The sequence below is a fragment of the Streptomyces sp. NPDC001157 genome, assembly GCF_053598255.1.
On sequence record NZ_JBSFJW010000010.1, the window covers coordinates 170,953 to 226,224 of the forward strand.

General features: G+C 69.7%; 53 protein-coding genes and 3 tRNA genes (2 of these 56 cut by a window edge). 32 read left to right on the forward strand and 24 right to left on the reverse strand.

All coding sequences use genetic code 11. The features are described 5' to 3' along the window. Window positions 1-281: the 3' end of a hypothetical protein gene (locus ACWDAG_RS20375; protein ID WP_450696984.1), read on the forward strand. Its footprint begins 1,186 nt before the window's first position; only the last 281 of its 1,467 coding nucleotides appear in the window; the start codon falls outside the window, past its left edge; it ends in the stop codon at window positions 279-281. 87 nt (window positions 282-368) lie between these two features. On the opposite strand, the gene ACWDAG_RS20380 is transcribed toward ACWDAG_RS20375, so the two are convergent. Next, window positions 369-968, reverse strand: coding sequence for a histidine phosphatase family protein (locus ACWDAG_RS20380; RefSeq protein ID WP_450696985.1), 600 nt, complete (start codon window positions 966-968; stop codon window positions 369-371). A 193-nt stretch (window positions 969-1,161) separates the two neighbouring features. Between ACWDAG_RS20380 and ACWDAG_RS20385 the strand changes: the two genes are divergently transcribed. The 7 genes from ACWDAG_RS20385 (at window position 1,162) to ACWDAG_RS20415 (ending at window position 7,503) form a co-directional block, all read left to right on the forward strand. Beyond that, a complete protein-coding gene (locus tag ACWDAG_RS20385; protein ID WP_450696986.1) occupies window positions 1,162-2,109 on the forward strand; it encodes a phosphatase PAP2 family protein in 948 nt (315 codons plus the stop codon). Then, window positions 2,060-3,220, forward strand: coding sequence for a hypothetical protein (locus tag ACWDAG_RS20390; protein WP_450696987.1), 1,161 nt, complete (start codon window positions 2,060-2,062; stop codon window positions 3,218-3,220). The genes ACWDAG_RS20385 and ACWDAG_RS20390 overlap by 50 nt, the downstream gene beginning before the upstream one ends. Further along, window positions 3,211-4,800 (forward strand): hypothetical protein, encoded by a 1,590-nt coding sequence (locus tag ACWDAG_RS20395; protein WP_450696988.1) that lies wholly within the window; start codon window positions 3,211-3,213, stop codon window positions 4,798-4,800. The genes ACWDAG_RS20390 and ACWDAG_RS20395 overlap by 10 nt, the downstream gene beginning before the upstream one ends. After that, window positions 4,797-6,137, forward strand: a complete 1,341-nt coding sequence (locus tag ACWDAG_RS20400; RefSeq protein WP_450696989.1) for an AAA domain-containing protein — start codon at window positions 4,797-4,799, stop codon at window positions 6,135-6,137. Before ACWDAG_RS20395 ends, ACWDAG_RS20400 begins: the two co-directional genes overlap by 4 nt. Before the next feature lie 221 nt (window positions 6,138-6,358). After that, window positions 6,359-6,724, forward strand: coding sequence for a hypothetical protein (locus ACWDAG_RS20405; RefSeq protein WP_450696990.1), 366 nt, complete (start codon window positions 6,359-6,361; stop codon window positions 6,722-6,724). A 121-nt stretch (window positions 6,725-6,845) separates the two neighbouring features. Further along, complete coding sequence (locus tag ACWDAG_RS20410) at window positions 6,846-7,439, forward strand: bifunctional DNA primase/polymerase (RefSeq protein ID WP_450696991.1); 594 nt, start codon at window positions 6,846-6,848, stop codon at window positions 7,437-7,439. Next, window positions 7,430-7,503 (forward strand) — tRNA-Lys (locus tag ACWDAG_RS20415). Before ACWDAG_RS20410 ends, ACWDAG_RS20415 begins: the two co-directional genes overlap by 10 nt. 543 nt (window positions 7,504-8,046) lie before the next feature. Here the strand turns inward: ACWDAG_RS20415 and ACWDAG_RS20420 are convergent. Beyond that, window positions 8,047-9,357 carry a M6 family metalloprotease domain-containing protein gene (locus ACWDAG_RS20420; RefSeq protein ID WP_450696992.1) on the reverse strand — a complete coding sequence of 437 codons (1,311 nt, stop codon included), beginning with the start codon at window positions 9,355-9,357 and terminating at the stop codon, window positions 8,047-8,049. Between the two features lie 285 nt (window positions 9,358-9,642). Here ACWDAG_RS20420 and ACWDAG_RS20425 point away from each other — a divergent pair, with 285 nt between their 5' ends. Then, window positions 9,643-11,517 (forward strand): putative bifunctional diguanylate cyclase/phosphodiesterase, encoded by a 1,875-nt coding sequence (locus ACWDAG_RS20425; protein ID WP_450696993.1) that lies wholly within the window; start codon window positions 9,643-9,645, stop codon window positions 11,515-11,517. Here ACWDAG_RS20425 and ACWDAG_RS20430 read toward each other — a convergent pair. The 3 genes from ACWDAG_RS20430 to ACWDAG_RS20440 form a co-directional block, all read right to left on the reverse strand. Beyond that, a complete protein-coding gene (locus ACWDAG_RS20430) occupies window positions 11,496-12,584 on the reverse strand; it encodes an LLM class flavin-dependent oxidoreductase (RefSeq protein ID WP_450696994.1) in 1,089 nt (362 codons plus the stop codon). The genes ACWDAG_RS20425 and ACWDAG_RS20430 overlap by 22 nt on opposite strands. 250 nt (window positions 12,585-12,834) lie before the next feature. Next, window positions 12,835-13,566 carry a maleate cis-trans isomerase family protein gene (locus ACWDAG_RS20435; protein ID WP_450696995.1) on the reverse strand — a complete coding sequence of 244 codons (732 nt, stop codon included), beginning with the start codon at window positions 13,564-13,566 and terminating at the stop codon, window positions 12,835-12,837. Beyond that, window positions 13,563-14,360 (reverse strand): maleate cis-trans isomerase family protein, encoded by a 798-nt coding sequence (locus ACWDAG_RS20440; protein WP_450696996.1) that lies wholly within the window; start codon window positions 14,358-14,360, stop codon window positions 13,563-13,565. Before ACWDAG_RS20440 ends, ACWDAG_RS20435 begins: the two co-directional genes overlap by 4 nt. 151 nt (window positions 14,361-14,511) lie before the next feature. Between ACWDAG_RS20440 and ACWDAG_RS20445 the strand changes: the two genes are divergently transcribed. Together ACWDAG_RS20445 and ACWDAG_RS20450 are read left to right on the forward strand one after the other, a co-directional pair. After that, a complete protein-coding gene (locus tag ACWDAG_RS20445) occupies window positions 14,512-15,459 on the forward strand; it encodes a D-2-hydroxyacid dehydrogenase (RefSeq protein ID WP_450696997.1) in 948 nt (315 codons plus the stop codon). A 22-nt stretch (window positions 15,460-15,481) separates the two neighbouring features. Beyond that, entirely contained in the window at window positions 15,482-16,885 is a 1,404-nt protein-coding gene (locus tag ACWDAG_RS20450) for an amidase (protein WP_450696998.1), read from the forward strand. On the opposite strand, the gene ACWDAG_RS20455 is transcribed toward ACWDAG_RS20450, so the two are convergent. After that, a complete protein-coding gene (locus ACWDAG_RS20455) occupies window positions 16,866-17,450 on the reverse strand; it encodes a hypothetical protein (RefSeq protein WP_450696999.1) in 585 nt (194 codons plus the stop codon). The genes ACWDAG_RS20450 and ACWDAG_RS20455 overlap by 20 nt on opposite strands. Before the next feature lie 30 nt (window positions 17,451-17,480). Continuing rightward, the gene (locus ACWDAG_RS20460) at window positions 17,481-17,981 is read right to left on the reverse strand and encodes a DUF3830 family protein (RefSeq protein ID WP_450697000.1); all 501 of its coding nucleotides are present in this window, start codon (window positions 17,979-17,981) and stop codon (window positions 17,481-17,483) included. A gap of 47 nt (window positions 17,982-18,028) precedes the next feature. On the opposite strand from ACWDAG_RS20460, the gene ehuB reads away from it, so the two are divergent. From ehuB to ACWDAG_RS20490, 6 genes are all read left to right on the forward strand, one after another. Then, entirely contained in the window at window positions 18,029-18,952 is a 924-nt protein-coding gene (gene ehuB, locus ACWDAG_RS20465) for an ectoine/hydroxyectoine ABC transporter substrate-binding protein EhuB (RefSeq protein WP_450697001.1), read from the forward strand. Continuing rightward, the gene (ehuC, locus tag ACWDAG_RS20470; RefSeq protein WP_450697002.1) at window positions 18,949-19,671 is read left to right on the forward strand and encodes an ectoine/hydroxyectoine ABC transporter permease subunit EhuC; all 723 of its coding nucleotides are present in this window, start codon (window positions 18,949-18,951) and stop codon (window positions 19,669-19,671) included. Before ehuB ends, ehuC begins: the two co-directional genes overlap by 4 nt. Beyond that, the gene (gene ehuD / locus ACWDAG_RS20475) at window positions 19,668-20,318 is read left to right on the forward strand and encodes an ectoine/hydroxyectoine ABC transporter permease subunit EhuD (protein ID WP_450697003.1); all 651 of its coding nucleotides are present in this window, start codon (window positions 19,668-19,670) and stop codon (window positions 20,316-20,318) included. Before ehuC ends, ehuD begins: the two co-directional genes overlap by 4 nt. A 10-nt stretch (window positions 20,319-20,328) precedes the next feature. Further along, complete coding sequence (gene ehuA / locus ACWDAG_RS20480) at window positions 20,329-21,105, forward strand: ectoine/hydroxyectoine ABC transporter ATP-binding protein EhuA (RefSeq protein WP_450697004.1); 777 nt, start codon at window positions 20,329-20,331, stop codon at window positions 21,103-21,105. A 223-nt stretch (window positions 21,106-21,328) separates the two neighbouring features. Next, the gene (locus ACWDAG_RS20485) at window positions 21,329-22,087 is read left to right on the forward strand and encodes an IclR family transcriptional regulator (RefSeq protein ID WP_450697005.1); all 759 of its coding nucleotides are present in this window, start codon (window positions 21,329-21,331) and stop codon (window positions 22,085-22,087) included. Between the two features lie 106 nt (window positions 22,088-22,193). Next, window positions 22,194-22,267: transfer RNA gene (locus tag ACWDAG_RS20490), tRNA-Lys, on the forward strand. A gap of 204 nt (window positions 22,268-22,471) precedes the next feature. Here the strand turns inward: ACWDAG_RS20490 and ACWDAG_RS20495 are convergent. The 5 genes from ACWDAG_RS20495 to ACWDAG_RS20515 all read right to left on the reverse strand — a co-directional run bounded on the left by ACWDAG_RS20495 (window position 22,472) and on the right by ACWDAG_RS20515 (window position 28,028). After that, a complete protein-coding gene (locus ACWDAG_RS20495; protein ID WP_450697006.1) occupies window positions 22,472-24,115 on the reverse strand; it encodes a long-chain-fatty-acid--CoA ligase in 1,644 nt (547 codons plus the stop codon). A 40-nt stretch (window positions 24,116-24,155) separates the two neighbouring features. Next, window positions 24,156-24,671 carry a hypothetical protein gene (locus ACWDAG_RS20500; protein ID WP_450697007.1) on the reverse strand — a complete coding sequence of 172 codons (516 nt, stop codon included), beginning with the start codon at window positions 24,669-24,671 and terminating at the stop codon, window positions 24,156-24,158. 97 nt (window positions 24,672-24,768) lie between these two features. After that, window positions 24,769-25,374: a lytic polysaccharide monooxygenase auxiliary activity family 9 protein gene (locus ACWDAG_RS20505; protein ID WP_450697008.1), complete on the reverse strand. Its 606-nt coding sequence runs from the start codon at window positions 25,372-25,374 to the stop codon at window positions 24,769-24,771. A gap of 120 nt (window positions 25,375-25,494) precedes the next feature. Further along, window positions 25,495-26,607, reverse strand: coding sequence for an SPFH domain-containing protein (locus ACWDAG_RS20510; RefSeq protein ID WP_450697009.1), 1,113 nt, complete (start codon window positions 26,605-26,607; stop codon window positions 25,495-25,497). A 92-nt stretch (window positions 26,608-26,699) separates the two neighbouring features. After that, complete coding sequence (locus ACWDAG_RS20515) at window positions 26,700-28,028, reverse strand: peptidoglycan-binding protein (RefSeq protein ID WP_450697010.1); 1,329 nt, start codon at window positions 28,026-28,028, stop codon at window positions 26,700-26,702. A gap of 187 nt (window positions 28,029-28,215) precedes the next feature. Here ACWDAG_RS20515 and ACWDAG_RS20520 point away from each other — a divergent pair. From ACWDAG_RS20520 to ACWDAG_RS20535, 4 genes are all read left to right on the forward strand, one after another. Beyond that, window positions 28,216-28,289, forward strand: a tRNA-Lys gene (locus tag ACWDAG_RS20520). Window positions 28,290-28,629: 340 nt separating this feature from the next. Next, complete coding sequence (locus tag ACWDAG_RS20525) at window positions 28,630-29,346, forward strand: FadR/GntR family transcriptional regulator (RefSeq protein ID WP_450697011.1); 717 nt, start codon at window positions 28,630-28,632, stop codon at window positions 29,344-29,346. 318 nt (window positions 29,347-29,664) lie between these two features. After that, a complete protein-coding gene (locus tag ACWDAG_RS20530) occupies window positions 29,665-31,662 on the forward strand; it encodes a glycosyltransferase family 2 protein (RefSeq protein ID WP_450697012.1) in 1,998 nt (665 codons plus the stop codon). After that, window positions 31,659-33,596 (forward strand): galactose oxidase-like domain-containing protein, encoded by a 1,938-nt coding sequence (locus ACWDAG_RS20535; RefSeq protein WP_450697013.1) that lies wholly within the window; start codon window positions 31,659-31,661, stop codon window positions 33,594-33,596. Before ACWDAG_RS20530 ends, ACWDAG_RS20535 begins: the two co-directional genes overlap by 4 nt. A 90-nt stretch (window positions 33,597-33,686) precedes the next feature. Here the strand turns inward: ACWDAG_RS20535 and ACWDAG_RS20540 are convergent, their stop codons facing one another. From ACWDAG_RS20540 to ACWDAG_RS20565, 6 genes are all read right to left on the reverse strand, one after another. Then, window positions 33,687-34,700 carry a glycoside hydrolase family 6 protein gene (locus tag ACWDAG_RS20540; protein WP_450697014.1) on the reverse strand — a complete coding sequence of 338 codons (1,014 nt, stop codon included), beginning with the start codon at window positions 34,698-34,700 and terminating at the stop codon, window positions 33,687-33,689. A gap of 617 nt (window positions 34,701-35,317) precedes the next feature. After that, window positions 35,318-35,983: a class F sortase gene (locus tag ACWDAG_RS20545; RefSeq protein ID WP_450697015.1), complete on the reverse strand. Its 666-nt coding sequence runs from the start codon at window positions 35,981-35,983 to the stop codon at window positions 35,318-35,320. A gap of 4 nt (window positions 35,984-35,987) precedes the next feature. Beyond that, entirely contained in the window at window positions 35,988-36,536 is a 549-nt protein-coding gene (locus tag ACWDAG_RS20550; protein WP_450697016.1) for a hypothetical protein, read from the reverse strand. 100 nt (window positions 36,537-36,636) lie between these two features. Further along, window positions 36,637-37,416, reverse strand: a complete 780-nt coding sequence (locus tag ACWDAG_RS20555) for an HAD-IIA family hydrolase (protein ID WP_450697017.1) — start codon at window positions 37,414-37,416, stop codon at window positions 36,637-36,639. 88 nt (window positions 37,417-37,504) lie between these two features. Then, window positions 37,505-38,245 (reverse strand): hypothetical protein, encoded by a 741-nt coding sequence (locus tag ACWDAG_RS20560; RefSeq protein ID WP_450697018.1) that lies wholly within the window; start codon window positions 38,243-38,245, stop codon window positions 37,505-37,507. A 260-nt stretch (window positions 38,246-38,505) separates the two neighbouring features. Continuing rightward, on the reverse strand, window positions 38,506-39,579 hold the full coding sequence (locus tag ACWDAG_RS20565; protein WP_450697019.1) for an ROK family transcriptional regulator: 1,074 nt from the start codon (window positions 39,577-39,579) through the stop codon (window positions 38,506-38,508). A gap of 65 nt (window positions 39,580-39,644) precedes the next feature. Between ACWDAG_RS20565 and ACWDAG_RS20570 the strand changes: the two genes are divergently transcribed. After that, window positions 39,645-40,730: a Gfo/Idh/MocA family oxidoreductase gene (locus ACWDAG_RS20570; RefSeq protein ID WP_450697020.1), complete on the forward strand. Its 1,086-nt coding sequence runs from the start codon at window positions 39,645-39,647 to the stop codon at window positions 40,728-40,730. Beyond that, window positions 40,727-41,233, forward strand: a complete 507-nt coding sequence (locus ACWDAG_RS20575; protein WP_450697021.1) for a heme-degrading domain-containing protein — start codon at window positions 40,727-40,729, stop codon at window positions 41,231-41,233. The genes ACWDAG_RS20570 and ACWDAG_RS20575 overlap by 4 nt, the downstream gene beginning before the upstream one ends. A 104-nt stretch (window positions 41,234-41,337) precedes the next feature. Here the strand turns inward: ACWDAG_RS20575 and ACWDAG_RS20580 are convergent, their stop codons facing one another. The 4 genes from ACWDAG_RS20580 to ACWDAG_RS20595 all read right to left on the reverse strand — a co-directional run bounded on the left by ACWDAG_RS20580 (window position 41,338) and on the right by ACWDAG_RS20595 (window position 44,052). Then, window positions 41,338-42,195, reverse strand: coding sequence for a fumarylacetoacetate hydrolase family protein (locus ACWDAG_RS20580; protein WP_450697022.1), 858 nt, complete (start codon window positions 42,193-42,195; stop codon window positions 41,338-41,340). A gap of 126 nt (window positions 42,196-42,321) precedes the next feature. Then, complete coding sequence (locus ACWDAG_RS20585) at window positions 42,322-43,044, reverse strand: YidC/Oxa1 family membrane protein insertase (protein WP_450697023.1); 723 nt, start codon at window positions 43,042-43,044, stop codon at window positions 42,322-42,324. A gap of 67 nt (window positions 43,045-43,111) precedes the next feature. After that, window positions 43,112-43,453, reverse strand: a complete 342-nt coding sequence (locus ACWDAG_RS20590; protein ID WP_450697024.1) for a DUF6412 domain-containing protein — start codon at window positions 43,451-43,453, stop codon at window positions 43,112-43,114. A gap of 59 nt (window positions 43,454-43,512) precedes the next feature. Beyond that, window positions 43,513-44,052: a winged helix-turn-helix transcriptional regulator gene (locus ACWDAG_RS20595; protein WP_450697025.1), complete on the reverse strand. Its 540-nt coding sequence runs from the start codon at window positions 44,050-44,052 to the stop codon at window positions 43,513-43,515. A gap of 69 nt (window positions 44,053-44,121) precedes the next feature. Between ACWDAG_RS20595 and ACWDAG_RS20600 the strand changes: the two genes are divergently transcribed. The 3 genes from ACWDAG_RS20600 (at window position 44,122) to ACWDAG_RS20610 (ending at window position 46,622) form a co-directional block, all read left to right on the forward strand. Further along, the gene (locus ACWDAG_RS20600; protein ID WP_450697026.1) at window positions 44,122-45,543 is read left to right on the forward strand and encodes an MFS transporter; all 1,422 of its coding nucleotides are present in this window, start codon (window positions 44,122-44,124) and stop codon (window positions 45,541-45,543) included. 207 nt (window positions 45,544-45,750) lie between these two features. After that, window positions 45,751-46,173, forward strand: coding sequence for a hypothetical protein (locus tag ACWDAG_RS20605; protein WP_450697027.1), 423 nt, complete (start codon window positions 45,751-45,753; stop codon window positions 46,171-46,173). A gap of 56 nt (window positions 46,174-46,229) precedes the next feature. After that, window positions 46,230-46,622 (forward strand): hypothetical protein, encoded by a 393-nt coding sequence (locus tag ACWDAG_RS20610; protein WP_450697028.1) that lies wholly within the window; start codon window positions 46,230-46,232, stop codon window positions 46,620-46,622. A gap of 71 nt (window positions 46,623-46,693) precedes the next feature. On the opposite strand, the gene ACWDAG_RS20615 is transcribed toward ACWDAG_RS20610, so the two are convergent. After that, window positions 46,694-47,485 (reverse strand): class E sortase, encoded by a 792-nt coding sequence (locus ACWDAG_RS20615; protein ID WP_450697029.1) that lies wholly within the window; start codon window positions 47,483-47,485, stop codon window positions 46,694-46,696. A gap of 225 nt (window positions 47,486-47,710) precedes the next feature. Between ACWDAG_RS20615 and ACWDAG_RS20620 the strand changes: the two genes are divergently transcribed. The 3 genes from ACWDAG_RS20620 to ACWDAG_RS20630 all read left to right on the forward strand — a co-directional run bounded on the left by ACWDAG_RS20620 (window position 47,711) and on the right by ACWDAG_RS20630 (window position 51,443). Further along, entirely contained in the window at window positions 47,711-49,183 is a 1,473-nt protein-coding gene (locus ACWDAG_RS20620; protein WP_450697030.1) for a beta-1,6-galactanase, read from the forward strand. Between the two features lie 29 nt (window positions 49,184-49,212). Further along, on the forward strand, window positions 49,213-50,370 hold the full coding sequence (locus ACWDAG_RS20625; protein WP_450697031.1) for an MFS transporter: 1,158 nt from the start codon (window positions 49,213-49,215) through the stop codon (window positions 50,368-50,370). Window positions 50,371-50,432: 62 nt separating this feature from the next. Continuing rightward, a complete protein-coding gene (locus ACWDAG_RS20630) occupies window positions 50,433-51,443 on the forward strand; it encodes a hypothetical protein (protein ID WP_450697032.1) in 1,011 nt (336 codons plus the stop codon). Window positions 51,444-51,467: 24 nt separating this feature from the next. On the opposite strand, the gene ACWDAG_RS20635 is transcribed toward ACWDAG_RS20630, so the two are convergent. Beyond that, window positions 51,468-51,872 (reverse strand): winged helix-turn-helix transcriptional regulator, encoded by a 405-nt coding sequence (locus ACWDAG_RS20635; protein ID WP_450697033.1) that lies wholly within the window; start codon window positions 51,870-51,872, stop codon window positions 51,468-51,470. 104 nt (window positions 51,873-51,976) lie between these two features. On the opposite strand from ACWDAG_RS20635, the gene ACWDAG_RS20640 reads away from it, so the two are divergent. From ACWDAG_RS20640 to ACWDAG_RS20650, 3 genes are all read left to right on the forward strand, one after another. Next, window positions 51,977-52,384: a RidA family protein gene (locus tag ACWDAG_RS20640; protein ID WP_450697034.1), complete on the forward strand. Its 408-nt coding sequence runs from the start codon at window positions 51,977-51,979 to the stop codon at window positions 52,382-52,384. A gap of 360 nt (window positions 52,385-52,744) precedes the next feature. Beyond that, complete coding sequence (locus ACWDAG_RS20645; protein ID WP_450697035.1) at window positions 52,745-53,212, forward strand: very short patch repair endonuclease; 468 nt, start codon at window positions 52,745-52,747, stop codon at window positions 53,210-53,212. A gap of 122 nt (window positions 53,213-53,334) precedes the next feature. Further along, window positions 53,335-55,272, forward strand: the 5' portion of a protein-coding gene (locus ACWDAG_RS20650; protein ID WP_450697036.1) for a GmrSD restriction endonuclease domain-containing protein. It continues 153 nt past the right edge of the window; the window shows 1,938 of its 2,091 coding nt (coding positions 1-1,938); the start codon lies at window positions 53,335-53,337; the stop codon falls past the right edge of the window.

Here is a 55,272-nt window from a genome sequence, read left to right on the forward strand (position 1 = left end):
CGGCACGCCACGCGCGCCGCGCGGCCCAGCTCCAGAACCCGCACTTCACCCGCAACATCGCCCTCTACACGGCAGAACTGGCGGACGACCTGGCCAGAGGCGGCCGCCCGGACGAGGCGGCAACAGCCGGAATGCAGGTACTGGACCTCCTCGACCAGGTCCAGTCGTCCCGGGTCCAGACGATGCTGGCAGGAACGGCGAGGGTCCTGCTTCCGCACCGCCGGGCGTCGGGCGTATCAACCTTCCTGGAACGCCACGCCAACCAGCCCCGGACGCCGTAGCCGTAGCCGCGGCCAACCGCGCCGCCGTAGTGCGGCCAGCGCCGGTAAGCGAACCCCCCGCCCGCCAGCGACACCCCCCGGCACAGCTCACACCCCGGTCAAGTGCCCCAGGTCGTTCCAGCTCTCAATGGCCGGCTCGCCATAAGCCCACCCCAGCACCGACAACGACGTGGGATTCAACCTAATCCGCGCGGCAAAATCCAACGGCAGCCCCAACCACCGAGCCCCGATCGACCGCAAGATGTGCCCGTGGGCAAACACCAGCACATCCCGGTCCTCAGCCCGCGCCCAAGCCACCACCTCGTCCGCCCGTGAGGCAACCTCGGCCAGCGACTCACCCCCGGGCACCCCGTCCCGCCAGATCAACCACCCCGGCCGCACGCCCTGTATCTCCTCGGGCGTCATCCCCTCGTACGCCCCGTAGTCCCACTCCATCAGCGTGTCCCACACGACCGCCCGCTCCCCGAACCCGGCAAGTTCGCACGTCTCACGCGCGCGTGCCAACGGACTGGTGCGGACGGCCACCCCGGGGAGCCCCTCGAACGGCGCCCGCTGCAGCCGCTCGCCGAGCAGCTTGGCGCCGCGCCGCCCCTCCTCCAGGAGCGGCACGTCGGTCCTGCCGGTGTGCTTGCCGGACAGCGACCACTCGGTCTGTCCGTGCCGGGCCAGCAGAATGCGCGGTGCCATGAGCTGAGATGCCTTCCGGGAGAAAACGCAGGCGGAACCAGTCCATCATCGCGCACCCTTGGGGCGGGCAACCCGGTGGCCGATCTCTGCGTCTTTGAGGGCCGGGGCGCCCGAAGCGGGTGCGCACGTACGCCGTAAAGTGGCACGACCGGCCCGCCGGGCGCCGCGCGAGAACGAAGGGGGAGGCGATCGGATGCCGAGGACCGAGACGACACCGGGCATCGAGGCAGCAACCCCGCACACCCGCCTGCGCTGGTGGACCGAACTGCCGCTGATCCTGCTGGTGTACGCCTGCTACTCGGCCGGCCGCCTGCTCGCCCGCGGTGACACCTCGAACGCCGTCGACCACGGCGTGACGATCCTGCACCTCGAGAAGTTCCTGCACATCAACGCCGAGCACCCGCTCAACCGGCTCTTCACGCGCGAGGCGTGGCTCGGCGTCCCGGCGGACTTCTGGTACGCGTCGCTGCACTACCTGGTCACGCCCGCGATCCTGGTCTGGCTGTTCAGATCACGCACCGTGCAGTACCGCGCGGCCCGCACCTGGCTGATGACGTCCACCTTCTTCGGCCTGATCGGCTTCACCCTGCTGCCGACCTGCCCGCCGCGCCTGCTCTCCGCGGGCCACGGCTTCGTCGACACGATGGCGCAGTACAGCTCGTACGGCTGGTGGGGCGGCGAGGCCAGCGCACCGCGCGGCCTCGGGGGCATGACGAACCAGTACGCGGCCATGCCGAGCCTGCACGTGGGCTGGGCGCTGTGGTGCGGGGTCATGCTGTGGCGGTACGGCAGGACGCGTACGACGAAGGTCGCCGCCGTCGCCTATCCGCTGCTCACCACGATCGTGGTCATGGGCACCGCGAACCACTACTTCCTCGACGCGGTCGCGGGTGTGGCCGTGATGGGCGTCGGGCTGGTTCTGACGCCGTACGTCATGCGGGGCGCGGACGCGATCAGGGAGCGGCTGGCCTTCGGCGCAGGGAGCGCTCAGGTCTCAGGTTCCTCAATTGTCAGTGCCGGATGCCAGACTTCCGCGGGTGAGCGAATTCCACGGCAGCGCGAGTCCCGGATCGGATCCGGAGCCGAGCCGGGTGCCTCTCCCACGGACGCGGGGGAAGGCGCTCCGGCAGCGGCTCGCTGAGCTGCGCGGTCCCGAGGTACCGGCCAAGGCGCTGGACGCGCGCGCCCTGGCCGCCCTCGCCGCCAACCCCGGTTGCAGACGGCGCGCGATCCTGGACGGCGCCGGGGTGAACAAGGCGGCGGTGGCGAGCGCGCTGGGTTCCCCTTCGGTCTTCGGGCAGTCGCAGTTCGCGTTCACGCGGGGCAACGCGTTCGAGGCGAAGGTCAAGGCGGACGGCGGCGCGGAGCTGCTCAAGCTGGTGCACGAGAAGCTGGACCGGCGCGCGGAGCCGCCCGCCGAGGCACAGGTGCCCGACCTCTCCGCGACCGGCCCCGAAGGCCGCGCGGCCCGTACGGCGCTGGCGCTGCGCGAGGCCACCGCGGCCGTCGGCACCTGGACTCTCCTCGACCATCCGATGCTCGCGCTCGACGTGGCGGGCTCCCCCGCGTTCCTGGAGCCGGACGCGGTGGTCGTGCATCCCGACGGCAGCTGGACGGTCGTCGAGATCAAGTCCTTCCCGATGCTGGACGGCAGCGCGGACCCGGCGAAGGTGGGCGCGGCGGCACGCCAGGCGGCGGTGTACGTGCTCGCCCTGGAAGAGGTCGCCGCCCGCCTCGACCCCACCCCCGAGGTGCGGCACCGGATTCTCCTCGTCTGCCCCAAGGACTTCTCCAACATCCCCACCGCCTCGGCCGTCGATGTGCGCAAGCAGCGTGCGGTCACCGGCCGCCAGCTGGCCCGTCTCACCCGTATCGAGGACATCGCCGACACGCTCCCCGAGGGCACCTGCTTCTCGCCGGAGCTGCCCGCCGACGAGCTGACCTCGGCCGTGGAGTCGGTTCCGGCGACGTACGCACCCGAGTGCCTGTCCGCCTGTGAGCTGGCCTTCCACTGCCGCGACCGCTCCCGCGCGGCCGGGGCGGTGACGTCCCTGGGCCGCTCGGTCCGCGCCGAACTGGGCGGCCTGACGACGGTCGAGGAGGTCCTGTCGGCGGCTCGCGGAGAAACCGGAGACCCGGAGGATCCAGCGGTGACGGCGCTGCGGCGAGCGGCCCGGCTGCGCGCCGAGGCGCTGCAGAACTGCGGGCCGCAGGCCCCGGCACCCCGTTCGGAGGAGCTCCCGTGTCGCTGATCACGACGCTCGCCCGGCTGGAAGCCTCGCGCACCGGCCGCGCGCAGCCCGCCGCCACCGTCCGGCACCGGCATCTGTCGGAGCGGCCGCTCGTCTTCGTGCCGCTCACCACGGCGGGCGAGGCCGGCGCCCCCCTAGGTGCGCTCGTGGGCACCGAGCGGGACGCGCCGCGACTGCTGGCCGTACCGCAGCCGCGCGACCGTGACCTCAGGTTCACGTTCCTGGCCGAGCTGGCCGACGTCGTCCTGCCGTATCTCGACGCGTACGCCGAGGACGTGGAGGCCGCCGAGCGCAACGAGACCGATCCGGAGACGGGCAAGCGGGTCAAGGTCGAGGTCGAGCTGTGCGCGGACGCCCCGCAGCTGATCGTGCCGAGCCGCGCGGGCATCGACTTCGTACGGCTGCTGGGCCGCTCCATGCGCTTCCGGCGTACGGCGGAACAGGACCCGGAGACCCCGTATCCCGCGCCGCCGCGCGTACCGCTGCTCGGCCGTTGGCTGACGCACTTCGGGGAGCGCGCCCGCGTCCCCGGCTCCTCCCTCCTGCTGGCGATGACGGACGTCCTGGCCCGGCACTGGGCGACCGGGCAGTCCACCCTGGAGGACCAGCACCTTGGCGCCCTGCTCGCCTGGATCGACCCTCCGGAGGGCGCGACGGGCGCCGAGGCGGCCCTGCACGCCGAGCTGACCCGCGACGCCAAGGGCCAACTGCTCTGCCCTCCCGCCGGACCGGCCACCGACCCGGCGTTCGACAACAAGCTGCTCGCGCCGGCGATCGAGCGCTACGACCGCGCGCGCACCGCCCTCGCCGCCGCCGAGGACGGTCTGGAGGCGGACGACCGGCTCGGTGAACTCACCGCCGCCGAGCGGGAGATCCGCGAGCTGGTGCTGAGCCGCACCCTGCCCACCTGGGAGAAGGTGTGGCAGGGCCTCGACCTGCTGCGGGTACTGCCCGAGGGGGCGCATGTCGAGGAGCGGTGGACGCGCGACCGCTGGTCGTTCACCGGCCACCGCGACCGGGTCGTCGCGGGCGAGCCGCCGCAGCCGCGCCGCGACGACGCGGTGACCGCCGCCAACAAACTCGCCGCACGCGAGCGTGAACAGGCCCGTCTGGAGGCCCAGGAGGCGCTCGACGATCCGCTGGTGATGGCGGGGCGGCGGCTGTCCGGGGAGGCGTTCGCCGGGGAGGTGACGGACGTCGTGATGGCGTACAGCGAGGGCAAACGGCCCAGCCCGCGCCCGCTGATCACCCTGCGGACGGAGGACCGTCCGCACCTGGGCGAGCGGGTCAAGGTGTATCGCTCGCTGGGCGGCAGGCCGCAGGCGGCGGAGTTCGTCGGGCGGGAGGCGGAGGATCTGATCGTGCTGCGCGTCGTCGACAAGATGGGCCGCGGCAAGGAGCCCGAGGCCGGCTCGGTGCCCGAGAAGGGCGACCGGCTCTGCTTCACCCTCTTCGAGCACGAGCAGCGGGGCGGCCCGAAGCTGCCCGACCCGGAGGAGACACCCTGGACGCACGGCGGGCCGCCGGGCGAGACCGCTGCGGAGGCCGCCGATCCCCTGACCGCGGAGGACGTGCTGTGACCACCACCGCCTTCGACCCCGGCGCCCTGGCCGCCGAGGCCACCGACGCCATCCTCCGCGACACCCTGCACGGCAACCACCGGGGCGTGGTCGTGGACTCCCCTCCCGGTGCCGGAAAGTCCACCCTCGTCGTCCGTGCGGCGCTCGAACTGGCCGACGCGGGGCGCCCGTTGATGATCGTCGCCCAGACCAACGCCCAGGTCGACGACCTCGTGCTGCGGCTCGCGGAGAAGAACCGGGAGCTCCCCGTCGGCCGTCTGCACAGCAGCGACGCCGACCCGTACGACAAGGCGCTCGACGACCTGCCGAACGTACGCAAGTCGGCGAAGGCGGGCGAGCTGACCGGCCTCGCGGTCGTCATCTCCACGGCCGCGAAGTGGGCGCATGTGAAGGTCGACGAGCCGTGGCGGCACGCGATCGTGGACGAGGCGTACCAGATGCGCTCGGACGCGCTGCTCGCCGTGGCGGGGCTGTTCGAGCGGGCCCTGTTCGTGGGCGACCCCGGCCAGCTCGACCCCTTCTCGATCGTGGGCAGCGAGCAGTGGGCGGGCCTGTCGTACGACCCCTCGGCCTCCGCCGTGACCACCCTCCTGGCCCACAACCCCGACCTTCCGCAGCACCGCCTGCCGGTGTCCTGGCGGCTCCCGGCCTCCGCGGCGCCCTTGGTCTCGGACGCCTTCTACCCGTACACCCCGTTCCGCAGCGGCACGGGCCACGGCGACCGCCGCCTCGCCTTCGCCGTGCCGTCGGACGGATCCGGCCCCGACAAGGTGATCGACGAAGCCGCCGAGTCGGGCTGGGGCCTGCTGGAACTGCCCGCACGGCACACCCCGCGCACCGACCCCGAGGCGGTGCGGGCGGTGGCGACCGTCGTACGGCGGCTGCTGGACCGGGGCGGCGGGGCCACGTCGGAGCGCGCGCCCGAGGAGCCCCTGCCGCTGACTCCGGACCGGATCGCCGTCGGCACGGCCCACCGCGACCAGGCGGCGGCCGTCCGCGCGGCACTCGCGGAGCTGGGCGTCACGGACGTCACCGTAGACACGGCGAACCGCCTCCAGGGCCGCGAATACGACGTCACGGTGGTCCTCCACCCCCTCTCCGGACGCCCCGACGCCACCGCCTTCCACCTGGAGACAGGCCGCCTGTGCGTCCTGGCCTCCCGCCACCGCCACGCGTGCATCGTGGTCTGCCGGGCGGGGGTGAGCGAGCTCCTGGACGACTACCCGTCGACGGAGCCGGTGCAACTGGGGACGCTGGTGAAGTTCCCCGACGGGTGGGAGGCGAACCACGCGGTGCTGGCGCGGCTGGCCGAGCACCGGGTGGGCTGGCAGCCGTGAGCGAGACCCCCGGGGGCCGGGCCGCCGCTGGAGGCGGCCGATGAATACAGCCCCTGACCGGTGGGAAGCGAATCACGCGGTGCCGGCGCGGCGCGGGGAACATCGGGTGCCGTTCAGGCCTTGAGGGACCCGGAGTCCCGGGCCCCCTTGCGTGGCCGCGGGACAATGGACGGTGGCCCTGTCCTGGACGGGTCGATTGCGACGTACGAGAAGGAGAAGACATGGCGGAGCCCACGCCGCGTCGGAACGAACCGCGGCTACGCCCCGCGCCCCTGCTCTTCGAGCCCGCGGAGGCGGCCTCCGACCCTGAGCACTTCTTCGACCTGGAGTCGATCGACGATCCGCGGGCGCTGCTGGCCCGCTCGACGGAGCTGGCGCAGGCGTTCCGCGCGGCGGCCGACCGGGCGGTGGAGTTCCAGGCGATGGCGGCCGCGCAGCTGGCGGACCCGCGGCGGTTCGACCGGCTGACGCCGGCGGACATCGCGGAACGCGCCGAGTGGACCGAGGACTATGCCAAGAAGATGGTCGAATACGGGCGGGACCTGATGAGCGGGACCGAGGAGCGGGGCTCCGCGGACCCGATCTGAATACGAGCCACTTCGCTCTGGCATATGCCAGGCGGGCAAGATACTCCTCTTCTCTCCCACCTGTCCCGGTTTCCGGCAACCGTGGGGAGCGGCGCGTTCACAGCCGGTAGACATGGATGTCATGAGCAGCGAACGCACCGACGTGTTCTCGGACCGCTTCGACGTCAGCGGAGTCACCGCGGACGGAGCCGCCTGGCTCGCCTCGGCGGGGGCGTACCCGCGCAGCACGCTCGCCCTCTGGAAGGAGCGCGCCGACGCTCCGGTGGTGCTCCCGTGCGGCTCGGTCTTCGACGTCGTCAGTGCCCCCGCCGTCTTCGCACGCCGGATGGTCGACCGACTGTGGGACGAGGGGCCGGGCTCCGGCCCCGTGGCGACCTTCCGGGGCCGCATGCTGCTGTTCGCCGCGCCCGGCACGGCCCAGCGGCTGCCCTCACTGCTGCGCTGGGAGGAGTTCGGCCGGACGGGAGGGATCCCGCCGCTGCTGTGCCACGGCAACGGCGACGCGGTGACCGTCCCGCCCCTGCTCGCGACCACCCCGCCGACCTCGCCCGACTCCCGCTGGCTGGTCGCCCCCGACACCCGCCACCCCTGGCTGCCGGGCCCCGAGATCCTGCTCTGGGCGGCCGTACGGGCGGCCCGCGCAGCCGTACGGATATCGATTTTTCCCCCGGCCGATCAGGATGCTAAGGTCTACGACGTCAGCAGGCGCCGCTAGCTCAGTTGGTTAGAGCAGCTGACTCTTAATCAGCGGGTCCGGGGTTCGAGTCCCTGGCGGCGCACGATGGCGATGGCGAGGCATGTTCGCGGAAAACGCGAACCGGTCTCGCCATCGTTGTTTTTGCGCGGCTTCGCCGCGCGTTGTGGGGGCTTCGCCACCCACACCCCCCTTCCGCCGGGGGCTGCCATTGCCGCAGAGGAACAAGTCAGCCTCGGCTGCGAGGCCGCGCACAGTGGGGACCTCGCCGTCGGCACCCGCTGCACTGATGGGCGCCATCGCCGCAGACGGAACAAGCCAGCCCCCGCCACGAGGCCACACAGTGGACGCCTAGCCATCGGCACCCACTGCACCAATGGCGCCGTCACCGCAGACGGAACAAACCAGCCCCAGTCGCGCGACCACGCACATCGGAATGCCTCACCGTCGGCACCCGCTGCACCGATGGGCGCCATCGCCGCAGACGGAACAAGCCAGCCCCCGCCACGAGGCCACGCACAGTGCACGCCTGCACCGACGGCCGCCGGCACCGCACACCGAAGAGGCCGCCCGGGCCGCCGAGACTGGCTCAAGAACCGGCGGACAAACCGGCCGCAGAGGGAGGGAGTCAGGCCCCGGCCGTGATCTTGACCGTCCATGCTCCCGAAACCGTGCGGCCCTCCGCCTGGACCCGGATTCCCTCTCCCGGCACCGTGAAGGTCTCGCCCAGGGAGACGGGGGCGTCCGCGAGAGGGGGGTAGACGGAGTTCTCCCAGCAGGCCTCCGTGCGGGGGTGGGCGTCGATCACCTCGATCGGGCCGCCGCCGGACTGGGCGCCGCCGCGGACGCGGTAGACGAGGATGCCCGAGCGGCAGGCCGCCGCGTCGTTGCCGGCCGGTCCGCGCGCCTCGAAGGCGAGCACGCTGTCGTGACCGGTCCGCACCACCGCGAGCTTCACGCCGCGCCCGAGTCCGAAGGCCGGCGGCCCCGCCGCCCCCCTGACCTGCGCCCCCGGCCCGGCATCCAGCGGCTCCAGTGTCAGCCGCGTGACGCCCGCCTCCCGGACGCACACCACCTGCCGCGGAGACAGCCACCCCAGCTTCCACTTGTGCCAGCCGAACAGGTCGGGGGCGAGACCGAACTGGCTGCCCATCAGGTCCCAGTCCCCGACGTAGGTGTCCCAGTCGCCCTTGCCGTCGTCGGGCCGGTGGTACAGGTCCGGCAGGTCGAAGACGTGTCCGGTCTCGTGGGCCAGTACGAGCCGGTCCGGCGGGTGTTTCTCGAAGACGGTGACGACGCGGCGGATGTCCGTGCCGTCGGCCCTGAGCGGGGTGTCCAGGTTGACGACCTTCGTCGCGTCGGAGTCCACACCGGGCGCGTCCGGATCGGCGACGAAGTAGACGATGTCGTAGCGGGAGAAGTCGACCTGCGGATCGGCGACGGCGAGCGCGTCGTGCAGGTATGCGGCCCGGTGCTCGGCGTTCCAGTCCCGCTTCATGGCGTACGCCGTGGACGGCTTCGGCATCCGGATCCAGTGCCGCAACGGATGCGGATGGAGGGTGAACCTGCCGTAGGAGGCACGTTCGAAGTAGCGGCTGGTGGCCGGGAAGTGGTCGGCCGTCAGCTGGGCGGGCGTGGTCCGCGGGACCGCGTCAGGGAAGGACAGGAAGATCATCACGGCCTTCAACGCACGGGTCGGCCGCGGATATGCGGCGTTCCAGGTGTCGAGGCCCTCCGAGTGATGGGCATCGGTGCGCTGCAGCGCGCACGGCACCGCCGAGAACGGTTCGGCGATCGACGGCCCGGTCACCAGCGAGGTCGCGGCGAGCGCCGACAGAGTCGTGAACACGGCGGCGGTGCTGCGCAGTCGGGAACCCCTGAATTCCTTGAGGGGGGACTGACGCGGCACAGGGACCTCCGGGGGCGGTACTCGGGACACCGCACCCAGCCTGTGTCAGTTTGTCGTATTACGCCCTGTTCGCCTGCCCCAGAAGAGTGACTCGACCGAGAGGCCCGATCAGAGCCGACACCCCCGAAACGCTCACGGAACGTCACAAGCGGTCAGCGGCTCCAATGACCCGTCCAGCTGCGGGCAGAAACGATCTGTCAGAAGTGCCGCTCGATCCGGGACACTGGAGGTGGGGTGGAAGGCCCTTGGGTCTGCCTCTATGATCGGCACACTTTCCTGCACGGACAGAGATCGAGTGCACTGCGGGAGCTAGCGGTGAGCGGAACGTCCGAAGGGCCGGCGCCCGCGGCAGACCTCGACCAGGGCGCCGTAACAGAGAGTAATGACTATGCGTCTCCTCGTACCGAGCCGCTGACGACTCGTGCGGAGTCGCCTCCGTACCGCTCGGTCTTCACGGCCGCGCCTCTGGCCATGGCGGTCGTCGACCGCGAGGGACTGGTGGTAGGCGCCAACGACGGGTTCGGTGCCCTGTTCGGCAGCCCGCCCGGCGAGTTGACCGGCCGTATCGCAGCCGACTTGGTGGACCTGGCGTCCGACGCACGGAACTGGCACGCCTACCGCGAGATGCTGCGCGGCCGCGAGGCCCTGTTGCACTGCACGCGCAGGCTGAAGCATCCCGACGGACAGTCGGTGTGGATCCAGGTCACCGTCACACCCCTCGGCCAGGACGGCTGCCTTCTGATGTCGCTCACCGACATCAGTGCCCATCGTGAACTCCAGGGCCGGCTACGGCACTTGCAGATGCACGACCCGGTGACCCGGCTGCCCAACCGCACCCTGTTCTTCGAGCGGCTGACGGCCACGCTGGAGGCGGAGTCGTACGAGGAGAGCGGCACCGGGCGGGTCGGGCTGTGCTATCTCGACCTGGACGGCTTCAAGGCGGTCAACGACACGCTCGGCCATCGCGTCGGCGACCGGCTGCTGGCCGCCGTGGCCGAACGCCTCACGCGCTGCGCCGACGAGGCGGGTTACGGCAGAACGACCGCCCCCCTGGTGGCGAGACTCGGCGGCGACGAGTTCGCCCTGCTGGTGGAGGACTCGACGGGAACGGAGCAACTCGCCGATCTGGCGGAGGCGGTGCTGGAGGCGGTGCAGGCGCCGTTCGACCTCGCCGGTCAGCGGGTGTCGGTGTCGGCGTCGATCGGTGTGGTGGAGCGGCGGGCGGCCGACACCACCGCCACCGCCCTGATGCAGGCGGCCGACACCACGCTCTACTGGGCGAAGGCCGACGGAAAGGCCCGCTGGACGCTCTTCGACCCGGAGCGCAACGCCCACCGCATGACCCGCCAGGCCCTCGCCTCCACTCTCCGTCCCGCGATCGAACGCGACGAATTCGTTCTCGAATACCAGCCGTTGGTGGGGATGGAGGACGGACGGCTGCGCGGTGTCGAAGCCCTGGTCCGTTGGAGGCATCCTCAGTTCGGCATGCTGACGCCGAATCGGTTCATCGGATTGGCGGAGGAAGACGGCTCGATCGTGCCGCTGGGCCGCTGGATCCTGCGCACCGCCTGCCGGCAGGCGCGCCGCTGGCAGGTGGACCATCCGGACGAGCCGCCGCTGTTCGTGAGCGTCAATGTGGCCGTGCGTCAGGTCTGGGACTCGGATCTGGTGGCCGATGTGGCCGAGACGCTCGCCGAGACCGGGCTCGCGCCCCATCTGCTCCAGCTGGAGCTCACGGAGTCCGCGGTGATGGGCTCGGCGGGCCGCCCTCTGCAAGCCCTCCAGGCCCTCAGCGCCATGGGCGTCGGCATCGCGATCGACGACTTCGGCACCGGCTACTCGAACCTGGCGTACCTCAGCCGACTGCCGGTGTCGGTCCTGAAGCTGGACGGCTCCTTCGTACGGGGTTTCCAGTACGAGAGCGACAAGGAGGGCGCCGTAGCGCCGAACCCGGCCGACGAGGTCGTCGTCGAGGCGATGATCCAGCTCGCCCACCGCCTGGGCATCACGGTCACCGCGGAGTGCGTGGAGACCTCGGCACAGGCGTCCCGGCTGCGGCGCATCGGCTGCGACACCGGCCAGGGGTGGCTGTATTCACGGCCGGTGTCACCGGATCGCATCTCCCAACTGCTGGGGCCCGGCGAGGAGCAGAGCGCAACCGCCGGGGATCAGGCGGTCGCCAAGCCGTAGGCGTCCGCGATGAGTTCGTACGAGCGCAGCCGCACCTCACCGCTGTGGGCGTTGCCCGTGATCATCAACTCGTCGGCGCCGGTGCGCTTCTGGAGGTCGTCGAGGCCGGTGCGGACCTCATCGGGGGTGCCGTGGATGACGTTGGAGTTCCAGGACTCGATGAACTCCCGCTCCATCGGGCTGAATTCGTAGGCCTCGGCCTCCTCGGGGGTCGGGACGAGGCCGGGACGGCCGGTGCGCAGGCGGACCATGTTGAGGGCGGCGGCCAGGACCTGGCGGCGGGCCTCCTTCTCGTCGTCGGTGGCGAGGGCGGAGACGCCGATGAGGGCGTACGGGGCGTCGAGAACCTCGCTAGGCCGGAAGGACTCGCGGTAGAGGTCCAGCGCAGGGATGGTGTTCTGCGCGGAGAAGTGGTGCGCGAAGGCGAAGGGCAGACCGAGGACACCCGCCAGGCGGGCGCTGAAGCCGGAGGAGCCGAGCAGCCAGACCGGCGGACGGTGCGGCGACTGGACGCCGCCGGGGGAGGTCGCCTGCACCGGGCCGGGCACGGCGTGGATACGGCGGTACGGGTGGCCGTCCGGGAAGTCGTCGTCCAGGAAGCGGGTGAGCTCGGCGAGCTGCTCGGGGAAGTCGTCGGCGCCGTCGTGCAGGCGGTCCGTGCGGCGCAGGGCCGCGGCGGTGGCGCCGTCCGTGCCGGGAGCGCGGCCGAGGCCCAGGTCGATCCGGCCCGGAGCCATGGCCTCCAGCGTGCCGAACTGCTCCGCGATGACGAGCGGCGCGTGGTTGGGCAGCATGACACCGCCGGAGCCGAGGCGGATCCGTTCGGTGTGGGCGGCGAGGTGGGCGAGGATCACGGCGGGGGACGAGGAGGCGACACCCGGCATCGAGTGGTGCTCGGCCACCCAGTACCGGTGAAAGCCACGGGCCTCCGCGAGACGGGACAGCTCGACGCTGGTGCGCAGGGCATCGGTGGCGGTGCGCCCCGCACCGACGGTCACCAGGTCCAGTACGGAGAGGGGTACGGGCGCGCTGCCCTGAGCGGTGCCCCGGATCTCGTCTGCCGTCATGTGTTGCCTCCGTCGGTATCGCCGTGCGCGTGGTCCGTCCGGACCTAACAGGAGGCACTCTCCGCTTTATTCCCTGGGGGCTCTGCCCCCAGACCCCCGTTCGGCCCTTAAGGGGCCTCGTCCTCAAACGCCGGACGGGCTGAAAGACCAAGCCCCGCCGGCGAAAATCAGCCCCTCCGGCGTTTGAGGAGCGGGGGTCCGGGGGCCGGCCCCCGGTACGGGACGGGTAGGGGCGGCGGGGGCGAAACCCTCAGACCTGCACGATCGGCTCCCGGGTGAACAAAGCCCCGAGCATCGGCGCATTCACCCGCCGATCCGCCAGCCGCAACGCCTCCCACACCGTGACCTGGTTGGCCGTGAGCACCGGCTTCCCCAGCTCCTTCTCCAGGGCGGGGATATGCGCTGCCGTATGCAGCGCCGTGTCCGGCAGCAGAACCGCGTCCGCATCCGGCCGGTCGGCCTCACGCGCCAGCAGCAACACCTCCGCCTCCCCCCACGTCCCGACCTCCGCCGCCGTGATGATCCCGGCACCACGCACGGACGTCACCTCCGCACCCCCCGCCCGCAGAAAGTCCGCGAACAGCCCGGCCACGTCCTCGGGGTACGTCGCCCCGACCGCCACCCGCCGCGCCCCGACCTCCTGCAGCGCGTGCACGAAGGCGAAGGACGTCGACGATGCCGGCATCCCCGCCGCGAGGGCGAGGGCGCGCACCTGCTCGTGGGCGCCCTCCCAGCCGTAGACGAAGCTCCCGCTGGTGCATGCCCACACCACCGACTCGGCGCCCCCCATGCGCAGCTCCTCGACTCCCGCCGCGAGCCTCTCGGCCGAGCCCATCTCCCGCAGTGCGTCCACCCGGTGCGCGTCCTCACCGATGTCGGTGTGAACGACGTCGAGGCGGATGTTGCTGCCGAGCAACTGCTCGATGCGTGGGTATTCGTCCTCGGCGGAGTGGCCGGGGTAGAGGAATCCGAGTGCCGTCATGACCTGCCTTCCTGCTGCTGTTCACCGTCCGGGAGCTGTGGCAGTACGGGGCCGGAGCGCGCCGCCGGATCGATCAGCGCCTGATACGGCCCCACGGGGCGGGTACCCAGTCGGGACAGCGCAGCCCACATCGTCACCTGGTTGGCCGAGATCACCGGGATGCGCAGTTCGGCCTCCAGTTGTGGGATGACGTCGTAGGTCGGGAGGTTGGTGCAGCTGATGAACAGGACGTCGGCCGGCCGTCGTACCGCCTTGTGGGCCATGGCGACCACATCGCGGTACGGGACCTTCCAGATGTGCCGGGTCAGGCCCATGTACGCACGCCCGGTGACCTTGACCCCGGCCTCGGCGACGTACTCCTCCAGCGCGCGCGTGACGGACACGGTGTACGGCGTCACCAGTGCCACACGGCGGGCGCCGAGCGCCACCAGGGCCTCCAGGAGGGCGCCCGAGGTGGTGACGGACGGGATCGCGCCGGCCCGGGTCATGGCCTCGCACATCGCGCGCTCCCCGGCGATTCCGCCGACGAAGCTGCCGGAGGTGCAGGCGTACGCGACGACCTCCGGCGCGACCGCGTTCAGCGTGCGGACCGCGTCGTCGAGCGTCTCGTGCTCGCTGACCAGCCGGGCCAGGTCGAGGCTGACCTCGACCGGCACGAACGGTGTCCGCGTCAGATGCAGCGACACGTCGTCCGGGACCCAGCGCCACAGCTCGCGGTCCAGAGCGAAGTCGAAAGGAGCGACCACACCCACACCCCGCTGGGGCAGTGGTCCACCGAGGAAGGAAACGTCCATGGCGCCCATGGCGGCCACCGCCTCACCGTGAGAAACAGCGGAGCAACGGACCCCCCATCGCACCCGTGTTGACGAAGGTAGGTTCGGGTGCGAGCGTGGTCAAACCTCGCATGTCAGACGGCCGCAACCTCCCGAAGAAACGGCTTTCCGCATGACCACCCCGACGCTTCTCGTCCTGGACACCGACCCCCTGCCCCGCCTCGGCAGACTCACCGGCCGCGCCCGGATCGAGCACGCGGACGAGTCGACCCTCGCCGAGCGCCTGCCGCATGCCGACGTCCTGCTGGTCTGGGACTTCACATCCCGGGCCGTGCGTTCCGCCTGGCCGGGCGAGGGCCCGCGGCCGCGCTGGGTGCACACGGCGAGCGCGGGCGTGGACCACCTGATGTGTCCGGAACTCGCCGCCTCCGACACGGTGGTCACCAACGCGCGCGGTGTCTTCGACCAGCCCATCGCCGAGTACGTCGCCGCACTCGTCCTGACCATGGCCAAGGACCTGCCGCGCACCTGGGAGCTGCAGCGGGAGCGGACCTGGCAGCACCGCGAGACACAGCGGGTGGCGGGCACGCGCGCGTGCGTCGTCGGTTCCGGGCCCATCGGCCGTACGATCGCCCGCACGCTCAAGGCGCTCGACATGACGACGGCGATCGTCGGCCGCACCCCGCACACCGGCATCTACGGCCCGAACGACCTGGACCGGCTGATCGCCCGCGCCGACTGGGTGATCGCGGCCGCCCCGCTGACCGAGCAGACGCACGGCATGTTCGACGCGCGCCGCTTCGGCGTGATGCAGCCCTCCGCCCGCTTCATCAACATCGGGCGCGGCGGTCTGGTCGTCGAGGACGCGCTCGCCGAGGCGCTGGCCAAGCGGTGGATCGCGGGCGCCGCGCTGGATGTCTTCGAGCACGAACCCCTCACCCCCGACAGCCCGTTGTGGGAGGCACCCGGCCTGATCGTGTCCCCGCACATGAGCGGCGACACGGTCGGCTGGCGCGATCAACTCGGCAGTCAGTTCGTGGAGTTGTACGAGCGCTGGGAGGCGGGCAGACCTCTGCTGAACGTGGTGGACAAGAAGCGCGGGTACGTACCAGGACGCTGAACCGCCGAGCGATGGAGGGCAGATGACGGACCTCGACCCCGACCTCACCGAGTTGACCGCCGTACGGATCGTCGAGGGCTACCGCAAGGGCGAGTTCAGTCCGGAGGAGGTCACGCGGGCCGCACTGGAGCGGGCCGAGCGGATCCAGCCGGAGGTGAACGCCTTCGTGCGCCTGCTCGCCGACGAGGCCCTCGCGCAGGCCCGGGAGTCGACGGAGCGATGGCGGCGCGGTGAGCCGAAGGGGCTGGTGGACGGGGTCCCGACGTCCGTCAAGGACATCATCCTGCTGCGGGGCGCACCCACCCTCAAGGGGTCCAGGACCGTCTCGGAGCAGGGCAGTTGGGACGAGGACGCTCCGTCCGTCGCCCGGCTGCGTGAGCACGGCGCCGTGTTCATCGGCAAGACCACGACCCCGGAGTTCGGCTGGAAGGGCGTCACGGACTCGCCGCAGTCCGGGGTGACCCGCAATCCGCACGACCCGACCCGCACCGCGGGCGGCTCCAGCGGCGGCGCGGCGGCGGCCGTTGCGCTGGGCGCGGGCCCGCTCGCGCTGGGCACGGACGGCGGCGGCAGCGTCCGCATCCCGGCCGCCTTCTGCGGCGTCTTCGCCCTGAAGCCGACGTACGGCCGCGTGCCCCTCTACCCGGCGAGCGCCTTCGGCACCCTGGCCCACGTCGGCCCGATGACCCGGGACGCGGCTGACGCGGCGCTGCTCCTGGACGTGATCGGGGCGCCCGACCACCGCGACTGGTCGGCGCTGGCGGCCGCGCCCGACTCCTTCGTCGCCGGACTGTCCGGCGGGGTGAAGGGCCTGCGGATCGCCTATTCGCCGTCCCTCGGCGGCCAGGTCGCGGTGCAGCCCGCGGTGGCGGCCGCGGTGCGGCGGGCGGTGGAACGGCTCGCGGAACTCGGCGCGTACGTCACCGAGACCGACCCCGACTTCACCGACCCGGTGGACGCCTTCCACGCCCTGTGGTTCTCCGGAGCGGCTCGCGTCACCCAGCAACTCGGCCTCGAACAGCGCAAGTTGCTCGACCCGGGCCTGAGGGAGATCTGTGCGGCGGGCGCCCGTCTCTCCGCCCTGGACTACCTCGCCGCGGTCGACGTCCGCATGGAACTCGGCCGCCGCATGGGCCGCTTCCACGAGTCCTACGACCTCCTCGTCACCCCGACGCTGCCGATCACCGCGTTCGAGGCGGGCAACGAGGTGCCGAAGGGTTCCGGCCACCGGCGCTGGACCGGGTGGACCCCGTTCACCTACCCCTTCAACATGACCCAGCAGCCGGCGGCGACCGTCCCGGTCGGAACCGACGGAGACGGCCTGCCGATCGGCCTGCAACTGGTGGCGGCGCGACACCGGGACGGGCTGGTGCTGCGGGCGGCGCATGCGCTGTACGAGGCGGGCCTCACGCCTCCGGCCGTGTGACCGGCCCTGCGGTGTCGATCACGTCGACCGGCGTGCCCTGCAGCTGGTCGACATAGGCCAGGAGTTTCTCGTTCAGCTCTGCCCTTGAGCTGAAGAGGTCCTCTCTCCATCGATGCACCCGATCACGCGGCAGCTCCTCGGCGCGCAGCGTGCGACCGTCCCGGCTGACGATCCCGTTGGTGAAGGTGCGCAGTACGCCCGTCACCTGGTCGAAGGCGCCGAACTGCTGTGATCCGATCCAGAGTCCGCCGCCCAGCAGCTCGTCGGAAGCCGCTCTCGCCTCCTTCTTCAGGGCTCTGGACTCCGAGGAGAACCGCTCCGCGTCCATGGAGCGGCCGGCTTCCAGGTCGGTGAGGACGTTGTTCAGGAAGTCGTGCCAGTCGCGCATCGCCGTACGGACCCGGGCGATCCGCTGCAGCTGGATCCGGATCTCCTCACGACCAGCCCGGTCCCTCTCGTGCCGAGCTGCCTGCCGCTGATGGGCCAACGGTCCGAGGAACATGGCGAGGGCCGAGATCAGCGCCCCGATGACACCACCGAGTAAGCCGGCGATCGTGTTCGACATGGCCCAAGTCTGCACGAGGACCGGTTGCTTCTATCCCGTGTGCCGCCGGAAGCTGAGCGTCTCCCCCGCCGCACCCGACCGCCACAGGTCGTTGCACCCCTCGGCCATCTCCGCGAGGCCCTCGACGACCTGGCCCCAGACGATGCCGGGCACCCAGCCCACGTCGGCGTTGAGGAGCAGGTTGTTGCGTTCGTAGAAGAGAGCGAGGTCGACGACGGTCGTGCCGGCGCGGACCTCGCGGTCGTAGCCGTACGCCTTCGTGCCGAGTTCCGTTCCCGCGAAGGAGAAATAGCAGAGATCGCCGGGAATCGGGGTGACTGTCGGATTCTCCAGGGGTGGCTCGGTTGTCGCGAACGGTGGGAACAGGGCGTAGATCTCGTTGCGGGCGTATTTCGCGTGGTAGACGTCGCTGCCCAGGGGAAGGGCGTCCCACACGGCCGCGCAGGTGACGGGGGCGCGGTCGTCCAGCAGCTTTGCCGTGCAGGAGATTCCGCGCTTGACCAGCGAGACTTCGATGTAGCGGTCAGCCATGCATCCCATGGTGCATACATCGCATGCTCTCGGGTAGCCGCGCCGCCATGGCTCCACCAATTGGGAACGAGAACGACAGAGAAACGCCCGGGACCACACGCCGGTCGCTGCTCGCGGGGGTGGCGGCGCTCGGTGTGCTGGGAACTGCCGGCTGCAGTCGCGTGGCGACCGCCTCGACGACGGAAGGCGGGGATCTGCTCGACCGGCTGAAAGCGGCGGGTGTCGTACGGCTGGGCATCGCGGGTGAGATCCCCTTCGGGTACATCGACAAGAACGGCGAACTGACCGGCGAGGCGCCGGAATTGGCCAAGGTCATCTTCAAACGGCTGGGCGTGGACAAGGTGCAGCCGGTGCCGACGGAGTTCGGCTCGCTGATTCCGGGGCTCAACTCGCAGCAGTTCGATGTCGTGGCGGCCGGGATGTATGTCAATCCCGAGCGCTGCCAACAGGTCATCTTCGCCGATCCGGACTACCAGATGCTCGATTCCTTCATCGTGCGGAAGGGGAACCCGAAGGGGCTGCACGACTACAAGGACATCGTCGCGAAGAAGGCCAAGTTCGCCACCGGGACCGGGTATGCGGAGATCCAGTACGCCGTCGAGGCGGGCTACAAGGAGAGCGACATCCTGATCGTGCCGGACCAGGTCGCGGGGCTGAACGCCGTCGAGGCCGGGCGCGTCGACGTGTTCGCCGGTACGGCGCTGACGACCCGGGAGGTCGTCAAGAAGTCCGCCAAGGCCGAGGCGACCAAGGCCTTCGCACCGCTCGTCAAGGGCAAGCCCCATGTCGACGGCGGCGCCTTCGCCTTCCGGCCGACCGAGACCAAGCTGCGCGACGCCTTCAACGTCGAGCTGCACAAGCTGAAGAAGAGCGGCGAACTCTTCCGCATTCTGCGGCCGTTCGGCTTCACCAAGGCCGAGATGACCGATCTGACCGCGAAGGAGCTGTGCGGCGGAGGGACGAGCGGATGACCTCGGGACTCTGGGAACTCGTACTCCACGGAATCTGGATCACCGTCCAGCTGCTGGTCCTGAGCGGACTGTTGGCCGCGGCGGTCGCCTTCGGGGTCGGCATGGCCCGCACCCACCGGCTGTGGATCGTCCGCTTCCTCGCGGGCTTCTACACGGAGGTGTTCCGCGGGACCTCCGCCCTGATCATGATCTTCTGGGTGTTCTTCGTGCTGCCGGTCGCATTCGGCTGGCAGCTCGTGCCCCTGTGGGCCGGCACGCTCGCCCTCGGACTGACCTACGGGGCGTACGGCGCCGAGATCGTGCGCGGCGCGCTGAACGCCGTCGACCCGGCGCAGCGCGAGGGCGGTGTCGCGCTCAGCTTCACGCCCTGGCAGCGGATGCGGCTGATCCTGCTGCCGCAGGCGGTGCCGGAGATGATCCCGCCGTTCTCCAACCTGCTGATCGAGCTGCTCAAGGGCACCGCGCTGGTGTCCGTCACGGGCATGGGCGACCTGGCGTTCAGCGCCAACCTGGTGCGCCTGGCCCTGCAGCAGAGCGCGGAGATCTACACCTACGTCCTGCTGATCTACTTCGTCATCGCGTTCCTGCTCACCCGGGGGATGCGGGGACTGGAACGCAAGCTCAAGACAGGTCTGGGCAAACCGGTCGGGCGCACGCCCGAGCAGGAGCTGCGTCGTCCTGAGACGACCGGCGTGGGCGCGGGAGGTGCTCTCGGATGAAATGGGACTGGAGCGCTGTCGCCGACTTCATGCCGAAGTTCTGGGACGGACTGCTGGTCACCCTGCAGATCCTGGTCCTCGGCTCGCTGATCTCGTTCGCGCTCGGGTTGGTGTGGGCGCTGCTGATGCGCACTCCGACGCGCTTCGTGCGCTGGCCGGTCGGGGTGGTCACGGAGTTCATCCGTGACACCCCACTGCTGGTGCAGCTGTTCTTCTTCTTCTACGTGCTGCCCGAGTGGGGCGTGACGTTCTCGGCACTGACCACCGGTGTCTGCGCGATCGGGCTGCACTACTCGACGTACACGATGCAGGTCTACCGGGCCGGCATCGAGGCGGTCCCCGCCGGCCAGTGGGAGGCAGCCGTCGCGCTGAACCTGCCGGTGCGGCACACGTGGACCGCGGTGATCCTGCCGCAGGCGATCCGCCGGGTCGTGCCGGCCCTCGGCAACTACGTCATCGCGATGCTCAAGGACACACCGATCCTGATGACCATCACCGTCATGGACATGCTCGGCGAGGCCCGTCTGTTCTCCCAGGAGCACTTCCAGTTCACCGAGCCTCTGACGGTCATCGGTGTGGCCTTCATCTTCATCGCCTATCCGGCCTCCCTTCTCGTACGAGCCCTGGAGCGACGCCTTGTCCGCTGACACGCCTTTGATGAAAGAACCCGACGCGAGCGCCAACCCGCCGGTGGACGGCAGCGAACTGATCCGCTTCGACCACGTCACCAAGCGGTTCGGCTCGAACACGGTCCTCGACCGGCTCGACTTCTCCGTGAACTCCGGCAAGCACGTCACGCTGATCGGCCCGTCCGGCTCCGGCAAGACGACGATCCTCAGGCTGCTGATGACACTGACCAAGCCGGAGGAGGGCACGATCACCGTCGACGGGGACCAGCTCTTCCCGGCGCCCGAGAAACAGATCCGCGAGGTCCGCAAGAAGATCGGGATGGTGTTCCAGCAGTTCAACCTGTTCCCGAACATGTCGGTGCTGCGGAACATCACCGAGGCCCCGGTCACGGTCCTCGGCCTCCCCAAGGACGAGGCGGAGGCACGCGCCCGTGAGCTGCTGGAGATGGTGGGCCTCGCCGACAAGCGCGACGCCCGCCCGACCCAGCTCTCCGGAGGCCAGCAGCAACGGGTGGCGATCGCCCGGGCGCTGGCGATGCGGCCGCAGGTGCTGCTCCTGGACGAGGTGACCTCGGCACTGGACCCGGAACTGGTGGCGGGCGTGCTCGACGTGCTGCGGGACATCGCCCGCACCACCGACATCACCATGCTCTGCGTGACCCACGAGATGAATTTCGCAAGGGACATCTCGGACCAGGTGCTGATGTTCGACTCCGGCCGGGTCATCGAGTCCGGCCCGCCGGAGAAGATCTTCAGCGACCCAGAGAAGGACCGGACGCGGGAATTTCTCAGCGCGGTGCTGTGACTTCGGGAGCCTTCAGGAGTTGAACGTCGGTCAATCTACGAGGTCCCGGCGCCGGGTCATGGCAGTGGCATATGCCAGAGTGCCTGCGCCCCTGCTGAGAGCCGTGCACCGGGGTCTTAATCTCGTCAACAACCGCTCACAACAAGCCGCTTGACCGTTATCGTGGAAGAGATTCGCTGTCCGCAATACGGCCCAGTTGTAGAGCGAGCGCAGGGGGACCACCGTGGCGCTGAAGCACGAGCCGACCGCGCCGTACCACTCGGCCCAGGACGCCCTGCGCGTCCTGGAGACCGTGGCACGGCACACCACCGGAGTCACCGACACCGAGCTCGCCAGGCTGACCGGCCTCACCCCGGAGCGGCTGACCACGCTCCTGAGGATGCTGCGCCGCGAGGGCTACGTCGAGCAGATCACCGACGGCGCCTACGTCACGGGCGACGCCCTCACCCGCCTCGGCTCCGCACAGGGCCGCGAGCAGGCGCTGCGCGACAAGCTCCAGCGCACCCTGGACCGGCTGCGCGACTCGGTGGGCGCGGCCGTGTACCTGAGCCGGTACGTCGACGGCGAGGTCAAGATCGCCCAGTACGCCGACGGCCCGACCACCCCGGCGGTCAACGAGTGGGTCGACTTCCGCTACTCGGCGCACGCCACCGCGGTCGGCAAGAGCCTCCTGGGCCAGCTCGACAACAACAGCCGGCGTGACCACCTCTCCCGCCACAAACTGGCCCGCCTCACCTCGCGCACGATCACCAGCGACCGGCTGCTGCTCTCCCGCCTGGAGTCCCAGCCGCCCACCGTGCCCCACCTGGACCTCCAGGAGTACGCGGTCGGCACGGTCTGCGCCGCCGTCCCGATCAGCGCCGGCTCCTCGGTCGGCTGCCTGGCCCTCTCCCTCCCCGTCGAGGACGCCCACCGCCTCCGCCAGGCCGCGGACACCCTGAACCGGAACGCGGCGCCGGTGCTGCTGTCCCTGGCGATCTAGGCGGACCTCGACAGGTGGTCCGGAGCACCCCTCCGGACCAGGTAGTATTTTCTTCGTCGCCACCCGCGAGACACGGAAACGTGCGAATGCGGTTGGCGTGAGTCATGCGCCGCTAGCTCAGTTGGTTAGAGCAGCTGACTCTTAATCAGCGGGTCCGGGGTTCGAGTCCCTGGCGGCGCACGATGGCGATGGCGAGGCATGTTCGCGGAAAACGCGAACCGGTCTCGCCATCGTTGTTTTTGCGCGGCTTCGCCGCGCGTTGTGGGGGCTTCGCCACTCACACTCCCTCCCACCGGCGGCCGCCGCGCAGCCGCAGAGTGAAGCAGTCCGCCCACGGCTGTGAAGCCGCTCACGGTGGTGGCTTCGTCCCCCGCACCCCCGCCCTCAGGCGGGGTCGCTCGTGGGAGCGAGGCGGCCTTCGGTGGCTTCCTGGTCTTGGCTGGTCAGCCTTCGGTACGGGGATGTGTGCTCGCCGGGCGGGCGCCACCACACCGGGTCGGCGCACCGGAACCCCTCCCTTCTGAGCTGGGCCCGGTGGATCTTGTTCGTGGCCGTGACCGGCATCCGCTCCACCACCCGCACGAACCGCGGCGCCATCTTCGTCCCGAGGTCGGACTGGGCGGCCAGGAAGGCGGCGAAGGCCGCCGGGTCGAAGCTCCCGGCGATCGTCGCCATCACCTGGTCCCCGGTCACCGGATCAGGCACGGCGTACACGGCGACGGCGTCGGCGCCCTCGTACCGGGCGAGGATGTTCTCGATCATCGCGGCGGCCAGGTTCTCGCTGTCGACGCGCAGGCGGTCGTCGGTGCGGCCCGCGAAGTAGAGGTAGCCGTCGACGTCCCGGTAGAAGAGATCCCCGGTCCAGTACCAGCCGTCGTGCCGCCGCTCGGCCTCCGCCGCGGGATTGCGCCAGTACCCCTCGAAGGGATTCGGCCCCTGGTTCACCAGTTCCCCTATGGCCTCGTCCCCGTTGAGCAGCCGCCCGGCCGGGTCGAAGACGGCGGGCGGGCACTCCTTGTGTGTCTGCGGATCGAGTACGACGAGACCGGGTACCGCCCGCCCCACCGCCCCGGTCGGTGTCCCGGGCGACCACTGCACGGCCGCCCCGCCCTCCGACGACCCGTACCCCTCCACCAGCCGCACCCCGAACCGCCGCTCGAAGGCCGCCGCGTCCACCGCACCCGCCTCCGTGCCGAAGCCGAGCCGCAGGGGATTGTCCCGGTCGTCCGCGCGCTCCTCGGTGGCCAGGATGTACTGCACGGCCCGCCCCACATACGTGAAGTACGTCGCCCCGTACTGCCGTACGTCCGCCAGGAACCCCGAGGCCGAGAAGCGCCGCCGCAGCGCCACCCCCGCACCGGCCACCAGCGCGGGCGCCCAGTCGGCGATCACCGCGTTGCCGTGGAACATCGGCATGCAGATGTAGTGCACGTCGTCGGGGCGCACCCCGAACTGGCCGACCAGCGAGGCCCCCGCGGCGGCCAGCCGCCCCTGGGTGCAGATCGCGGCCTTCGGGGCACCGGTCGAGCCCGAGGTGAAGTAGAGGAGCAGGCGGTCGTCGGGGCCGGCCCGGGAGGCGTCCGGTTCGGCGTCCGTATACGACGCGAGCAGATCGTCGTACTCCTCGCTGTCGGTCAACAGCAGCCGTATGCCGGGGAGTTCGAGGCCGGCGAGGAGAGGGAGGTGGGTGCGCCCGGTGAGGACGATCCGGCACTCGGTGTGCAGGATGTCGCGGGCCAGCTCCGGGCCCCGGCGGGTGGGATTGATCCCGGCGACCGCCGCTCCCGCGAGCGCTGCCGCGCCCAGCCAGAGAGGGTATTCAGGGGTGTTGTCGAGCAGTACGCCCACGTGCGGCTCGGCGCCGGGGGGCAGCAGGTCGGCCAGCAGGGCCGCGCGGGCCGCGGCGCCGGCGGCCACCTCGTGATGGGTCAGGACCAGGTCCTCGCACCACAGGCCGGGGCGGTGGTCACCCCACCGCTGGGCTACGAGTTCCGCGACCGTACGCCTGGTGGACTCCCTGGACTCCATGACGGCGCACGGTAGTTGATGGTCCGTCAGATGTGGAGGGTCACGGGGTCATCGTGACGCCGTCCACCACGACGGTGTCGGTGGTGTCGTCGGTGCCGTCGCCGAAACCGAAATCGTCGGACGACGTATGGAACGTGATCATGAAGCCGACGCAGAACACCGCGACCACCCCGAGGAAAGCCAGGGTGGCGACGGTACCCGCGGCCAGCACGCCCCGGCGGGGAGTCTTGGCCGTGGCGACCACGTTGTCGCCCTCCGCGTAGTAGACGGTGACGAAGTCGCCCTCCACGATCGTCGTCGGGCCGTTCTCCTCCTCGAAGCGGACGACACGGCCGTCGCGCGCGGTGAACTCGTATACGTGGTGCAGCGTGGTGCTCACGGACGAGTCGCCACCGCCGCCGTGGGTCGTCGTGAACATCCGCAGACAGCGCCCCTCGGCCGTCAGCCCGCTGTTCCAGGCGCTGCGTATCTGCAGCGAGCGGCGCAGCACCCGGTACGCGCCGAAGAGGACGAGGGCCAGGATGAGGCTGGGGATGAGGTAGAAGAAGAGGTCCATGGTGCTTCCCCCGAGGTCAGGTACTGCTTGGTGTGGGGAACCTACCCCCGGGGGAAGCCTGCCTGCCTCAAGTAACGCTCAGAGATCCACGGGCAGGTCAGAACGTGACGTCCGAGCAGGCGTAGAACGCGTTGCCCGTGTCCGCGATCGTCCATACGGCGACGATGACGTGGTGGCCGCTCAGCCCGGACGGCAGGGTGCCGCTGTGGGAGAGGGTGGCCGGGGGACGCCGGCCGTTGTACGGCACCGTGAGGAACGGTGTCGTGTTGAGGTCGGAGCGGGCCAGGTTGTGGTTCTGGTTCCAGCCCTGCCTGGTCACGTAGTACTTGAAGTCCGTGGTGGCGTGCATGGCGGTGAACTGCCAGCGGAAGGTGTAGCTCTGTCCGCCCGCCACCCTGGTGGTGGGCCAGGCGCCGCCCGAGGGGGTCCTCGGGCTGTCGAGCTGGGAGAAGCGGGAGTTGCCGCCGGAGCAGATGGCACCGTCGGCCGGTCCGGCGGCGGGGAAGCCCTTGGGGCCCTCGACGCTCTGCGGCTCGTACTGGATCTCGCCGCAGTTGGTCACGGTGCCGTTCTGGCAGAGCTTCTGCCTGCTGATGGGGAGGTCCGTGTAGCCGTGGCCGCTCGCGCCTCCCGCGGAGAGCACGAAGGCTCCTGCCGTGGTGAGTCCGAGCGCGGCGGCGTACCACTTGGTCTTTTTGCGCATGCTGCCGCTCCTGAAGAACGTGGGGGAAGTTCCATGAGGCGTGCAGGTCTAGACCAAGTCTCAGATTATGGCCGCTCCTTGGCTGTGTCCATATGAAAGGCATGCCCATGCCCATGCCCCTCACGTGCCGGGTTCTCCCCGGCCCGCGCAGAACGCCACCGTCAAGTCCTTGACCAGCGCCTTGCGTTCGTAGTCGTCCAGTTCCACCAGGCCCCGCACGGTCAGCCGCGTCACGGTGTCCTCCACCGAGTCGACGACCGAGGTGAGCACGGTCGCGCGGTGCTCCGCGTCCAGCGCGGCGATACGACGGCGCTGCATCGCGGCGGCCACCTCGGGCGCGTACTCGACGCGGACCGGCTGCACCGAGAACACCTCGAGCCCGACCGGCGCCGCGTCCGCCGCCGTCAGCCGGGTCAGCGCCTCCGCGACCATCTCCACCGCACCCTTCGACGCCCCGGGCGCCTCCACCGCGACCCGCGCGAGGGCCGCCTCCACGCACTCCCGCAGATACGTCTCGTGGTCCTCGATGCCCAGCACCGCCCGTGCGGTGTCCCGCACCCGCCACACCACCAGCACCACCACACGCAGCGCGACCCCGTTGCCGTCGGCCGCGGGCATCTCCTCGCTGCGCCAGTGCCGCAGCCGTACGTCGACCCGGCGGCGCAGCAGCAGCGGGTTGACCCACATCAGTCCGGTGCGCCGGACGGTGCCCCGGTAGCGGCCGTACAGCCCCAGCACCCAGGCCCGTCCGGTCCGGCCGCGCGCGAGTCCGCCGAACCCGAAGAAGCCCAGCGCTGCGGCGCCCGTGTAGGCCGCCCACTGCGCGGGGCCGAGCCCGACGCCCGGGTCCGCCGGCAGCCGTAGCGCCGTCACCGCGAGGGACGGCAGGACGCCGGCCCACCACGAGGTGGCCACGCAGCCGGCCGCCCCGCAGGCCCCGGCGAGCACGCCCGCGGTCGCGGGCAGCACCCTGGCGGGCCGCTCGCCGAGGTCGGGGTCGACCTCGGGCGCGGACCGCGGAATCGCCGGCAGGGGACGCCGGAACCGCGGCTGTTCGCCCGTCCCCTGCCGACGGCCGACCACCGTCGGCCTGAGCGGCACGGACACCGGGGCCGCTTCGTCGCGGAACAGCAGATGGACGGGGATCTCGGTGGTCGCCTCGTTCTGGATGAGTCGACCGGGCCTGCCCGGCCCCTCGGACTCAGGTGTCTGTGAAGGTGTCGTCGTACTCATGCGTGCCTCCAGCCTCCGCGCCAGATGCGTCACAACAGGGGGGTCAAACCGAACCGCTCGAAATCGCATGGAACAGGCACCGCCGGAACCGCTCAGGAGAAGAGCCGCCGCCAGGTCTCCGGGCCCGGGAGGCCGTCCGCCGCGCCGCCCCGCCACCCCTGGGAGCGCTGGAAGTCCTCGACGTTGCGCCGGTCCTCCTCGTCCCAGTCCGGCCCCGGATCGGCCGTGTAGTACTTGTCGAACCCCTTCGTCACCAGCTGCTCCCCCAGCTGGGTGACGTACGGGTTGGAGGCACCGGGGCGGAACATCGCCCGTCCCGGGTAGCCCGGCACCCCGTGGGACGAAGGCACCTGCGGATCCGGCGCCTCGACCGCGGCGATGTCCTTGCCCTCGCCCGACACCAGCAGGTCCCAGGTCAGCGGCCCCGGCATCCCGGCCGCGTCCGCGCCCTTCCAGCCCTGGGCCAGCTGGAAGGCCCCGGTGGCCCGGCGGTCCGCGTCCGACCAGCGCGGGCCGGGGCCCATCGTGTAGTAACGCCCGGCACCGCGCGCGACGAGCATCTGCCCGAGCTGGGTCACGTACTTGTTGTTCGCGCCGGGGCCGAAGTACACCGCTCCCGGGTACGAGGTCGCCGTGGCCGGCGGCTTCGGCTTGTCCGGACCCGGCGGCTTCGGCTTGTCCGGACCCGCCGCCGCGTCCTCCTTGAGCCCCTTGTAGCGGTAGGGGACGTAGCGGTTCGACTGGTGCCAGTAGGCGTACGGGGTCTCCTTGCGGCGGGCCTGCGGGGGCCGCTGCTCGTAGGCGAGGTACGAGGTGTGCGTGTAGTCCTTCCAGCCGCCGAAGATGACGACGTGCGAGCCCCTCTCCGGGTTCTGGGGATTGTGGAACAGCAGAATGTCGCCGGGTTGCAGTTCCTCCTTGCTGACGCGCTCCCCGAACTTGTTCAGGGTGCCCGTCCATTCGTTTCCGGGCAGCCCCCAGGCCATCGAGACATAGCCCGAACAGTCCTGCCGGTAACCGTCGGACCAGTACGCCTCCATGCTGTACGGCACCTTCGCGTCGACCCATTTCTTGGCCCGGGTGATGATCTCCGCGCGGGTGGTCTGGGGCGCCTTGACATCACCCGCGGGCTCGACGGGCGGCCCGCCCCTGCCGTGCAGCGGGGCCCGGTGCCCCTGCGGGGTGGCAACCTCGCTGCCTGCAGAGACACCCGGTCCGGGCGGCACCTGCGAGGCGGCGAGCGCCGGTGCCACGTGCCCTGCGCCGAGGGCCGCGGACGCGGCGGCCGCCACGATCACGGCCCGGCGGGCCGCCGGGTGCCGTACCGTCCGCGAAAACGGCAGAACACTCCGCCAGTGCGCACATCCCGGGCAGTCGCAGTCGTTCGCCGGATCGAATTCCTCGAATACCGGAGTCGCCATGCGATACCCCTCACACTCCAGATGAAAATGACCGGGCCTGTCCACGATGATCAGTTTCCCAACCCTCTTCCCGACGCGCATGTTGACGGTCCGAATGATGTACAAGGGCCGTCCGTGACCCCGGGCGCCACAGGGACGGATGGTCCGGAGCACCCCCGACCGTCGGGTAGAGTTACGACGTCAGCAGGCGCCGCTAGCTCAGTTGGTTAGAGCAGCTGACTCTTAATCAGCGGGTCCGGGGTTCGAGTCCCTGGCGGCGCACAGACAGCAGGCCCCTCGCGGAAGCGGGGGGCCTTCGCCATGCGGGCAGACTCCTCCCGGGGTCCGGCAGGGACGGCTGGGGGTCCGGGGGGATCCCCCGGGAAATGCAGCATCAGCGGGTCCGGGGGTCGAGCCCCTGGCGGCGCACAGACAGCAGGCCCTCCACCACTGTGGGGGGCCTTTCGCATGCCGGGGCACGGGCAGCGCCCCGAAGGGGCGCGGGGCTGCGTGGGTGTGCGGCTCCGCCGCGTGGGCGCGGCCGGCCACGACGGGAGCCGCAGACGCCGACCGACCCATCGCGGCCCATCCCGCGGAGCGCTTGGCCGGATACCCTCTGGCCATGGCAGCGCGTGACCTCCAGGAGCGGATCAAGAAGCTGATCATCGACCGCAGGCTGCCCTCCGGGGCCCCGCTGCCGACCGAACCCGAGCTGATGGAGTTCCTCGGCGCGAGCCGGAACTCGGTGCGCGAGGCGCTGAAGGCGCTGCAGGCGATGGGCATCGTGGAGATCCGGCACGGCTTCGGCACCTACGTAGGCCCGATGTCACTGGCCCCGATGATCGAGGGCCTCGCCTTCCGCACGGTCGCCGGGCACTACCGGGGAGAGGACTCCCTGCTCCAGCTGCTGGAGCTGCGCGAGGCGGTGGAGACGGGGCTCGTCTCCCGGCTCGCGGGGCGGATCCCGGAGCCGGACCTCGTTGAACTCGACACCCTCGTGAACCGTATGGAACACCAGGCCGCGCAAGGAGGCGCCGGTCTCGCGGACACCGACCGCGCCTTTCACGCCTGCCTGTACCGAGGGCTGGACAACGTGCTCCTCGGCGAGGTCCTGGAGGCGTTCTGGGACGCCTTCCACCGCGTACAGACGGATCTGGGGGGCGCACCACCCGACCACCAGATCACCTGCAGACAGCACCGGGACATCCTCGACGCGGTGCGGTCGGGCGACTCGGTCAGGGCGGAGGAGGCGATAAGAGAGCACTTCGGCAACATCCGCGCCCGGCTGTCCACAACTGGTCCACAGGACCCCCACACGCGCCACAATGAACGCGTATGACCGGTAAACACCGCGTTTCGCATCTTGCGATCATGATGAACGCCGTAGAACCCTGTTTCCCAAGATGCTGCGGATACGCGGCAGTTGGGGGGCAAGTAAGCGGTTGCCGGGTTCGTGGGGATAGGGGGCCCCGTTCACGAACGGATGCCGAGGGGGGCATCATGCAACCGGGAGGTCGCGGTTCCATGTCTCTGGGTGTGGAAAGTGTGGTGACTGCGGCCGGTCACTGATACGTCTGTGGAGAGTCGAGGGGGACTCGGCCGCGGGCGGAAGGAACCAACACAACACGCGGTCGACCCGCGTGTGGGGGGATGACTCATGACGTCGACGCCGACGGGCGCCCGGCAGAACTTCGACCCGTCAGAAACCACCCAGCTCAGGGTGCCTTCTCATCGAAACAGCGCGACAGGCCAGTTCCGGCGCATCAAGAAAACCCTGCCGAGATACGACTACGAGCACTACAGCCGGCTGGCCGGTCCCCTCACCCAGCCCGACCCGAACAAGCCGTACAAAGTGCAGTACCGCTCGCTGCTCTCGCAGGAGCCGCACCGTCTGCGCGCCGCCCTCATGCTGGGCGCCGCGCCGCTGCTCTCGCTGATCCTGCTCGGCTGGTTGCTGCAGCCGCAGCACTGGACCGAGCGCGACTATCCGACCTACAGCTTCCTTCCGGCGCTCGACGTCGTGATGCTCGTCTCGATCGGTCTGATCGAGTTCTTCCGCTGCATGAACGTGCTGTCCAACGCGCACGCCACGCTGGTCGCCCGCGACCCCATCCCGGTGGTGCCCGAGACCGGCACGAGAGTCGCGTTCATCACGACGTACGTGCCCGGCAAGGAACCCCTGGAGATGGTGACGAAGACCCTGGAGGCGGCCGTGCGGCTGCGCCACCGGGGCCTTCTGCACATCTGGCTCCTCGACGAGGGCGACGACGCCGAGGTGAAGGCGGTCTGCGAGCGCCTCGGCGTGCACCACTTCTCCCGCAAGGGAGTCCCGCAGTGGAACCAGAAGAAGGGCCCGCACCGCGCCAAGACCAAGCACGGCAACTACAACGCCTGGCTGGAAGCGCACGGCGACGACTACGACTTCTTCGCCTCCGTCGACACCGACCACGTACCGCTGCCCAACTACCTGGAGCGGATGCTCGGCTTCTTCCGCGACCCGGACGTCGGCTTCGTCATCGGCCCGCAGGTGTACGGCAACTACGACAACCCCATCACCAAGGCGGCCGAATCCCAGCAGTTCCTCTTCCACGCCCTCATCCAGCGGGCCGGAAACCGCTACGGCGCCCCGATGTTCGTCGGTACGTCGAACGCCGTACGCATCAAGGCGCTCAAGCAGATCGGCGGTCTGTACGACTCGATCACCGAGGACATGGCCACCGGCTTCGAGATCCACCGGCACAAGAACCCGGCGACGGGCAAGAAGTGGCGCTCGGTGTACACGCCGGACGTGCTCGCGGTGGGCGAGGGACCGGGCGCCTGGACGGACTTCTTCACACAGCAGCTGCGCTGGTCCCGGGGCACGTACGAGACGATCCTGAAGCAGTACTGGAAGGGCTGGTTCTCGCTGCCTCCGGGCAAGCTCTTCAACTACACGATGATGATCATCTTCTACCCGATGTCGGCCCTCAACTGGATCCTGGCAGCGCTGAGTTGTGCGCTGTTCCTGGGGCTGGGCGCCTCGGGTGTGAACATCGATCCGACGGTCTGGCTGATGCTGTACGGCAACGCGTCCGCACTGCAGATCGGCCTGTACATCTGGAACCGTCGGCACAACGTCTCCCCGCACGAGCCGGAGGGTTCGGGTGGTGTGGCGGGCATGGTGATGTCCGCTCTGTCGGCGCCCATTTACGCGCGCTCTCTCATGGACACCGTGCTGCGCCGCAAGAGCAAGTTCGTGGTCACGCCCAAGGGCGACTCCGCCAGCCCGGACACCCTGTTCGGGACCTTCCGGATCCACCTGTTCTTCATCCTGGTCTTCGGCGGTTCGATCGCCGCCGGTTTCACACTCGGGCACTCGCACCCGGCGATGATCATCTGGGCCACGTTCGCCCTGCTGATCACCGCGTCGCCGATCTTCGCCTGGCGGTACGGCCTCAGGCAGGCGAAGAAGCAGCCGCCCGCGCCGCTGTACGAGGAGCCGCAGGACTCGGCGGCGCCCGCGGCGGCGTACCAGCCGAAGCCGCTGCCCGGGCAGCACGCGCCGCACGGCTCGGGGCAGAAGCCCAGCTGGGCCGCCTCCGGCGGGGGCTCGGGCGCAGGCAATGACCAGACGATGCAGATCGCTCTCGGTGGATTTGGGGGACGTAAGGAATGAACGACCGTGCAGGCCGCCGCCGCGCCCGTCGACTCGCGATCGGCACGGCGGTGGTGCTCGCGCTGGCCGGGATGAACGGGCCGTGGCTCTACCGCGTCGGGACCGAGAAGTACCACGAGTACAAGATCAACAGACCCGAGTACAAGGCGAAGAACGGGCACTGGGACATCGTCGAGTTCCCGCCGGAATACCGCCAGGACACCATCCACGCGGCGCTGTTGCGCACCGGCAAGGTGCTGCTGATCGCGGGTTCGGGCAACAACCAGGACAACTTCAACGCGAAGAAGTTCGACACCCGGATCTGGGACCCGGTCAAGGGCACGATCAAGAAGATCCCGACTCCGAAGGACCTGTTCTGCACCGGCCACACGCAGTTGGCCAACGGCAATCTGCTGATCGCGGGCGGGACGAAGCGGTACGAGAAGCTGAAGGGTGACGTCACCAAGGCCGGCGGCCTGATGGTGGTGCACAACGAGAACCCGGACAAGCCGATAACGCTGCCCGCGGGAACCGCGTTCACGGGCAAGGAGAACGGCAAGACCTTCGTGTCCAAAGACCCGGTGCTAGTGCCGCGCGCGAAGAAGGTCTTCGACCCGAGGACCGGAAAGTTCCTGCGCAACGACCCGGGTCTGGGCCGTATTTACGTCGAGGCGAAGAAGAGCGGGTCGAGGTACGAGACCGGTACACAGGACAATTACCGGATCCAGGGCCTCACCGGCGCCGACGCGCGCAACACATACGGCATCGCGCAGAAGCTCGCCCTCGACAAGAAGGACTTCCAGGGGATCCGGGACGCCTTCGAGTTCGACCCGGTCGCCGAGAAGTACATCAAGGTCGACCCGATGAACGAGGCCCGCTGGTATCCGACGCTGACGACGTTGAGCGACGGCAAGATCCTCAGCGTGTCCGGGCTCGACGACATCGGGCAGCTGGTGCCGGGCAAGAACGAGGTCTTCGACCCGAAGACCAAGAAGTGGACGTACCTGCCGAAGATCCGGCAGCTCCCGACGTACCCGGCGCTGTTCCTGATGCAGAACGGCAAGATCTTCTACTCGGGTTCGAATGCGGGGTACGGGCCGGACAATGTCGGCCGCATTCCGGGCATTTGGGATATCGACACCAATAAGTTCACGAAGCTGCCCGGGCTGAGCGACGCGAACGAGATGGAGACGTCCGGCACGGTGCTGCTGCCTCCGGCGCAGAACGAGAAGTTCATGGTGATCGGCGGTGGCGGGGTCGGCGAGTCCAAGCTGTCCAGCAACAAGACGCGGCTGATCGACCTGAAGGACCAGAACCCGAAGTTCGTGGACGGGCCGACGTTGGAGAAGGGCACGCGCTATCCGCAGTCCTCGGTGCTGCCCGACGACACGGTGCTGGTGTCCGGCGGGTCGGAGGACTATCGCGGGCGCAGCGATTCCAACATCCTGCAGGCCCGGCTCTATCACCCGGACACCAACACGTTCCGGCGGGTCGCCGATCCTGAGGTGGGGCGGAACTACCACTCCGGGTCGATTCTGCTGCCGGACGGACGGGTGATGTTCTTCGGGTCGGACTCGTTGTACGGCGACAAGGCGAACACGAAGCCGGGGAAGTTCGAGCAGCGGATCGAGATTTACACCCCGCCCTATCTTTATCGGGATTCGCGGCCGTCGTTGTCCGGGGGGCCGCAGACGATTGCTCGGGGCGGGTCGGGGACGTTCACGTCTCCGCAGGCTTCGGCGATCAAGAAGGTGCGGTTGATTCGGCCCAGTGCGTCGACGCATGTGACTGATGTCGATCAGCGGTCCATTGCGTTGGACTACAAGGTCTCCGGGGACAAGATCACGGTTACTGTGCCGAAGAATCGGAATCTGGTGACGTCCGGGTGGTACATGCTGTTCGTCGATGACGATCAGGGGACGCCGTCGAAGGCGCAGTGGGTCAAGGTGCCGTAGCGCTCCCGCGGGTTGGTTGTTTGGGCGCGGGAGCGCTGTGGCTTGTCGCGCCCAGGCGGCGGAGCCGCAAATGTCACAGCCCCGCGCCCCCTAAGAGCCTGACCCCTCCGCCAGCTTCAATGCGTAGGTCGGCCACCATTCGCCTGCCTTGGGGCCGCCCTTGCAGGTGCCGTCGGATTCCCCGGGGCGCTTGACCCACAGGTATGCGTCCACCAGGGGATCCGCCGTCTTCGTCGTCGGCGCCTCGCCCAGTTTGCGGCCCGGCGGGTTGCACCAGTTCTCGTCGGGCTTTCCTGCTGTGTACGGGCCGTTGCCGTTGCGGCTGGTGTCGATGACGAAGTGTTTGTCGCCCACCTTTGCCGACAGTTGCTTGCCGTAGGCGATGGAGTCCTCGGTGGAGTAGAAGTTGGAGACGTTGACCGAGAAGCCGTCGGCCTGGGCCACGCCCGCGCGCTGGAGGGGCTGGAAGATCTGGTCGGGGTGGCCCCAGCCGGCGTTGCCCGCGTCCAGGTAGACCTTGGTGCTCTTCAGGGACTTGAGCTTGGTGATGGCGTAGTTGAGGAGGCTGTAGCGCTCCTCCTGGAACTGGGACTGGGTGCAGCCGTCCACCAGGTGCAGTACCGCGTCCGGTTCGAGGATCACCATGGCCGAGCGGTCCCCGATGCCCGCGGCCACCCCGTCGATCCAGGCGCGGTAGGCGTTGCCGTCGGCCGCGCCGCCCTGGGAGTACTGGCCGCAGTCGCGGTGCGGGATGTTGTAGAGGACCAGGAGGGCCGTGCGGCCGGCCTTGTCGGCGGCCTCCGTGAAGCCTTGAGCCTCCTGCTCGGGGTTCTCCGGGCCGATCCACTCGCCGGTCGGCTGCTCGGCGATCTTGCGGATCTGCTCGGCTTCGGAGTCGTTGCCCGACTTGGCGTAGGCGGCGACCTGACGTGCCGCGTTGCCGTCCGGGTTGACCCAGAACGGGTCGCTGTCCTTGGGCTGTTGGGTGATCTTCGCGCCGGCGTTCTTGTCGTCGCCGCCCCCGGAGGAACACCCCGCGACCAGCAGTGCCGCCCCCAGCACCGCCACGGAAGCCCTCATTCGGGCCCCCCTCATGCCGTACATCCAACTCCCCCTTGGGTGCACTGGTCCAAGTCTCAATCCTGACATACGGCCCGCCTCGCCCACGAGGTCGCCCGAACTTGTCGGCGAGCTGTTACAGCCCATGGCCGGGGTGGGCACGGAAGCACCCGGCCGGTGCGGAGGGTCGCCGTAGAAGCCTCGATGACGTGCCGGTCACCAGCATGTATGACGGAGAGCCACCGTAACGGAACCTGGCGTCATTCAGCCTCTAGGCTCGGGCGCTCATCCGTTCTAGAGTCGTCTCAGACGGCCCAAGTCCCCGGCCAGTCCTGGCCACTGTGGCCCCTGAACCTCCCGCGCCGGTCGCCGGGTTACTCCCGCAACCCGTGCGCCCGCGGTTGAGGACCAGCCCGGTCGGCGGCTTCGGGGGGAGCGGGCCGCCGACCGGGCCAGGTGAGGACAGCCCCGGTGCCGGCACTGAGGACCGCCTCGCGATATCCCCACCGGACACCACAGCCACCAGCCGTCCTGCCAGGGGCCCGGGGGCCAGCCCTCGGAGCGGCGCAGCACTCCCGCAGCCCGCGCGCCCGAGGTTGAAGACCAGCCCGGTCGGCGGCTTCCGGGGGGACGGGCCGCCGACCGGGCCAGGTGAGGGCGGGTCAGAGAGCCGTTCCCGTGAGGTAGGCCGAGACGATCACGTTCGCCGTGTAGTTGCCGCTGTCCCGGTCGAAGGTGCCCCCGCAGGTGATCAGCCGCAGTTCGGCGCGCCCCTGCTGGTGCGAGCCATAGGCCTGCCGGGCGTCGAAGTGGTCGCGGTCCTGGATCTGGATGCCGTCGACGGTGAACTCGGCGACCTTGCCGTCGTCGCGGATGACGCGGACGGTCTGGCCCGGTCGTACGGTGCTCAGCTTGTAGAAGACAGCGGGCCGGGTCTCGGTGTCGAGGTGACCCACCATCAGCGCGGCCCCGGCGGCACCCGGCCTGGCTCCGCCCGCGTACCACCCGACGGTGCCCGCCTGGTCGAAGGGCGGCGGATCGATCGCTCCCTGCCGGTCCAGGCCGCGGGGCACCACGGGCGCCTGGACGCCCAGGGCGGGAATGTCGATGCGCTGCGGCAGCGCGTCACCCAAGGGGCGTGCGGCAGGCGGGAGTTGCGTATCCGGCGCCCGTCCGATCGCGGCCATGTCACCGGTGGTGGGTGCGGATGTGCCCTGCCGTACGTCGGTGACCTGCACCCCCCAGTTCCACAGCGCGAGCAGCAGCGCCGCCCAGGTCAGGCCCATCAGGAGACGCCCGGAGCCGGAGGAGTGTTCGTCGTCGGACATGGGTTCAGTCCGTTCTGCGGCTCCGGCGCGCGCTCAGGACCGCGACGGCGCCCGCGGCCGCGCCCACGAGCACCAGCCCGGTGACCGCCTGCCCCGTGCCGGGTCCGGCATCACGGACATCCACGGTAGCGAAATGGGTGGTGCCACCGCCGCCCGCGTGGACGGGGGCGACGGGGGACGCCGCGAGGTGCGAGGCCAGCTGAGAGGGGGACTGGGGCTGGGACACGACGGTGACCTTGCCCGTGGTCACAGAGCCCGCGCAGGTGACCTTCACGTCGTAGGAGCCGGGCTCGGCCGAGGCGCGGACGCGAGTGTCCCCGGTGAGGGTGCCGTCGGCACCCGCGAGTCGCACGTCCGCGACGAACGCCCTGGACGCGGCGCTCCCCGCCTTGCCGGAGCAGCCGGTCACCCGGAGCGCGACGTCCGCCCCGGGTGCGGGGGACGAGGGGCTCACAGAGATGCCGGCTCCGCCCGCGTCGACCGCGTACACCGGCGGGGTGAAGGCGCAGGCGGCCAGAACCCCGGTACAGAGAGTGAGACGTAGTGAACCCATCGTGAAACCTCCAGATATCTGGAGACTCCCCCGCGGGCCCGGGCCCCGCATCCTCAGCGGGGCCGCATTGCTCCAAATGGGTCAAGCAGGGTTTCGGGGTTCAGACCCGGTCGACGAGGTCCGCGATCGAGTCGACGACCTTGGACGGCCGGTACGGGAAGTCCTCGACCTGCTCGGGCCGGGTCAGCCCGGTGAGCACCAGGAACGTCTGCATTCCGGCCTCCATGCCGGCCAGTACGTCGGTGTCCATGCGGTCGCCGATCATCGCGCTGGTCTCGGAATGCGCCCCGATGGCGTTCAGGCCGGTCCGCATCATCAGCGGGTTGGGCTTGCCCGCGAAGTACGGCTTCTTGCCGCTCGCCTTGGTGATCAGCGCGGCGACCGCGCCGGTGGCGGGCAGCGGACCCTCGGTGGAGGGGCCGGTCTCGTCCGGGTTGGTGCAGATGAAGCGGGCACCGTCGTTGATCAGCCGTACGGCCTTGGTCATGGCCTCGAAGGAGTACGTCCGGGTCTCGCCGAGGACGACGTAGTCCGGCTCGTGGTCGGTGAGGATGTACCCGATGTCGTGCAGCGCGGTGGTGAGCCCCGCCTCGCCGATGACGTAGGCCGAGCCGCCCGGCCGCTGGTCGTCCAGGAACTGTGCGGTGGCCAGGGCCGAGGTCCAGATGGACTCGACCGGCACGTCCAGTCCCATGCGGCGCAGCCGGGCGTGCAGGTCGCGCGGGGTGTAGATCGAGTTGTTGGTGAGGACCAGGAAGGGCTTGCCGGACTCGCGGAGCTTCTTGAGGAAGGCGTCGGCGCCGGGGATCGGTACGCCCTCGTGGATGAGCACACCGTCCATGTCGGTGAGCCACGACTCGATGGGCCTGCGTTCTGCCATGTGCGGGATCTCCTGCCGTACGCATGTACGCGGTGCTGCCTGTGCGCCCCCAGCGTAGACACTGGCCGGATCTTGGGGAATGGGCGTCTCAGCGGCGCCTGCGCTGTCTGCGGGCCAGCAGGAGCGCGCCGCCGGTGACGAGGACCGCGGCGGTGGCGAGGGCGACGCCGGGGGTGCCCAGGCCGGTGCGGGCGAGTTCGTCGGCGAAGGGGAGGCGGGGGGCGCGGCTGGGCGTTGTCGTGCCGGTTCCCGTGGTGCTGGGGTTGGGCGTGGGGCTCGCGTCGTTGTGGATGCGGAAGGCGTAGTCGTTGGACTGTCCGACCCAGTCGCCGTCGTCGTTGTGGCGCTGGACCACGGCGGCGTCGGCGGTGACCTTGTTGGGGGCTGCGTCCGAGGTGAGCGCGAGGCGGATCTTCACGGTGACGGTCCGCCCGGGGCCGACGGTGAACCCGGGGAAGCCGTCGTCGAAGGCGCCGACCAGTTCGTCCTCGTCGGTGGTCTCGAAGTGGACGGGGTGCGGCTGGGTGCCGTCGTAGAACTCCAGGTGGGGCTGCGAGGGCGTGAGCTCGTGCCTGTCGTCGACGAGCACGACCACCGGGTGGATGTTTCGGCAGGTCCGGGTGGTGGTGTTGGTGAGGTCCAGGTACCAGATGCCGTATCCGCCGCCGGCTTCATAGGTGTCGGGGCCGCCGTGGATGCGGGTGGTGAGGGGGAAGCGGTGGGCGTCGGGGGCGGCGCAGGTGGGGGCGGGGGCCGCGTGCGCCGGGGGCGCCGGGGCGAGCAGGGCGGCTGCCGCCAGGCAGAGGGAGACGGGCGTGCAGGGTCGCATGGACACGTGAGTCTGCCGGGGGGCGGGGGGTGGGGAGTGGCGGCGCTCCGTGCGGGGTGGCAGGTCCGCTCGTTCAGCGCAGGCGTGTGCGGGGGCTGCTGCCGCCGTGCCCGCGCGTGTTTCACCCCGCCGCCCCTTCCCGTCCCGACCCTGGGGGCTGCCGCCCCCAGACCTCCCGCTTTCGGCCTGAACGGCCTCGTCCTCAAACGCCGGACGGGCTGAAAGACCAAGCCCCGGACGGGTTGAAGACCCAAGCCCCCTCAACCGTCGGCCCGGCCGAACAGCGGTGCCAACACCAGTTGTGCCGCCCCCTCGGCGACCCCGCCGGAGACGACCCGGACCGGGACCGTGGCCTCACCGAGGCGCCGGGCGCACTCGTCGAGGACGGCACGCACCCCTCGTAGGAAGGCGTCCGGGGCGGCTTCGACGGTACGGCCGCCGAGGAGCACGAGGTCGATGTCGAGCAGCGCGACCAGGTTGCCGGCGCCGATACCGAGCACATGCGCCGCCTCGTCCACCTCGCCGCGCGCCACCGCGGCCAGACACAGCGCCTCGACGCAGCCGCGGTTGCCGCAGCCGCACGGCGGCCCGTCCAGCTGGACGACCTGGTGACCGAACTCCCCGGCGCCGGTACGGGCGCCCCGGTGCACGGCGCCGCCGATGACCAGCCCGGCGCCGAGTCCCGTACCGAGATGCAGATAGGCGAAGGACCCGCCCTCGCCCCCGACGGCGAGTCCCAGCGCGGCCGCGTTGGTGTCCTTGTCGACGACGACCGGCCCGCCGAGCCGCCGTGCGAGCGCGTCCCGCAGGGGAAAACCGTCCCACTCGGGGAACCCCGTCACGCGGTGCAGGACCCCCCGGTTGTGATCGAGGGGGCCGGGAAGAGCGACACCGACGCCGAGGAGGGGTGCCGTGAGGAGGGCCCCCGCCAGCGATCCCGTCTCCTCCGCCACCGCGGACAGCACGGCCTCAGCGCCCGTCCCGAGGTCCAGCGAGGTGCGCCGCTCCTCCACCACGGTTCCCGTGAGATCGACCAGTACCGCCCGCAGTTCGTCCCGGTCCAGGTGCAGTCCGACCGCGTGGCCCGCCTCGGGCACCAGCCGCAGCACCGTACGGGGCTTGCCTCCCGTCGAGGTGCGGCGACCCGCCTCCGTGGCGAGCCCCTCGTCCCGCAGCCGGGCGGTGATCTTGCTGACGGCCTGCGGGGTCAGCCCGGTCCGCTCGGCGAGTTCGAGCCGGCTGATGCCGTCCGCGCCGGCCGTGCGCAGCAGATCGAGTACCAGCGCCATGTTGTGGCTGCGCAGCGCCGGCAGGTTCGCACCGCTGACCGTCATCCTCTTCACCCCACCATTCTCCCTCCCCCTTGCACTTTGGCAACAGCGTTGTGAAAGTGGACGGCATGACTGGACGCACAACTCGCACACCCCTCCGCGTCGGCCTCGTCGGCTACGGCCTCGCGGGCTCCGTCTTCCACGCCCCGCTGATCACCGCCACCGAGGGCCTCGTCCTCGACACGGTGGTCACCTCGAACCCGGAGCGGCGGCAGCAGGCCCGCGCCGAGTTCCCGGACGTACGGATCGCGACCACCCCCGACGAACTGCTCGACCGCGCCGCCGAGCTGGACCTGATCGTGGTCGCGTCCCCGAACAAGACGCATGTCCCGCTGGCGACCGCCGCCCTGAAGGCCGGCCTCCCGGTGGTGGTGGACAAGCCCGTCGCGGGCACGGCGGCCGAGGCGCGCGAGCTGGCAGCCCTCGCCGAGGACCGCGGCCTCCTGCTCTCCGTCTACCAGAACCGCCGCTGGGACAACGACTTCCTGACCCTCCGCAAGCTGCTCGCCGAGGGCGAGTTGGGCGACGTATGGCGGTTCGAGTCCCGCTTCGAGCGCTGGCGTCCGCAGCCGAAGGGGGGCTGGCGCGAGTCCGGCGACCCCACAGAGATCGGAGGTCTGCTCTACGATCTCGGCAGCCATGTCGTCGACCAGGCCCTCGTCCTCTTCGGCCCCGCGGCCCAGGTCTACGCCGAGTCGGACATCCGCCGCCCCGGCGCCGAGACGGACGACGACACGTTCATCGCCGTCACACACACGAGCGGCGTCCGCTCCCATCTGTATGTCTCCGCGACGGCCGCCCAACTCGGCCCGCGTTTCCGGGTGCTGGGCTCGCGGGCGGGTTACGTGAAGTACGGCCTCGATCCGCAGGAGGCGGCCCTGCGGGAAGGCAGGCGCCCGCACACGACCGCCGACTGGGGCACGGAACCCGAATCCCTCTGGGGCCGCGTGGGATCCGGCGACTCCCCGCTGACCGGAGGAGGCCGCGTCGAACCCACCCTCCCCGGCGACTATCCGGCCTACTATGCGGCCGTGACCAGGGCCCTCAACGACGACGGTCCCAACCCGGTGACCGCTCTGGAGGCGGCCGCCGCCCTCGACGTACTCGAGGCGGCCCGCCGTTCGGCCCGCGACGGAGTGGCGGTGGCGCTGTGACGCACAACCAGGAGATCACCCCGAAGTTCCACCCGGAACTCACCCCGCCTCTGGAGGAACTGGAGGCGCAGGAACGGCACCTGGTCTTCAGCCAGTTCACCCACGACGACGCCTGGGCGCTGGGTTCCCTGCTCGTGGAGATGGCCCGCGAACGCCAGGCGCCGGTCGCGATCGACATCCACCGCGCGGGCCAGCAGCTCTTCCACGCGGCCCTGCCCGGCTCGACCCCGGACAACGACGCCTGGATCGCCCGCAAGCGCCGCGTGGTCGAACGCTTCGGCTCCGCCTCCTACCTGGTGGGCGCCCGCTTCCGTGCCAAGGGCAGCACCTTCGAGGACTCCTCCCGCCTGGACCCCGACGAGTACGCGGCCCACGGCGGCTCCTTCCCGATCAACGTCCTGGGCGTGGGCGTCATCGGCGCGGTGACGGTATCGGGCCTCCCACAACTGGCGGACCACCGCTTCGTGGTGGAGGCGTTGGAGGAGTTCCTGCACAAGAGCTGACGCTTTCAGGGTCCCGGGTAACTGCACGTTTTCAGGGGCGCGGGGAACTGCGCGAGCAACCACGACGCACACGCGGTCGCAGAACAAGCGCAGTCCCCCACCCTTTAGGCGTCTTTCAACTCCTGCCGCTGGCGGCCAAGCCCCGAAATCTCCAGCTCCACAACATCCCCGCCCCGCAGATACGGCTTCGGCTCAGGCTCACCCATGGCAACCCCCGCCGGCGTCCCGGTATTGATGACGTCCCCCGGGTACAAGGTCATGAACTGGCTGACGTACCGCACAACCTCCTTCACGGAAAAGATCTGCTCAGCCGTCGTCCCGTCCTGCTTCAACTCCCCGTTCACCCAGAGCTTCAGCGACAGATCCTGCGGATCGACAACCTCGTCCGCCGTCACCAGCCACGGCCCCAGCGGATTGAACGTCTCGCAGTTCTTCCCCTTGTCCCAGGTCCCGCCCCGCTCGATCTGGAACTCCCGCTCGGACACGTCGTGCGCGACCGCGTACCCGGCGACATACGCCAGCGGATCCTCGTCGTCCGACACATACCGGGCTGTGCGCCCGATGACGACGGCGAGCTCGACCTCCCAGTCCGTCTTCACCGAACGGCGAGGGACCAGCACCGTGTCGTAGGGCCCGACCACCGTGTCCGCGGCCTTGAAGAAGACCACCGGCTCGGCGGGCGGCTCGGCCCCGGTCTCGCGGGCGTGGTCGTGGTAGTTCAGCCCGATGCACACGATCTTGCCGATCCGCCCCACCGGCGGTCCGACCCGCAGCCCGGTGGCGTCCAGCGCGGGCAGCTCGCCGGCGTCGGCGGCGGCACGGATCCGGCCGAGCGCCGCGTCGTCGGCGAGCAACGTCCCGTCGATGTCGGTCACGACACCGGACAGGTCCCGCAGAACCCCCTCGGCGTCGAGCAGCGCGGGCGTCTCCGATCCCGCCGTACCGACTCGCAGCAGCTTCATGATCACTATCTCCCTCGATCGCGCGGCGCCGACCGATGGGTGCAGCCATCGGAGGACTGGTCGATCCTCCAAGGTCATGGTCCAGTCCGCAATACCCGGTTCACGGACTGGACCGTAACCACCGGCTCAGGAGTACAGGGCCGCCCGCTCCACAGCGCTCCACGCCGTACTGGTGACCACGTACAGCGCGGCGGCCAGCGGCACCACCGCCACCGTGAACAAGGTGAAGAAGGACATGAACGGCATCACCTTGCTGACGGCTCCGAGCCCCGGCACCGACTCACCGCCCTGCACCGGCAAGGGACTGTTGGCGGCCATCATCCGCTTCGTACGCCGGTAGTTGAAGACAGCGACGAGAGTGACCACGGCGAACAGCCCGAGATAGACCAGCCCCGCGCCCCCGAACACCCCACCGCCCCCGAGGGCATCCGCCCACCGCCCACCCAGCGGAGCGGCAAGCAGCTGGTGCGTGAGCAGTTCGTTCGCCCGTCCGCCGATGCTCGTGCTGGAGAACAGGTGGTAGAGCAGAAAGAACGCCGGCAGCTGCAACAGGGACGGCAGGCACCCGGAGACCGGCGAGACCTTCTCCTCGGCATGCAGCTCCAGCACCGCCTTCTGGAGTTTCTCGGGTTCCTTCTTGTGCCGCTTCCGCAGCTCGGCGATCTTCGGTTGCAGTGCGGTCCGGGCCTTCTGACCGCGGGCCGCGGCCCGGGACAGGGGATGGACGAGCAGTCGTACGAGAGCGGTGAACAGGACGATGGCGGCGGCCGCCGCCGAGGCGCCGAACAGCGGCTGGAGCAGGTCGGCGAAGTGTCCGACCAGGTCGGCGAAGACAGTGAAAACGGACATGGGTGAGCCCTCCGGGGGTCTCGTCGTGCCGGTACTGGGACAGGGCGGCATGACGACCCGCGCGGGGTCAGCTACACGTGAGGAGTGAGCCCTGCGCGGCGGTCGCCGGAAGGGCGGATCCGGGGGCTCGGGGCCGGGTGCGCCCCTTGGCGTCGGGGTCGCGTTGCGGCAGGAACGCCGTACGGCGGGCACGGTCGCGGATGGCCGTACGCACCCGGGTGGGCGGCACCGCGGGCGCGCAGCGCGCGGTGAGCAGGGCGCAGGCGGCGAGCGCGGAGCCGGCCGCCGCGGTCGCGGCGAGCGCGACGGTGGCGGTGAGGCTGCCGGTGTCGAGCAGCGCGACCTGGAGGACGAGCAGCGGGAGCAGCAGTACGGCGACGGGACGCAGCGCCATCCGGCTGCGGATCATGACTGCCCCCCTCCTGTGCGTATGTACTGCCACTCGTCTGTTCGGTTCGTATGCCTCGGTTATACCTGATCGCTCTCGACGGGCAGTTCCAGGGGCTGCAACAGCCTCCGCGGCCTGAGCAGCGCCCGGCTGACCGGGTCCGCCGGGTCCGGGTCGAGTTCGGGTCCCGGCTCCATGAGGACGTCCTCGACGGGTACGACGGTTGCACAGGCCGGGCATTCGCCGTACGGCCCGAGTTCGGTGCCGCAGTCGACGTGCCGGAAGTAGCGCAGTTGGGTCTCGGCGTAGTACTGGCGGCCCCAGAGGCCGAGGGAGCGGAGGGCCGGCCACAGGGCGATACCGCGCTCCGTGATGACGTACTCGTCCCGCGGCGGCGACTCCTGGTAGCGCCGCTTCTCCAGGATCCCCTCCGCCGTCAGCGACTGGAGGCGGGCGGCGAGGACCGCGCGCGGGATGCCGAGGTGGACGAGGAAGTCGTTGTAGCGGCGTACGCCGTAGAGCGCGTCGCGGATGACGAGCAGCGTCCACCGCTCGCCGACGATCTCCAGCGCGCGGGCGATGGAGCACTCCTGTGTCGCGTAGTCCTTGCCGAGTGCCATGACGTCCACTGTAACCATTTTTCGCAAGCTTGGTTCAGTGACCGAACCTACGGTGCTACGGTTCAGGACATGACTAGGTTCAATGAACGAACTCTCACCAAGGTCGATACGCCGAGTACAAGGACACCGCCCCTTGCGGAGGCGCCCCCTCACCCCCGCGCCACCCTCGCCCTGACCAGCGCGGCGACGGCCGTGACCCTGATGACCTACACCGCCCCCGTGGTCACGCTCCGGGACACGGCGATCGCCCTGCACACCCCGCTCTCCGCGCAGGCATGGCTCATCAACGGCACGCCGCTGGGCCTCGCCGCGCTCCTCCTGGCCGCCGGCAGCCTGGCCGACGACTACGGCCGCCGCCGGATCTTCCTCGCCGGCACCCTCGCCCTCGGCATCACCACGGCCCTCGGCGCCCTGGCCTCCTCCACGCTGCAGTTCACGCTGGCGCGCATAGCGCAGGGCGCCGCCAGTGCGGCGATCCTGGCGAGCAGCCTGGGCCTGCTGGTGCACGCCTTCCCGACCCCACGGGGCCGACTGCACGCGACCGGCGTGTGGGGGGCCTTCGTGAGCGGCGGCATCGCGGCGGGTCCACTCCTCGCGGGCGCGATGCCCGACTGGCGGGTGGCGTACGGCGTGCTGGGTGCCGCGGCGGTGATCGTTGCGGTCCTGGGCATGCGTATGTTGACCGAATCCCGCTCACCGAGGGGCGGCCGCCCGGACATCCTGGGCGCACTGACCTTCGGCCTGGCGCTGGTGTCCCTGGTCGCCGCCCTCACCCTGGGCCGGGACGGCTGGCTGCGCGCCGAGGTGGGCCTGCTGTTCCTGGCGGCCGTCGTGTTGGTGGCCGTGTTCGCGCTGGTGGAGCACCGCACCGCCACCCCGATGATCGACCTGAGCCTGCTGCGCCGCCCCGGCTTCCTGGCCTCGTCCGCGGGCGGCCTGTTCACCGGCCTCGCGGTGATCGGCCTCTTCAGCTTCCTGCCGGTCCTGTTCCAGCAGATGCTCGGTCTGTCCCCCATGGACACCGCCTGGCTGTTCCTGCTCTGGTCGGGCCTGTCCTTCACGGTGGCCCTCCAGGCGAAGCGCCTCGCGGGCCGCGTCCCGCCCCGCCACCAGCTGGCCGTCGGCTTCGCCCTGCACGCGGCGGGCGTCCTGGCGATGCTCGGCGCGGTCGACTCGGGTTCCTGGCAGCGTCTCCTCCCCGGCCTGATCCTGGGCGGCATCGGCAGCGGCCTGCTGAACGCCGCCCTGCCACTGCTGTCGGTGGAGTCGGTACCGGCGGCCCGCGCGGCCATGGGCTCGGGCGCCCAGCAGACCTTCCGCTACATCGGCTCCTGCGCCGGCGTCGCCCTGACGATCGCGATCGTGACGTCGTCGAGCGGCGGCCTGGGGCACGGAGCGAACATCGCCCTGCTGGTGTCGGCGGGGCTGGCGCTGCTGGCGGCGGTGGCGGTGCTGGTGCTGCGCGAGCGGAACGGAGCTGAGCTGAGCTGAGGGGAGCTGAGGGGAGCTGAGCGCGAAGTCCACACCCGCCCCCCAAGTCACCCTGAGAACTCTCAGGTTCCCGTTCAACGGCCTGCGCTCCACGATGTGGCGGAGCCGGACGGTCCGGCGCCTTTCGACGGCCTTCGAAGTGTTTGCGGCTGCCTTCGGGCCGCCCCTACGTTGAGGCGCCGCGGAATCGACAACCGGGGGACCACCATGAAGAGTCACGTCCGCCAGGCGGGACCGATGCACCGTCGCGCCGCCGCGCTGGCCGGCACGCTGGCACTGACCGCAGTCGCGATGGGCACGGCCGCCTCGCCGGCCTCGGCCGCGGGCTGGGCCTGCGACCACGACGGGCACACCGTGTGGTGCGCGTCGGTGACCGGCATATCGGCCGGGTCCTACCTCGCCTCCCACAACGGGCCGAGCTACGGCTCGGGCACCACCGGGCACCGCTATTACAACGGCCAGACCATGATGCTGGCCTGCTGGACCACGGGTGACGGCGACGCGGACGGCCACGGCGACCGCTACTGGTTCGCGCTGGACTTCGACAGCGACGGCGGATTCATCAACGACTGGTACGTGACGACCGGTTCACCGTCGCAATGGCAGCCACACGTACCGCGCTGCCTCTGAGAACAGCGCAGCAAGCATCCGCATCCCGCCCCCGTAATCTCGTTCAGGAGATCACCATGCGTCGCGTCTTCATCGTGCTGCTGGCCTGTCTGGGGCTGACCGTGCCCGTGACGGTCGCCGCAGCCACGGCCGCATCCGCCTCACCGGCCCTGTCAGTGCAGACCTCTTCCTGCAACTCGGGTCACGTCTGCATCTACAAGGGCGACATCTGGGACGGCGGCTCCAACCACGCGAAGGTGTACGACTTCTACTACTACGGCACCTACAACGTGCACAATCTCATCGGCGAGTACACCGTGCTGAACTGCCAGACAGGCGGCGCGGGCGTCAAGGGATTCACGGGATACAACGGCACGGGAAGCGTGGCGTGGGATCTCCCCACCAACAACTGTGCGGGCGGCCTCTGGACGGACCTCACACCGACGAACTCCGTCAGGGTGTACGCCTGATCTCCACTCCTGCAGAAGGGTCTGCCGGAACACCGGCGGACCCTTTCCGCTGTCCGGCGGACCCCTGCTCTCTAGGACCGAGGCCGCATCGACACCAGCCGCCCCCACACCACCAGCCGGTACCTCGACGTGTACTCCGGGGTGCAGGTCGTCAGAGTGATGTAGTACCCGGGCTCGGAGTACCCGTGGCGGGGCTCGACGGTCGAGCGTGGAACGGGGCGTACGACACCCGAGTCGCGGGCCGAGGTCTGCGGGAGGGTCTTGTCGACGGCGTAGGTGTAGATCGCGGTCTTCGTCTCGACCTCCATGACGTCCTTCGCCCGCAGCCGGTTGATGTACCGGAACGGCTCGCCGTGCGTGTTCCGATGCCCCGCGAGCGCGAAGTTGCCCGCCTGGCCCGGCTGCCCGGTGCCGGGGTAGTGGCCGACGTACCCCTTGTTGAGGACGTCCCGCTTGCTGACGCCCTCGGCGACCGGGACGCGCAGGCCCAGGCGGGGGATGACGAGGATGGCGTAGGCCTGGGACCAGGAGGGGCGGGGCTGCGTGGCGGTGACCTCCTGTCCGCGGTTACGGGTGCCGGTGCGCGGCTGGGGCGTAGCGGCCGGGACGGACGTACCGGAGTCGTCGCCCTTGTCGGTGGCCCCGCCCTTGTCGGAGGCCCCGCCGCCCCACTCCCGCTCCAGCGCCTCCACCTTGCGCTCGGCGCCGCGCCTGGCCTCCCGGTTGGTCCACCACAGCTGGTGGACGACGAGCAGCAGGAGCACGAGGCCCGCGGTGACGAGGAGTTCGCCGCCGGTCCACAGCGCACGCCGGCGGCGCGCGCGCTGCCGCCGGGTGGTGTGCTGCACGACCGGAACGCGCATCCGTACGCCTCCTTCACCGGGCCGCCCGCACGATAAGGGCCGAACGTCGAAGTCACCAGACCCGCACGGCGCCGGCCGTGGGACAGCCGTGCGACAGGGACTGTTCGTGACTTCGTACAGAGGTTTTAGAAAGGGCTGGCGCAACCCTCGACAACCTCACCCGTCACACCCGATGCTTCCCTCCAGTGACCTCACGGGCCAGGTCCCAGCGAAGGCGGAGAAGCCATGATCCGACGCAGAACCCTGCTGACCGCAGCCGGCGGCACCCTCCTCGGCAGCGCTCTCGCGACCGGCACCGCACGCGCGGACGCCACGATCGCCGTCAACCCCGGGACCTCGTACGGCACCTGGGAGGGCTGGGGCACCTCCCTGGCCTGGTGGGCCAATGTGTTCGGCGCGCGGGACGACTTCGCCGACATCTTCTTCACCACCAAGTCGACGACCTACAACGGCACCTCACTCCCCGGCCTGGGCCTGAACATCGCCCGTTACAACCTGGGCGCGTGCAGCTCGAACACCGTGAGCGGCGAGAGCATGGTGGCCTCGCCGAACATCCCGGCGTTCAAGCAGATCGAGGGCTACTGGCAGGACTGGAACAACGAGGACCCGACGTCCTCGGCGTGGAAGTGGACGGCGGACGCCACCCAGCGCGCCATGCTGACGAAGGCCGTGGCCCGCGGGGCGACCACCGAGTTGTTCGCCAACTCCCCCATGTGGTGGATGTGTCTGAACCACAACCCGTCCGGCGCCTCCGACGGCGGCAACAACCTCCAGTCCTGGAACTACCGCCAGCACGCCTCCCACCTGGCGGCGGTGGCCCTCTACGCGAAGAACAACTGGGGCGTGAACTTCGCGACCGTCGAGGCCTTCAACGAGCCCAGCTCCAACTGGTGGACGGCGACCGGCACCCAGGAGGGCTGCCACATCGACTCGACGGTCCAGTCCGCCGTACTGCCGTACGTCCGCAGCGAGTTGGACAAGCGAGGTCTGACGTCGACGAAGATCTCGGCCTCGGACGAGACGAGCTACGACCTGGCCCGCACGACGTGGAACTCCTTCTCGTCGACGACGAAGGGCTATGTGAACCGGGTCAACGTCCACGGCTACCAGGGTTCGGACGGCCGTAGGGACCTGCTCTACACCGATGTCGTGACGACGGCCGGCAAGGCCCTGTGGAACTCGGAGACCGGCGACAACGACGGCACGGGCTACACCCTCGCCTTCAACCTCCTCTACGACTTCCGCTGGCTGCACCCGACCGCCTGGGTCTACTGGCAGGTCATGGACCCGTCCTCGAACTGGGCGATGATCGCGTACGACGCGAACACGCTGCAGGCGGGTGCGGTGCAGACGAAGTACTACACGATGGCGCAGTTCAGCCGGCACATCCGCCCGGGCATGAAGATCCTCGACACGGGTGTGAGCAACGCGGTCGCGGCCTACGACGCGAGTGCGAAGCGCCTGGTGATCGTGGTGCTGAACACCTCGACTTCGTCCCAGACCTTCACCTTCAACCTCTCCGACTTCACTACGGTGAACGGCGGTTCGGGCGGCCTGGTGCCGCGCTGGAACACGGTGACGACGGGCGGGGACCGGTACAAGTCGTACTCGGACACGTTCCTGAGCGGGAAGTCGGTCTCGGTGTCGCTGGCGGGGAAGGCGGTGCAGACCTTGCAGATAGACGGGGTGACGATCTGACGCCCTCGCCGTCCGCTCCCTCTGGGGGGATGCCGGCCGGGCTGGTCGCGCTCGCGCTCGGCGGTTTCGGTATCGGCCTGACGGAGTTCGTGATCGCGGGGCTGCTGCCACAGGTGGCCCGGAGCCTCGCCGTGTCGGAGGCCGCGGCGGGCCGGCTGATATCCTGTTACGCCCTGACCGTCGCGGTGGGCGCGATAGCGCTGACGGCCGCGACGGCGGGACTGCCCCGCAAGCCGGTCCTCATCGGCCTGGTGGTGCTGTTCGTCCTCGGCAACCTCATCTCGGCCCTCGCGCCGGACTACCCCGTGATGATGCTGGGACGGGTGATCGCCGCCCTGTGCCACGGCTCGTTCTTCGGCATCGGCTCCCTCGTCGCCCGCCGCCTGGTCCCACCGGAACGGGCCTCGCGGGCGGTGGCGGTGATGTTCGCGGGCCTGACGGTGGCGAACGTGCTCGGAGTCCCCTTCGGCGCGTTGGTCGGCGAACGCTGGGGCTGGCGGGCGACGTTCTGGGCGATCACGGGGATCGGGGTCGCGGCGGCGGTGGCGACAGCGGCGCTGGTGCCGGGCTGGGCGGGAAAGGCAGCCGGGCCGGGGGGCTCCCTGAGAGGGCAGCTACGGGCAATGCGCTCCCGCCAGGTCTGGCTGACCCTCACCGCGACCGCCCTCGGCTACGGCGGCATGTTCGGCGCCTTCACCTACCTCGCCTACACCTTCACCGAGGTCACCGGCTTCTCGGACACGGACGTGGCCTGGCTGCTGGTCGTCTACGGCAGCGGGCTGGTCGTCGGCAACCTGGCGGGCGGCCGCGCGGCGGACCACGATCGCGACCTGACACTGATCATCTCCCTGGCCGCACTGGGGGCCACTCTCGCCCTGTTCGGCCTGCTGGCAGGCAGCCCGGCCGCCTCCGTGGTCCTGGTCTTCCTCATGGGGGTGTTCGGCTTCGCCCAGGTCCCCGGCATGATCACCCGCGTCACGGACCACGCTCACGGGGTCCCTCTGGCGGCGAGCGCGAACGTATCGGCGTCCAATGTGGGCAATGCGGTGGGGGCGTGGCTGGGAGGGGTCGCGATCAGTGCGGGACTTGGCTATACGGCTCCGCTGTACGTAGGGGCGGGGACAGTGGCGGCGGGGCTGGGGACGATGGTGTGGGCGTCGAGCGGGCGTACCGAGCACGTCACGTGATCCCCACCCTTTGACCAGCACATACCTCTTCTTCGCCACGGATGGGCAGTACGGTTTCCCTCATGCGCCCCGACACGCCTGCCGAGAACGTCGACCACACCGCCGAAGCGGCCCGCCTGGAGCGAACCGCCGGCCTGTACCCCGAGGACGCCGAGGCCCTGCTCCTCCAGGCCGCGGCCCATCTGGAACTGTCCGGCGACCGCCCCGCCGCGACCACGCTCTACGACCGCCTGCTGTCGTCCCAGGCGGGCCTGGAGAACCCCTACCTGGTACGAGCCCTCAAGGCCTCGAACCTCTGGGAGTACGGCCACGAGGCCGAGGCCCGAGCGATCATCGACGGCGTCCGCGCCGGGGCCCCGCGCGACCCGGCCCCCTGGGTGATCGTGGCGGAGTCCCTGGAGGCCCACGACGAGCTGGAGGCGGCCCAGGAGACGTTCACGGAGGGCGCGCGTCTGCTCCTGACGGACGTGGAAGAGCCCCCGTACTCGACGCATCCGCTGCTGTTCGGCCGCCACAGGGTGCGCCGGATGCTGGGCGTCGCCCACGACGAGTGGGACACCATTGCGGACCTGCTCCACTCGTCCCCGGTCTCGTTGGACGAGCTGCACGACCCGAAGCGGGTGTGGTCCCTGGGCTCGGACAACCCGGCGGAACTGGCGGCGGAGATCTCCCGACTGCGGGCGGAGTTGGGGACGTATCGGGAGGCTTTGTCCCGTCCGTTCCCCGTGGCGGTGCTGCACTGGCCGGCTGGGGAGCTGTCGGAACTGGTGGAGGCGTACCCGACGCTGGCGACGGAGTACCCCTCCCATGAGGAGCACCTGGCGACGATAGAGGGGTCACTGAGGGAACTGGCGGCGAGCGGGACTCCGAACCTGGGGATCGTCACCGGGACGGTGCCTTCTTATGAAGCCTTCGCGGCTTCCGAGATGGCTTCACCGGGCGAGGCGGAGTTGCTGCCGCAGTATGCGACGACGTTGGCGGCACGGGGGAAGGCTGTGGAGTGGCCGCCGCAGCGGGGGGCGGTCTGCTGGTGCGGTTCGGGACGGGTCTACGAGGGGTGCCACGGCGCGTAGCCGTATCGGCCACCGGGCCGCCCGTCAGCCGCCTTCACGCTCGTCGAAGCGGCGCCGGGCGGCCTCGATGCGCTGGAAGTACTGATACGTCCACACACACATCCCATCAACAGTCGCCAGCAGCCCCTGCCCCGCCTCGGTGAGGGTGTACTCCACCCGCGGCGGAACGGTCGGATACACCCGCCGCTCGACGAGCCCATTGCGCTCCATCATGCGCAGATTCTGGGTGAGCATCTTGTGACTGACGCCCTCGACTTCGTTCCGCAACTCGCTGAATCGCAAGGTGCGTTCACCAAGAGCCTCGATGATCAGCAACGCCCACTTGTTGGCGACGTCGGAAAAGATCTCCCGACCGAGTGAGTCGGCGCGCCGCAGATCCGCATCGGCATCCGCTTCCTCGCCCAAACCCCTGACCTGCTTGGTCACCATAAGGTTCCCCAGTCACTGAAAAGTGCGTTCTTCCACGTCAGCGCTCACTCTCCTACGGTTCCCAAGTAACCACAAGCGAGCGCGGCGCACAGGAGAAGAACAGCATGCCCATCACCCTGGTGAACCCGGCCGGACTGCCCAAGATCGACGTCTACAGCCAGATGTCGATCGCGACCGGCTCGAAACTCATCCACATAGCCGGCCAGGTCGCCTGGAACGCAGAGGGCACCACCATCTGCAAAGCCGACCTCGCCGCCCAGGTAGAACAGTGCTACCTCAACATCGCCACGGCCCTATCCGAGGCCGGCGCCTCCTTCACCGACGTAGCAAAGCTGACCTTCTACGTCGTCGACTGGACCCCGGACAAGATGCCCGCGCTGCTGGAGGGGGCGTCCCGGGCGTCCGCAAAGTTGGGGGCCACTCCGACTCCGCCAACCACTCTGCTGGGGGTTGCGGCGCTGGATGTCCCGGAGCATCTGGTGGAAATTGAGGCGACGGCGGTTCTCGACTGAACCCCGACCCAGCGCCAGCCGCTAAACCAACTAGGCGCCCCTCGAACTGCTGACGCGCCCACGCCCCCGGTCAACAGCCCAGCCCACGGCACTCCTGCCCTCCTTGAAACCCGCTTCCCCGGGCCGCCCTCGCGCTTCCAACCCGCGCTGGAGCGGCCTGTGTCAAGGGGCGGCCGCAAGCCGATCGCCGCAGGCGACGCGACCGAAGGGAGCGCCATTGACGCAGGCCGTGGAGGCACGACCCTGCAAAGAAGCGGGTGGCCCTACGGGGGCTGTGCAGGGAGACGATGTTGGCAACGTCCTCTTCGGAAGACGTGACTCACATGACCGCGGCAACCTGAGCCTACTAGGCTCTGCTGTGTGTCCGAAGATCCCGAGTGGCAACGACCAGAGGGCTCCTGGGCTTCCTCCGCAGCTCGCCGTCGCAACATGCAGGCGATCCGCAGCCGTGACACAAAGCCCGAGAAGCTGATTCGACGGCTGGTCCATGCTCAGGGACTGAGGTACCGCGTCGCGGCACGCCCCCTGCCAGATCTTCGCCGGACAGCAGACATGGTCTTTCGCCCGGCAAAGGTGGCGGTCTTCATTGACGGTTGCTATTGGCACGGATGCCCTGAGCACTACGTCCCACCGAAGACGAATCCTGGCTACTGGTCGGAGAAAGTCCTCCGCAACATGAAGCGTGATCGCGACACGGATCAGCGCCTTCAGGAGGCGGGATGGCTGGTCCTTCGCTTCTGGGAACACGAAACAGCGGAAGAGTGCTCCCTCACCGTCTGCGAGGCCGTCTCCAAGAGAAGGGCGCAACAGGGTAAGAGCTCGCCTTGAAGCGGGCGACCCGTCAGCACCCGACCGGAATGCTCCCCACGGCGATGTAAGAGTCCAGGCCACCGGCTCTCTCCCCCTCCCCTACGCTGTCTCTAGCGAGCACAGCGGCATGAGCGGCATCTGTGGGGGATGTCGTCTGGCTGGGCTCGTTTCAAGACACAGCGGGTGCTGGCGATGTAGCCGCGACCGCGCGGAATACTGGGGGCAAGGTGGCGGTCGAGCGCACAAACCGCGACGTCCGGACACTCATCACGCAGGTCGCAGCCGGAGAGATCATGCTCCCTGAGATCCAGCGTGGATACGTGTGGAAAGCATCGCAGGTCGCCAGGCTCATCGAGTCGCTGTATCGCGGATACCCGGCCGGCTCGCTCCTCTTCTGGAAGACCGGCCAGCTTGCCGAAACCCGAGGGGCCGCGATCGGCATGCCCCAAGCTCTACCAAGCGTCATGCCTCTGTACCTGCTCGACGGCCAGCAACGACTCACTTCCCTCTTCCGCGTCCTCACCGATCATCCAGACGCCCAGGTTGTCTTCAACATCGAGACAGAGGCCTTCCAGAACCAGAGTGCCGCCACTCGCCGTAATAAGAAGTGGATCAAGGTCTACGACGTTGTTGGCCCTGACTCCGACATGTTCGCAATCCATGGCGAACTGAAGGGGGTCGGCCTGGCGATCCCCGACTCTGAGATCGGGCGTCGTCTGAACTCACTGCAGAAGATCACGCAGCGCGACTTCCACATGGAAGTGCTGCACGACTTCGAATACGAGGAAGTCGCTGACATCTTCGTCCGCGTGAACAGCGGTGGCCGGGCCTTGAAGACCACCGATCTTGCGCTTGCAACACTCTCCGCGCGGGCCCCCGGTTTCCTGGGGCAGTTGGAAGCAGAATCAGCCCGCTGGGCCGAGCGCGGGTACGGGGCCCTCGACGTCAACTTCCTTATCAAGGCTCTGACCTTGAGCTTGTCGACCACAGGCAAGCGACTGGCGTCCGTGGCCAAGTTGACCGCTGCCAGCACGGAGACAGTCGAAGCCGGATGGGAGCAGGTGCAACGAGGACTTGCCCGGGTCGTTCCTCTACTTCAGGAGAGGCTCCTTATCCCAACTACGGCCCTGGTTCCGTCACTCGCCGCAATGCATGCGCTGATCCTCTACTACGGACGGACCCCAGAAGGCACAGAGATCCCCGACGAGGTGGAGAACGGCCTGCTGTATTGGTTCCTGGCGGCTACTGCCCGCAACCGGTACGGCGGCGCTTCGGATACGGCGCTGACACAGGACATCAGGATGCTTGATGCTGATAGCCCTGTGGCGGCGTTGCTCTCCAATCTTGGTATCCGTGAAGACGGCATCTCCGTAACCGCCAGCGACTTGGCAGGACGAAACCACCAGAGCCCTTACCTGATGTTCTGTTATCTCACCGCTGCCCATGCTGGCGCCACAGACTGGTGGGACGGTGGGCCGATCTCGGGGGGAGTCGACAGGTCTGGCAAACCTCAGTACAGCCTTGTGCATCCCGCCACGAAACTGCGTACCCATGGCAGCAAGTACTCGTCCGCGGAGATCAACGAACTCGCGAACATCGTGTTCGTCTCCGAGCAGACGGCCAAGAACATCATCGGTAGTCGTTCCCCGGATGCCTACATGCCGAGCGTCGGTGCCAGCGACCGCGCTGCGCACTCGATCCCCAACGATCCGGCCGCACTCGAACCCGAGGGCTACCGGCAGTTCCTTGCCGCCCGCAGAACTCTGCTGGCGGAACGGATCACAGCACTCCTAGACCAGTATCGGCCTGATTTCCTAGCCAAGGACATCAGGGCAGCGACCACCCGGACGCCACAGTCGCTCGTACTGGCCGGATATGCCGGAGCCGGCCGGAGCGTGCTGGTGGCGGAAGCAGAAGTAGATGGGCGGAGTTGGGTCAGCTGGATCGACCCCGGGGACTTCGAAGCAGCACTCGACGCCGCCGCCACTGGTCTCGCCAGCGACGTGCCCGTCGGCGACGAGACGGCGCCGCTGCGCGTCGACGACGAAGGCAGTGTGACCTTCGTCCTCGGTCCGTTC

What these genes read in the sequence shown, in the direction of transcription:
- ACWDAG_RS20380 (WP_450696985.1), bottom strand. Translation starts at nt 968, where the DNA reads ATGGCACCGCGCATTCTGCTGGCCCGGCACGGACAGACCGAGTGGTCG.
- ACWDAG_RS20385 (WP_450696986.1), top strand. Translation starts at nt 1,162, where the DNA reads ATGCCGAGGACCGAGACGACACCGGGCATCGAGGCAGCAACCCCGCAC.
- ACWDAG_RS20405 (WP_450696990.1), top strand. Translation starts at nt 6,359, where the DNA reads ATGGCGGAGCCCACGCCGCGTCGGAACGAACCGCGGCTACGCCCCGCG.
- ACWDAG_RS20410 (WP_450696991.1), top strand. Translation starts at nt 6,846, where the DNA reads ATGAGCAGCGAACGCACCGACGTGTTCTCGGACCGCTTCGACGTCAGC.
- ACWDAG_RS20430 (WP_450696994.1), bottom strand. Translation starts at nt 12,584, where the DNA reads ATGACGGCAGACGAGATCCGGGGCACCGCTCAGGGCAGCGCGCCCGTA.
- ACWDAG_RS20435 (WP_450696995.1), bottom strand. Translation starts at nt 13,566, where the DNA reads ATGACGGCACTCGGATTCCTCTACCCCGGCCACTCCGCCGAGGACGAA.
- ACWDAG_RS20440 (WP_450696996.1), bottom strand. Translation starts at nt 14,360, where the DNA reads ATGGACGTTTCCTTCCTCGGTGGACCACTGCCCCAGCGGGGTGTGGGT.
- ACWDAG_RS20445 (WP_450696997.1), top strand. Translation starts at nt 14,512, where the DNA reads ATGACCACCCCGACGCTTCTCGTCCTGGACACCGACCCCCTGCCCCGC.
- ACWDAG_RS20450 (WP_450696998.1), top strand. Translation starts at nt 15,482, where the DNA reads ATGACGGACCTCGACCCCGACCTCACCGAGTTGACCGCCGTACGGATC.
- ACWDAG_RS20455 (WP_450696999.1), bottom strand. Translation starts at nt 17,450, where the DNA reads ATGTCGAACACGATCGCCGGCTTACTCGGTGGTGTCATCGGGGCGCTG.
- ACWDAG_RS20460 (WP_450697000.1), bottom strand. Translation starts at nt 17,981, where the DNA reads ATGGCTGACCGCTACATCGAAGTCTCGCTGGTCAAGCGCGGAATCTCC.
- ehuB (WP_450697001.1), top strand. Translation starts at nt 18,029, where the DNA reads ATGGCTCCACCAATTGGGAACGAGAACGACAGAGAAACGCCCGGGACC.
- ehuC (WP_450697002.1), top strand. Translation starts at nt 18,949, where the DNA reads ATGACCTCGGGACTCTGGGAACTCGTACTCCACGGAATCTGGATCACC.
- ehuD (WP_450697003.1), top strand. Translation starts at nt 19,668, where the DNA reads ATGAAATGGGACTGGAGCGCTGTCGCCGACTTCATGCCGAAGTTCTGG.
- ehuA (WP_450697004.1), top strand. Translation starts at nt 20,329, where the DNA reads ATGAAAGAACCCGACGCGAGCGCCAACCCGCCGGTGGACGGCAGCGAA.
- ACWDAG_RS20495 (WP_450697006.1), bottom strand. Translation starts at nt 24,115, where the DNA reads ATGGAGTCCAGGGAGTCCACCAGGCGTACGGTCGCGGAACTCGTAGCC.
- ACWDAG_RS20500 (WP_450697007.1), bottom strand. Translation starts at nt 24,671, where the DNA reads ATGGACCTCTTCTTCTACCTCATCCCCAGCCTCATCCTGGCCCTCGTC.
- ACWDAG_RS20505 (WP_450697008.1), bottom strand. Translation starts at nt 25,374, where the DNA reads ATGCGCAAAAAGACCAAGTGGTACGCCGCCGCGCTCGGACTCACCACG.
- ACWDAG_RS20510 (WP_450697009.1), bottom strand. Translation starts at nt 26,607, where the DNA reads ATGAGTACGACGACACCTTCACAGACACCTGAGTCCGAGGGGCCGGGC.
- ACWDAG_RS20515 (WP_450697010.1), bottom strand. Translation starts at nt 28,028, where the DNA reads ATGGCGACTCCGGTATTCGAGGAATTCGATCCGGCGAACGACTGCGAC.
- ACWDAG_RS20525 (WP_450697011.1), top strand. Translation starts at nt 28,630, where the DNA reads ATGGCAGCGCGTGACCTCCAGGAGCGGATCAAGAAGCTGATCATCGAC.
- ACWDAG_RS20530 (WP_450697012.1), top strand. Translation starts at nt 29,665, where the DNA reads ATGACGTCGACGCCGACGGGCGCCCGGCAGAACTTCGACCCGTCAGAA.
- ACWDAG_RS20535 (WP_450697013.1), top strand. Translation starts at nt 31,659, where the DNA reads ATGAACGACCGTGCAGGCCGCCGCCGCGCCCGTCGACTCGCGATCGGC.
- ACWDAG_RS20540 (WP_450697014.1), bottom strand. Translation starts at nt 34,700, where the DNA reads ATGTACGGCATGAGGGGGGCCCGAATGAGGGCTTCCGTGGCGGTGCTG.
- ACWDAG_RS20545 (WP_450697015.1), bottom strand. Translation starts at nt 35,983, where the DNA reads ATGTCCGACGACGAACACTCCTCCGGCTCCGGGCGTCTCCTGATGGGC.
- ACWDAG_RS20550 (WP_450697016.1), bottom strand. Translation starts at nt 36,536, where the DNA reads ATGGGTTCACTACGTCTCACTCTCTGTACCGGGGTTCTGGCCGCCTGC.
- ACWDAG_RS20555 (WP_450697017.1), bottom strand. Translation starts at nt 37,416, where the DNA reads ATGGCAGAACGCAGGCCCATCGAGTCGTGGCTCACCGACATGGACGGT.
- ACWDAG_RS20560 (WP_450697018.1), bottom strand. Translation starts at nt 38,245, where the DNA reads ATGCGACCCTGCACGCCCGTCTCCCTCTGCCTGGCGGCAGCCGCCCTG.
- ACWDAG_RS20565 (WP_450697019.1), bottom strand. Translation starts at nt 39,579, where the DNA reads ATGACGGTCAGCGGTGCGAACCTGCCGGCGCTGCGCAGCCACAACATG.
- ACWDAG_RS20570 (WP_450697020.1), top strand. Translation starts at nt 39,645, where the DNA reads ATGACTGGACGCACAACTCGCACACCCCTCCGCGTCGGCCTCGTCGGC.
- ACWDAG_RS20580 (WP_450697022.1), bottom strand. Translation starts at nt 42,195, where the DNA reads ATGAAGCTGCTGCGAGTCGGTACGGCGGGATCGGAGACGCCCGCGCTG.
- ACWDAG_RS20585 (WP_450697023.1), bottom strand. Translation starts at nt 43,044, where the DNA reads ATGTCCGTTTTCACTGTCTTCGCCGACCTGGTCGGACACTTCGCCGAC.
- ACWDAG_RS20590 (WP_450697024.1), bottom strand. Translation starts at nt 43,453, where the DNA reads ATGATCCGCAGCCGGATGGCGCTGCGTCCCGTCGCCGTACTGCTGCTC.
- ACWDAG_RS20595 (WP_450697025.1), bottom strand. Translation starts at nt 44,052, where the DNA reads ATGGCACTCGGCAAGGACTACGCGACACAGGAGTGCTCCATCGCCCGC.
- ACWDAG_RS20600 (WP_450697026.1), top strand. Translation starts at nt 44,122, where the DNA reads ATGACTAGGTTCAATGAACGAACTCTCACCAAGGTCGATACGCCGAGT.
- ACWDAG_RS20605 (WP_450697027.1), top strand. Translation starts at nt 45,751, where the DNA reads ATGAAGAGTCACGTCCGCCAGGCGGGACCGATGCACCGTCGCGCCGCC.
- ACWDAG_RS20610 (WP_450697028.1), top strand. Translation starts at nt 46,230, where the DNA reads ATGCGTCGCGTCTTCATCGTGCTGCTGGCCTGTCTGGGGCTGACCGTG.
- ACWDAG_RS20615 (WP_450697029.1), bottom strand. Translation starts at nt 47,485, where the DNA reads ATGCGCGTTCCGGTCGTGCAGCACACCACCCGGCGGCAGCGCGCGCGC.
- ACWDAG_RS20620 (WP_450697030.1), top strand. Translation starts at nt 47,711, where the DNA reads ATGATCCGACGCAGAACCCTGCTGACCGCAGCCGGCGGCACCCTCCTC.
- ACWDAG_RS20625 (WP_450697031.1), top strand. Translation starts at nt 49,213, where the DNA reads ATGCCGGCCGGGCTGGTCGCGCTCGCGCTCGGCGGTTTCGGTATCGGC.
- ACWDAG_RS20630 (WP_450697032.1), top strand. Translation starts at nt 50,433, where the DNA reads ATGCGCCCCGACACGCCTGCCGAGAACGTCGACCACACCGCCGAAGCG.
- ACWDAG_RS20635 (WP_450697033.1), bottom strand. Translation starts at nt 51,872, where the DNA reads ATGGTGACCAAGCAGGTCAGGGGTTTGGGCGAGGAAGCGGATGCCGAT.
- ACWDAG_RS20640 (WP_450697034.1), top strand. Translation starts at nt 51,977, where the DNA reads ATGCCCATCACCCTGGTGAACCCGGCCGGACTGCCCAAGATCGACGTC.